This is a genomic window from Nocardia sp. NPDC005978 (genome assembly GCF_040614455.1).
GTDB lineage: Bacteria > Actinomycetota > Actinomycetes > Mycobacteriales > Mycobacteriaceae > Nocardia.
Genome location: NZ_JBEXUS010000033.1, coordinates 9,901 through 65,715 on the forward strand (window position 1 = coordinate 9,901; position 55,815 = coordinate 65,715).

A 55,815-nucleotide genomic window follows, 5' to 3' on the forward strand; every position below is an offset into this window, starting at 1 on the left:
GGTCCGGTGCCGATACCGGGGCCGACGCCAGGCGGCGGACCCGCCCCGGTTACGGCTCGGGGACACCGGCTTCCGGGCTCGACGGCGGTCCCGGCCTCGGCGGAAGGATCGGTACCGGCGACGTTTCGGCGACCGATGACGGTCCGGATACGGCGGTGTCCGCCCGTACAGGCACAGGGTCTGGTGGCGACACCGGGGCCGATGCGCGGCTGCGGACCCGCTCCGGTTATGGCTCGGGGGCGCCGGTTTCCGGCTTCGACGGCGGTCCCGGTCCCGGCGGAGGACCCGGTGCCGGCCACGGTTCGGGGACCGTTGACGGTCCGGATACGGCGGTGTCCGCCCGTTCGGGCACAGGGCCTGGTGGGGCGGGGTCCGGTGCCGATACCGGGGCCGACGCCAGGCGGCGGACCCGCCCCGGTTACGGCTCGGGGACACCGGCTTCCGGGCTCGACGGCGGTCCCGGCTCCGGCAGCAGTTCCGGTGCCCGCCGCAGCGCGGGGACCGATCGCGGTCCGGGTGCGGCGGCGTCCGCCCGTCCGGACGCGGGGTCCGGCGCCAACACCAGGGCCGACGCGCGGCGTAACCGGGCGCTGGTGCTGGCGGCCGCGCAGCGGGCGTTCGCCACCGACGGGGTGGAGGTGTCGCTGGCCGAGATCGCGCGGCGGGCCGGGGTGGGTGCGGGGACCGTGCATCGGCATTTTCCGGCGAAGGCCGAACTGCTCGAAGCCGTACTGCAGCAGCGGATCGACCGGCTCACCGCGCTGGCCATCGGTTCTCGGGACGCGGCGGATCCCGGGAGCGCGTTCTTCGCGTTCTGCACCGAAGTGGTGGTCTCGACCCCGGGTAACCAGGCGCTGTGCGACGTCACCGCCAAGGACGGCTGGCCGAGCCCGCTGCTGCGGCAGGCGGGGGAGCGGTTCCACGCCGCGCTGAGCACCCTGCTGGCCAACGCGCACGCGCGCCGGGCCGTCCGTCCCGACCTCACCCTCGAGGACGTGCTGGCCCTGTTCACCGGATGCGTTGCCATCCAGCACCTCTCGCCCGGTCGGCGCACCCTGGCGCGGGGCGCGGCCCTGGTGCTCGAGACCATGCGGCCGCGTCCCGGAGCCGACGTCACGAAACCCGAAACTCGCGTCCGGCCACGTAACGAAACAGGGGCTCGTAACGAAACTCGGCACTGCCCGATCTGCGTCGCACCCCTGCCCGCGGGCGGTGCGGGGCGTCCCGCGCGGTACTGCTCACCGGCGTGCAGGCAGAAAGCGCACCGCCGCCGGCGTTCGCTCGAAAACTGCTGACGCACCGGACATCCGCTTTCCCGTCACGTGAAAGTGACTGATGTGCATACCAATTCGTGACCAGCGGAGGCGACCGAAATGCCCCGGTCCGGCAGTAGGCTTCGCTGCGTGGTTTGGGTGTCGGCGATCGCTTTCGGCGTCGCGTGGTGGCTCGGTTGGTATCTCTTGGCTCGCGATTCGCGGAAGCCGGTGTTACGCCGGGCCGGAATCGGATTGCTCGCGTACGCGGCGGCGGTGGTCGCCGATCGGCTGGTGGGCGGGGAACCCTGGTTCGACGGATTACACGTGGTGCTGGTGAGCCTGCCCGCGGTGGCCTGGAGCGGCGTCTTCATCACGCTCCTGCCCGAGCGCTGGACCGCGCGCGCGGACCGGCTCTGGCGGCTGGTCTTCCTGCCGATCTGCGGCTTCGCGGCGATGCCGGGCGCGGCCGGGTTGATGCCCGCGGCCTACCTGCTGGGCACCCTGGCCATCATGGCGTTGCTGGGCACCATGCTGGCGGTGCTCGGCCGCCAATGCGACTGGGCCGAGGACTCGCGCCGTTCGGTCGCGAGCCTGTTCACCGCCGGCGCGCTCATGTTCGGGCTCACCGCGTCGTTCATCCTGCTCGGCTTCAATGTGCTGCCGCACAGCGGCATGCTCGCCGCGCTGGCGGTGGACCTGGTGCTGCTCGGCGTGGGCGTGGCGGTGCTCGACGCCTTCGAGGAGGACGAGGAGCTGTACGCGGATATGGCGCACTCCCTGCTGATCTCGGCCGCGACCGCCGTGGTCTTCGGCGGTCAGGCCGCCGTCGTGCTCCTGCTGCTGGGGGAGCGGACCGCGCTGGTGGTGCTGTTCTTCGGCACGATCGCGGTCGCTGTGCTCATGCGGGTGCTCGAAGCCCCGGTGCACGCCGGCATCGACCGCCTCGCCTTCGCGTCCAGACCGCGCCTGCGCGCGATCCGCACCGAACTGCGCACCACCGCGAAGTCCCTGCCCCGCAAGAGTTCCGGCACCGAGCCCTGCGCGGTGCACTGACGCCGGGCGTCACCGCGCCGAATACCCCGGCGGCCGAAGGCCGTCCAGCACCACCGTCAGCACCCGCCGCACCGCATCCGCGTAGGACTCGGCGTCGCGCACGTAGATCTGCAGGGTCATCAGCACCGCGATGTCCCCGGGCCCGGCATCGGCGCGCAGCTCACCGTCGCGGTGCGCCCGCTCGGTCAACTCGGTGATGTGCCCGACGATCGAGTCGCGCACCCCGGTCAGTCGCGGATCGTGCTGGATCGCCCGATGCGCGGCCGGTTCGATGGCCGAAGACAGTGCGCCGAGCCGCATCTCGGCGCACTCGCGCAGGAAACGGCCCAGTCCGAGCCAGGCGGTCGCCTCCTCGCGCCCGGCGGTCGCGACCATATCGGCCAGCCGCCGCAGATGCGCGTCGGCGACCGCGGTGACCAGTGCGTCGCGATCGGGGAAGCGGCGGTAGAGCGTGCCCACCCCGACCGCGGCCCGATCGGCGATCTCCTTCATGGGCACCTCGGTGCCGCGCTCGCGGAACACCGCCAGCGCCGCGCTCAGGATTTGATCCCGGTTGCCCTGCGCGTCGGCGCGCAAGTGCTCGGTCATGGCACTCGATTCGTAAGTGGACGAAATTCTTCCGGTTACCGTACCATCGTCTAAGTGGACGAAATTCGTCCACTTATCGAACGGGGTTGATACTCATGGGCACTTCGGTTCTGATCTCGGGCGCCGGCATCGGCGGGTCGGCCCTGGCGTACCTACTCGGGCGTGCGGGTTTCCGGGTGACGGTGGTCGAGCGCGCCGCTGGAACGCGCTCGAGCGGGAACCCGGTCGATGTGCGCGGGCCGGCCGTCGCGGTCGTCGAGGAGATGGGCCTGCTGCCGGCGCTGCGTGCGGCGGCGACGGGCGCCGACCGACTCGTCTTCGTCGATGCCGCCGGGCGCGCCCGAACCTCGATCCGCACCGGCGGCCGGGACGGTGCGCTCGAGGTGCCGCGCGCCCGGCTGGCGGGCATCCTGCTCGGCGCGGCCCGCGAGCACGCCGAGGTGCGCCGGCAGGATTCGATCACCGCTCTGACGCAGGACGACTCGGGCGTGACGGTCACCTTCGAGCGCGGCGCGCCCGCGACCTACGACTACGTGGTCGGCGCGGACGGCCTGCATTCGACCGTGCGCGGCCTGGTCTTCGGGCCGGAACGGGATCTGGTGCGGCACATGGGAATGTACGTCGCGACCGTGCCCGCCGGCCGGTCCTACGGTGCGGGCGGCGATGTCCTGATGTACAACTCACCCGGCCGCGCCGTCTCGGTCCACCCCGGCGGGGGAAGTCCGCTGGCCGCCTTCATGTTCCGGAGCCCGGTCATTTCCGGCCTCGGCCACCACGACCTCGATCGGCACCGCGACCTGATTCGTTCCGCGTTCGGCGGGAACGCCGGAATCTTCGGCGAGGTGCTCGACCGGGTGCGCACCGCCGACGACCTGTACTTCGACTCGGTGAGCCGAGTGCGCCTGCCGCACTGGTCGATCGGGCGTGTGGCCCTGCTCGGCGACGCGGCCTCGAGCGTCTCGCTCTTCGGCGACGGTTCCAGTCTCGCCATCGCCGCCGCCCGCACGCTGGCGGACGAACTCACCGGCGCGCCCGGGGATCCCGGGGGCGCGCTGGGCCGCTACGAACGACGGCACCGGTTACTGACCGGACCCGTCCACCGCAGGGCGCGGCTCGGCGCGGCCTTCCTGGTGCCCGGGACGCGGGCGGGAATCACGGTGCGCGACACAGCGCTCCGGGCCTTCTCCCCGCGATGATCGGCGTCGCCCCCGCCGCTGTCCGGTGTGTTCGCGCTGGTGGGTGCCCGCGGTTCAGAGCAGATCGCTGACGTCGTTGGGCACGTCCACGGCGTACTTGCGCAGCGTCTCCATGGGCACCACCTCGAGGGCGTTCTCATGGGTGGCCGCCAGCACGACCGGCGCTGCCACGCCGTCCTCGTGCGCGTGCAGCCAGCGCACCGCCACCACACACCAGCGATCACCCGGTTGCAGGCCCGGGAAATTGTTCTCCGGGCGCGGCGTCACGAGGTCGTTGCCGATCGACTTCTGGTGATCCAGGAATTCAGCGGTCACCACGGTGCAGACGGTGTGGCTGCCGAGATCTTCGGGCCCGGTGCTGCAGCAGCCGTCCCGGTAAAAGCCGGTGAGAGGATCGGTGCCACACTCCTCCAGCGGTCCCCCAAGCACATTTCGATCGGTCACGTCGCCGATCCTATTGTCTCGGTGTCGCATTCGCCGCCCCTTCCGAAGTGTGGTGCGTTGTCAAGCAGACCGGTCGGTCGTAGGTTTGCCATAAGGCGTGTCTGTCGGCGTGTCGATAGCGCCCGGGTACCGATGTGTGCTAGATGACACACCCCGTGAACTCGTCGGTAGGTGCGTGAATCGGGCAACACCCAACCCTCTGAGAGGATGGCGGCGTGACTGCACAAGCCTGGATCCTCATCGCCGCTATCGCCGCGGTCCTGCTGGTGGCGTTCGTCTCGGGATTCGTCCTCGCCAAACGACGGCGCATCTCGCTGACCCCGGCCGAAGAGGCGAAACCGGAGCTGACCGACAAGTCGGGCGGCTATACGGCCTCGTCCGGATTCAGTTTCAGTCAAGGCGGCGGGACGGCGACCCTGCCGAAGCCCGCCCCCGAGCCGCTGCCGCGGTCGACCCCGGAACCGGAGCGGGTCGAGCGCACCGACACCGAGGGCCAGCCGCAGATCGGCGACGACGCGGCCGTGCCGCGCGACTCCGGCCGCCGCGGGATCCAGGACATTCGCCTGCCCGAACCGGTTCAGGGGCCCGAACGCGCACCCGAGGACGCGGCGACCGCCGAATCCGCACCGGTGGCCGAGGACACCGCACCGGCGACCGCCGAGACTGCGCCCCCGGTCGAGGAGACCGTGCCCGCCGTGCAGCCGGACACGGCCGTCACGCCCGCGGACGTCCCCGCGCCGGCCGCCGCCCCGGAAGCCCCCGCGACGCCTTCGGCCCCGGCCACCGAGGCCGAAGCACAGTCCGCCCCCGCACAGCCCGAGGTCGCCGCCGCCGAACCCGCGGTCCTCGACAAGGTCGCACCCCCCGCCGAAGCCGTGGCTCCCACCGCACCGGCTCCCACCGCCCCGGCGGTTCCCGAGCCGGAAATCCTCGTCCCCGAGATCGAGCCCACCGCGGGCCGCCTGACCCGCCTGCGCGGGCGCCTGTCCCGCTCGCAGAACGCCGTCGGCAAATCCCTGCTCGGCCTGCTCGGCGGCGGCGACCTGGACGAGGATTCCTGGGAGGAGATCGAGGACACCCTGGTCATGGCCGACCTGGGCACCGCGGTCACCGCAACCATCGTGCAGCGCCTGCGCGAGGAGATGGCCCGCAGCACGGTCCGCACCGCCGACGACGCCCGCGCGGTGCTGCGCCAGGTGCTGATCGAGGCCCTGCGCCCCGAGCTGGACCGTTCCATTCGCGCCCTACCGCACGACGATCACCCGTCGGTGCTGCTGGTGGTCGGCGTCAACGGCACCGGAAAGACCACCACCACCGGCAAACTCGCGCGGGTGCTGGTGGCCGACGGCCGCCGCGTGCTGCTCGGCGCGGCCGACACCTTCCGCGCCGCCGCGGCCGATCAGCTGCAGACCTGGGGTGAGCGCGTCGGCGCGGAGACCGTGCGTGGCAAGGAGGCCGCCGATCCGGCCGCCGTTGCCTTCGACGCGGTGAGCGCCGGCATCGACCGCGGCGTGGACGTGGTCCTGGTCGACACCGCGGGCCGCCTGCACACCAAGACCGGTCTCATGGACGAGCTGGGCAAGGTCAAGCGCGTGGTGGAGAAGAAGGCCGCCGTGGACGAGGTGCTGCTGGTGCTCGACGCCACGGTGGGCCAGAACGGGCTCATGCAGGCGCGGGTCTTCGCCGAGGTCGTCGACATCACCGGTGTTGCCCTGACGAAGCTGGACGGTACGGCCAAGGGCGGCATCGTCTTCCAGGTGCAACATGAACTCGGCGTCCCGGTCAAACTGGTCGGTTTGGGCGAGGGTGCGGACGATCTCGCACCCTTCGAACCCGGGGCTTTCGTCGACGCGCTGCTGGGCTGACCGGCCCGGACCCACGCGCATCAGGGGAAACACCGACATCCTCACAGCACCCGCGTAACAGCGGTGCGACGTTGGAAACCTGACCGCAACAGTGCAATCTCATCCGTTCACCTAGGCGAAACGCCGCAGGATCACGGAGGAAACACCAACTGAGGAACCTCATTGCAGGCTCGATTTGCCGGATTCGGCAGAGCCCGAGATGAGGAGGAACTAGAGGTGGCGTTTCCGTTAACCGGTGCACCTGACGCCGGAGACACCGCATGGATGCTGGCCAGCGCCGCACTCGTGCTGCTGATGACCCCGGGTCTGGCATTCTTCTACGGCGGCATGGTCCGTGCGAAGAACGTGCTGAACATGATCATGATGAGCATCAGCGCCATGGGCGTGATCGCCGTCCTATGGGTGCTGTACGGCTTCTCGATGGCCTTCGGCGAAGACAAGGGCAATCTCCTCGGAGATCCGACCCAGTACTTCGGCCTGAAGGGCCTGATCGGCGGCACCTACCTGGCCAGCACCGGTGAGGACGGTGTGACCACGGCGGCCTCGATCCCGCTGGCCGGCACCATCCCGCTCACGGTCTTCGTGGCCTTCCAGGCCATGTTCGCGATCATCACCGTCGCCCTCATCTCGGGTGCGGTCGCCGACCGCCTGAAGTTCGGCGCCTGGCTGCTCTTCGCCGCGGTCTGGGCCACCGTCGTCTACTTCCCGGTCGCGCACTGGGTCTTCGCCTTCGACGGCGTCACCGCCGAGCACGGCGGCTGGATCGCCACCAAGCTCAAGGCCATCGACTTCGCCGGCGGCACCGCGGTCCACATCAACGCCGGTATCGCCGCGCTGGTCCTGGTCCTGGTGCTGGGCAAGCGCAAGGGCTGGCCGCAGACCCCCATGCGCCCGCACAACCTGCCGTTCGTGATGCTCGGCGCGGGTCTGCTGTGGTTCGGCTGGTACGGCTTCAACGCCGGTTCGGCAGTGGGCTCCAACGGCATCGCCGGCGCCACCTTCGTCACCACCACCGTGGCCACCGCCGCCGCCATGCTCGCCTGGCTCCTGGTGGAGAAGATTCGCGACGGCAAGCCCACCTCGCTGGGCGCCGCCTCGGGCATCGTGGCCGGTCTGGTCGCCATCACCCCGTCCTGCTCCTCGGTGAACGTGCTCGGCGCGCTCGCCATCGGCGTCATCGCCGGTGTGCTCTGCGCCCTGGCCGTGGGCCTGAAGTACAAGTTCGGTTTCGACGACTCGCTCGACGTGGTCGGCGTTCACCTCGTCGGCGGCATCGTCGGCACGCTGCTGGTCGGTCTGTTCGCCGCGCCCGAGGCGCCCGCGGCTGTCGCCGGTCTTTTCTACGGCGGCGGCTTCGATCAGCTGATCAAGCAGGCCGTGGGAGCCGGTGCGGTGCTTGCCTACTCGGGCATCGCCACCCTGATCATCGCCCTCGCCATCAAGTTCACGATCGGGCTGCGGGCCGATGAAGAATCCGAGTTCGTCGGCATGGACGAGTCGGAGCACGCGGAATCGGCATACGATTTCGCTGCTGTGGGTGGCACGGCACGTTCCACCGCCGTCAAGGAGGCATGACGCATGAAACTGGTAACCGCAATCGTCAAACCGTTCACGCTCGAGGATGTGAAGTCCGGTCTGGAGCAGGCGGGCGTGCTCGGCATGACCGTCAGCGAAGTCCAGGGCTACGGCCGCCAGAAGGGCCACACCGAGGTTTACCGCGGTGCGGAGTACTCGGTGGATTTCGTCCCGAAGGTTCGGGTCGAGGTCGTCGTGGACGACGCGTCGGTCGAGAAGGTCGTCGAGGTCATCGTCGAGGCCGCCCGCACCGGCAAGATCGGTGACGGCAAGGTCTGGGTCACCCCCGTCGAGGGTGTCATCCGGGTCCGCACCGGCGAGCGTGGGTCCGACGCTCTCTGAGCGAACACAGATCTAGCTCGATGAGCACTGCAGATCATTGAGCGGCGGCCCCGCTCCCGCCCGGCTCACACCGGCCGGGACGGGGCCGCCTCCGTGCTTTCGCCGGGCGCCAGGTTCCGGACCGCGCACGACGCGCCCGGGACGCCGAACTGAACGAGGTGGGTAGTTGTGGGTTTCGAGCAGGCACGTGACGAGCAGGCTTCCGACGCGAAGTCCAACGGGGCATCGGATCTGGTCCGGGCCCGCACCCAATTGCTCGCCGAGCATTCGGCCCACGGGCGCAGTTCCCGGCTCGACCCCGAGGCCCTGCGCCAGGCACTGGTCGATCTCTTCGAATTGTGGCTGACCACAAAGGCTTCCGAGGTGGGCATCACCGCGGACAGCGGGCTGGCCATCGTGGCCGTGGGCGGCCTGGGCCGCCGCGAGATGCTGCCCTATTCGGATCTGGATCTGGTGCTGCTCTACGACGGCGTCGATCCCAAGCGCGTGGCCGAGGTGGCCGACCAGCTCTGGTATCCGCTGTGGGACGCCCACATCAAACTCGATCACAGCGTGCGCACCGTCCCGCAGGCGCTGCGGGTGGCCGCCGACGATCTGACCGCGGCCCTGGGCATGCTCGAGGCCCGGCACATCGTGGGTGACGAGGGGCTGAGCAATCTGCTGATCAGCGGCGTCCGCCGCGATTGGCGCACCGGAATCCGTTCGCGCTTCGACGCTTTGATCGCCCAGGCCGAAACCCGCTGGCGGCGCAGCGGCGAGATCGCGCACCGCGCCGAACCCGACCTCAAGAACGGGCGCGGCGGCCTGCGCGACATCCAGCTGCTGGACGCGCTTGCCATCGCGCAGTTGACCGACGCCATGCCGGGACTCGGTCCCGATGTGCCCGGCGGCGGCCTGCTGCAGGCGCATCGCCGCCTGCTCGACGTGCGCACCGAACTGCACCGGGTCGCGGGCCGCGCCCGGGATCAGCTGCGCGCCCAGGACGCCGACGAGATCGGCGCGGCGCTGCGCATCGGCGACCGCTTCGATCTCGCCCGCACGCTCAGTGACGCGGCGCGCACGGTCAGCTACTCCGCCGACGTCGGGCTGCGCACCGCCGCCAACGCCCTGCCCCGGCGCGGATTGGCCCGGCTGCGCCGCATGCCGGTGCGCCGCCCGCTGGACGAGGGCGTGGTCGAGCATTCGGGCGAGGTGGTGCTCGCGCGCGACGCGCGCCCGCAGCGCGATCCCGGCCTGATCCTGCGGGTGGCCGCGGCCTCGGCGCAGACCGGGCTGCCGATGTCCGCGACCACACTGAACCGGCTGTCCGAGGACGCGCCCGAACTGCGCGAACCGTGGCCCAAGGAAGCGCTCAACGATCTGCTGGTGCTGCTGGGCGCGGGCCGCGGGGCCATCGAGTCCATCGAGGCGCTGGATCGAACGGGACTGTGGGGCAGGCTCTTTCCGGAATGGGGCGTGGTGCGCGATCTGCCGCCGCGCGACGCCATGCACACCTGGACCGTGGATCGTCATCTGATGGAGGCGGTGTCGCAGGCCGGGGCGCTGGCCACCCGGGTGGCGCGCCCGGACCTGCTGCTCATCGGCGCGCTGCTGCACGATATCGGCAAGGGGCGCACCGAGGATCACAGTGTGGTCGGCGCGGAACTGGCGACCTCGATCGGCCGCCGGCTGGGCCTGTGGCCCTCGGATGTGCGCACGCTCTCGGCCATGGTGCGTCACCATCTGCTGTTGCCGGACACCGCGACCCGACGCGATCTGGCCGATCCGGACACCGTGAAGATGGTGGTCGAGGCGCTGGACGGCGATTCGCAACTGCTCGAACTCCTGCACGCGCTGGCCGAAGCCGATTCCCTGGCCACCGGTCCCGGGGTCTGGAACGACTGGAAGGCCTCGCTCATCGGGGATCTGGTGCGCCGGTGCCGGCTCGCCATGGCGGGGGAGGACCTGCCCAAACCCGAGCCGATCCCGGACGAGCTGCGCGAGCGCGCCGAAAAGGGCGGCGTGCACGTGGAATTGAAGCCGGGGCAGGGGCGGTACACCCATATCGTCACCGTGGTGGCCCCGGATCATCCCGGGCTGCTCTCCGATGCCGCCGGGGTGCTGGCGTTGCATTCGCTGCGGGTGCTCTCGGCGAGTTTGGACAGTATCGGCGAATCGGCGATCGATACCTTCGCGGTCGCGCCGCGATTCGGCGATCCGCCGGAGCCGGGTCTGCTGCGCCAGGAATTGATCCGGGCGATCAACGGCGATTTGGATTTGGCCGCGGTGCTCGCGCGCAAGGAACGCGAGGCGGGCGGTACCCAGCCCAGTCCTTACGCGCAGGCGAAACCGCGCGTGCTCTGGTTCGAGACCGCCGAACCGGGGCGGGTGTTGCTGGAATTGCGCGCCGAGGACCGGATCGGTCTGCTGAGCCGGCTGGCCGCCGCGCTCGCGGAATCGGGCGCGAATGTGTGCTGGGCCAAGGTCAGCACCATGGGCGCGGCGGTCGTCGACTCGTTCTGCCTGGATCTGGGCGCGGCCGACACGCCGGAACGCAGAGCCGAGATCGAGGCCGCTGTACTGGCGGTGGTGCCTCCGCAACAACCGAAGAAATCGCCCGAATCGGACACTGAAAACGATTCAACCTCGGTTTTCTGAACGGTTGCCAGGAAGCTGTATTAACTGGCAAACCGGGTGTTTGCCAGTTAATCCGATTGTTGCACGCAATTAGCTGAAATGCGGATAGCGTGATCCCCGGCACACCCTAATATCGCCTCATCCCGAGCTGTGACAAGCCATTGAGGGGAGCAGTTGGTGGCAATCGAAGTTGTTTCCGCGTCGACTATGACGAGTGATATGACCACACACATTGCCCGCTGTGTCGGAGGTGATCGCTGGGTCGTGTCGTGGCTGCCCGGGCGCACCCTGACGGGTCCGCAGGCGGTGACGGCCATGACGATCGCCGCGACTGTCACCGATCCACAGGAACCCAGCAGGGCGCAATGGGCCATGCTCGACGGCCTGGCGCTCCAGCTGGGATTGACCGCGCGTGAGGCCGTCGGCATGGTCGCCGTCGAGCGTCACGACCTCCATCGTCCGCTCACTCTGCCACGACCCCGCTCCCTGGAATAACGGCCCGCCGCGTTCCCCACTACCCTGGTATCTCGAGTGACGTCCCTCGAGATCAGGAGCATCGGTGTTCGAATCCCTTTCCGACCGGTTGGCCGGTGCCCTCAAGGATCTGCGTGGAAAGGGGCGCCTGTCCCCGGCCGATATCGATGCGACCGCGCGGGAGATCCGGCTCGCGCTGCTCGAGGCAGACGTCGCGCTGCCCGTGGTGCGCGGCTTCATCGCCAAGATCAAGGAACGCGCCAAGGGCGCGGAGGTCTCCGCGGCGCTGAATCCGGCGCAGCAGGTCGTCAAGATCGTCAACGAGGAACTCGTCGGCATCCTGGGCGGCGAGACCCGCCGGCTGCAGTACGCCAAGAACCCGCCGACGGTCATCATGCTGGCCGGTCTGCAGGGCGCGGGTAAGACCACGCTCGCGGGCAAGCTCGCCAAATGGCTCAAGGGGCAGGGGCATCAGCCGCTGCTGGTCGCCTGCGACCTTCAGCGACCCGGCGCGGTCACCCAGCTCCAGGTGGTCGGCGAGCGGGCCGGGGTGCCGGTGTTCGCGCCGAACCCGGGCACCTCCATCGGCGGCGGCGAGAACCCGCTGGGCGTCTCGGCCGCGGATCCGGTGCTGGTCGCGCGCCAGGGCATCGAAGAGGCCCGGAGCAAGCAGTACGACATCGTGATCGTCGACACCGCGGGCCGCCTCGGCATCGACGCCGAGCTGATGTCCCAGGCCGCCGGCATCCGCGACGCGGTGAATCCGGACGAGATCCTGTTCGTGCTCGACTCCATGATCGGCCAGGACGCGGTCACCACCGCCCAGGCGTTCCAGGACGGCGTCGGCTTCACCGGCGTCGTGCTCACCAAGCTGGACGGCGACGCCCGCGGTGGCGCGGCGCTGTCGGTGCGCGAGATCACCGGCAAGCCCATCCTTTTCGCCTCCACCGGTGAGAAGCTCGAGGACTTCGACGTCTTCCACCCCGACCGCATGGCCAGCCGCATCCTCGGCATGGGCGATCTGCTCTCGCTCATCGAGCAGGCCGAACAGGTCTACGACGCCAAACAGGCCGAAGAGGCCGCGCGCAAGATCGGCTCCGGCGAGCTGACCCTGGAGGACTTCCTCGAGCAGATGCTGGCCATCCGCAAGATGGGGCCCATCGGCAACCTGCTCGGCATGCTGCCGGGCGCGGGTCAGATGAAAGACGTACTGGCGCAGGTCGATGACAAGCAGCTGGACCGCGTGCAGGCCATCATCCGCGGCATGACCCGGGCCGAGCGCGACAACCCGAAGATCATCAACGCCTCCCGCCGGCTGCGCATCGCCAACGGTTCGGGCGTCACCGTCTCCGAGGTCAACCAGCTGGTCGACCGCTTCTTCGAAGCCAAGAAGATGATGGGCGCGATGAGCCGCCAGTTCGGCCTGCCGGGCGCGCGCGGCGGCAACAACAAGAAGGGCAAGGGCAAGAAGGGCAAGAAGGGCGGGCGCGGCCCGACGCCGCCGAAGCTGCGCGGCGGCTTCCCGGGGATGCCGGGCCTCCCGGGGATGCCCGGCGGGATGCCGGATCTGGGCAACCTGCCCGCCGGTTTGAACGAGTTGCCCCCGGGCCTGGACGGTTTCGACCTCTCGAAGCTGAACTTCCCGAAGAAGTAGTAGTCGCGTCGCTGAATCGTGGCCCGGCCCCGTCGAAATCGACGGGGCCGGAGCTGTTTTCAGATGTGCGCTGCGCTAGTTCGCGGTCGGCTCCGCGCGGCGTCTGCGGCGGGCGCGGGCGATCTGTTCGGGGTCCACGTCGGACTGGGACCAGGCCTCGGCGAAGGCCAGGCTGGGGGCGCGGCCGGCGGCTATGTGGGCGAAGGCGCTGGCAGCCGCGCCTGACTCGTCGCGCGCGGCGATGCGGTCGAACAGGGCCTGGTGTTCCGAGCACTGTTCGGCGGCATCGCGATCGGCGGTGAGGCGGAAGAGCCATTCGGTGCGGGCGGCCAGGGGGCGCATCTGCGAACTGAGCAGGGGATTGCCCGCCAGTTCGATGATTTCGGCGTGGAACGCGGCGTTGGCCGGTGCGATGCGCTGCGGGTCGCCGGCGTGCGTGGCCGAGATCGCTTCGGCGAGAACGGCTTCGAGTGGCCGGAGGCGATCGGGGGTGGCGTTGGCGGCGGCCAGGCGGGCCGCCAGCGATTCGAGCACCTCGCGGACGTCGAACAGATGATTCACGTCGGCGGGGGTGAAAGGCGCTACCAGCGCGCCCTTTCCGGGTACCAGTAGCACCAGGCCCTCCGAGGCCAGCATGCGCAGCGCCTCGCGCAGAGGGATGCGGGAGACCTCGAGCTCGGTGGCCAGGTCGCGCTCGACCAGGCGCTGGCCGGGGCGTAGTTCCACGCCGACGATGCGCGCCTTGATGGACTCGTAGGCGCGGTGGCGCAGCGAACCTGGTTCCGTCACGACTCTCCACAGTATCGGGGTCCGGGATGGGTTTTCCGGACCGAAACATGAGCGGAACGTTCGCGCCACACCCGAGACCGACAGTTAACGGTATACCACTAACTGGAGGTTCGATCGTGGACACGGCCCTGGAGCTGACCGGCGTCGGCAAGAGTTTCGGTGCCGTGCGGGCACTGTCGGATATCGATCTCACGATCGCGCTCGGCGAGGTGCACTGCGTGCTCGGCGAGAACGGCGCGGGGAAATCGACCCTGTGCAATCTCGTGTACGGCGGCGCGGCCCCCGATACGGGTGAGATGCGACTGTTCGGTGAGCGGTACCGGCCCCGGCGTCCCGCCGACGCGCTCGGTCACGGCATCGCCATGGTGCATCAGCACTTCAGCCTGATCCCGACGCTCACGGTGGGGGAGAACCTGCTGCTGGGATCCGGTGCGGGCCTGCGCCTCCCGCGCCGCGAGCTCGCCGCGCGCCTGGCCCGCATCGAGGACGAGTTCGGCCTGCGGGCGCCCTTGGCGACACGGGCCGAGGAGCTCTCGGTCGGCGCGCGCCAGCAGGTCGAGATCGTGAAATGCCTGCTGCGCGAACCACGCCTGGTGCTGCTCGACGAACCGACCGCGGTCCTGGGTCCCGCCGAGATCGATGCCCTGCTGGCGACCTGCCGCCGCATCGCGGACTCCGGCCGCGCGGTGGTCCTGGTCACCCACAAACTCGGCGAGATCGAACAGGCCGGGGACGCGGCGACGGTGCTGCGCGGCGGCCGGGTCGCGGGTTCCGGTCCGCTGCACTCGTTCACCCGCGCGGAGCTGGTCGAGCTGATGGTCGGCCGCGCGCTCGGCGACCTGGACCAGGCGCTGCTGGGCGGCGGGACGCTGCCCGCGGCGGTAGTGCCGGGGGTCGATGCGCCCGCCGCGTTGGGACAGGGCGCTACCGCTGCGACCGGCCCGGGATCGCGCGGGGCCGTGGACCTCTCGCGGTTCGATGATGTGGGTCTGGAGTCCGGTGGTGCGGCTACTTCGGAGTCTGGCGGTAGGGGCGGTGCGGAATTCGGTGGCACGGCCATCTCGGAGTCTGGCGGTGGGGACGGTCCAGAGTCCGGCGTTGCGGCCATCTCGGAGTTCGGTGGTAGGGGCGATCCGGAGTCCGATCGTGCGGCTACCTCGGAGCGCCGTGGCGTGACCGTTCGGGATGTCGGCGTTGCCGTCGCGCTGGACTCCGACGGTGCCTCGGCGGGTGAGATATCCATCCGAACAAGGGATTTCGCCGCGCTCGCGCCGGTCCTGCGCACCTCCGGGTTGCGTCTCGCCCGTCCCGACGGCGGCTCGGCCCTGGACGGGGTCGACCTGGAACTGCGGCCGGGTGAGATCACCGGGATCGCGGGGGTGGAGGGCAACGGGCAGAGTGAGCTGGTCGCGGTCCTGAGCGGTGCGCGCCGTCCCGATGTCGGGCAATTCCACCTGGCCGCAACCGATCTCACACACGCCACGCCCGCGGCTCGCACCGCGCACGGCCTGGGCGTGATTCCGGAGGACCGCCACCACGAAGGTTGCGTGCCCGCCATGACGGTCGCCGAGAACCTCACCCTCGGCCGCCTCGCCGAGTTCCGCCGCTACGGCCTGCTCGACCGCAAAGCGATAGACGCGACCGCCGCCGAGGTGATCGAGCGCCACCGCATCAAGGCCCCCGGGCCCCGCGCACCCATGCGCACCCTGTCCGGCGGCAACCAGCAGAAGGTGGTGGTGGCACGCGAATTGGCCCTCCCCGGCCTGCGCTGCCTCATCGCGGCCCAGCCGACCCGCGGCCTCGACCTAGGCGCGGTGGACGCGGTCCTGACCCAACTCCGCGCAGCCGCGGCAGCGGGCACCGCGGTCCTACTGATCTCCCACGAGCTCCCCGAGCTCCTCACCCTCTGCGACCGGATCCTGGTCGCCTACCGCGGCCGCCTCCTCGGCCCGGTAACCCCCTCCGATCCCCAAGCCCGAGAAAAGATCGCCAACCTCATGCTCGGAACAGTCGCATGACCGGCAATGCCGGCCGCCGTCCCCCCGCCGCGTCCGCACCCTCAACCTCTGCCGAATCCACAATCTCTGCTGCTGCGTCTGCAAACCCGGCCGCGCCCGCAACCTCGTCGGTAACCTCCGCCCGACCCGGGCCACCCTCCGCGCCCGAGGATCTCGCTGCGTCCACTGATCACGGTTCGTCACCGGCTACGGGTGGCGCGGCGCGGGGTTCGAGCCCCGGCACTGACCTCTCCCCGTCGGCCGGTGTGCCGGCGGCGGCTTCGGCGTCCGGACCCGCGGGGCTTTCACCGCTTGCGGGCGACGCGGCCGGGGCGCGGACCGTCGGCGTGGAACGTGCGCGGGCCGTCTTGGAACGGCTTTCCCCGCAGCGGTTCACGCGTGATCTCGTCGTCTACGGCGGGGCGGTGGGAGCCGCGCTGATCGTCGGGCTCGGGTTGGTGCTGGGTGGGGGCGCGTCGCCGGCGAAGGCCGCGGACGCGTTGTGGGAGGGCATGTTCGGGACGCCGTACGCGTTCGGGAGCGCGCTGAACATGGCGGCCGTGCTCGCGTTGATCGGGACCGGGTTCACGGTCGCGCATCGGGCGGGGCTGGTCAACGTGGGCGGGGAGGGGCAGCTCGCGCTCGGCGGGATCGCGGCCGCGGCCGTCGGGTTGTGGCTGCCCGCCGGAGCGCCCGCGGCGGTGGGGGTTCCGCTGGTGCTGGGCGCCGGGTTCGTGGCGGGGGCGGCGTGGGCGGGCATCGCGGCGGGGCTGCGGGTGTGGCGGGGGACCAGCGAGGTGATCACCACCCTGCTGCTGAATTTCGTCGGACTCGGACTGGTGACGCTCGTGGTGCACGAGGCGGGGCTGCTGCGGCAGCCGATCACCTCGTCGGAGACGCTGCCGCAGTCCGCGCCGCTGCCCGAGGGCGCGCGGCTGCCGCTGCTCGGTATCGAGGGCTCACCCGCGACCGTCGTGGTCGCGGTGGCGGCGGTCGCGGCCGTGCTCACCGCGATCGTGCTGCGGCGCACCGCCACCGGCGCGCGCCTCACCGCGGTCGGGCTGTCCGAGGCCGCCTCGGCCCGGCTCGGCCTGGGCGTGCACCGGCTGCGTTTCGGCGCGCTCGCGGTGGCGGGCGGGCTGGCCGGGGTGGCGGGCGCGGGGCTGGTCGCCACCGTGCCCTACGTGCTCGCCGAGCACTTCACCTCCGGCTACGGCTTCGCGGGTCTGGTGGTGGGCCTGCTGGCCCGCGGCTCGCTGACCGCCGTCGCCGGAATCTCGCTGGCGTTCGGCCTGCTCGCGTCCGGCGGCATCAATCTGCAACTGGCGGCGTCGGTTCCGGCTTCCTCGATTCAGGTGGTGCAGAGCGTGCTGATCATCTTCGTCGCCGGTGCGGTGCTGCTGCGAAAGGAGAACGGGCGATGAGCGCGATCGGTGAACTGCTCGACGGCGGTGTGCGACTGGCGATTCCGCTGGCGGTCGCCTCGGCGGGCGAACTCGTCAGCGAGCGCGCGGGCGTGCTCAACCTCAGCGTCGACGGCATGATGCTGACCGCCGCCTTCGCGGGCGCGGTCGGCGCGCACACGACCGGCAGCGCGGTCGCCGGTGTGCTGTGCGCGCTGGTGGCCGCCCTGCTGGTGGCGTTGATCCAGGCGGTGCTGAGCGTGACGCTGCGCGCCGATCAGATCGTCACCGGCATCGCGGCCAACGCCCTCGCCCTCGGCGCGACCACCTACGGCGCGCGCCTGTATTTCACCGAGGGCCGGGCGGTTCCGGGCTTCGACCGGCTCGCCATCCCGGTGCTCAGCGATATTCCGGTGGTCGGCCGCGCCCTGTTCGCCCAGACCGCGCTCGGCTACCTGGCCGTCGCGCTGGCCGTCCTGCTGGCCGTGGTGTTCTCCCATCGCACGGGCTGGGGCCTGGCGATCAGCGCGATCGGCGAGGACGCGCTCACCGCCGACCGATCCGGCCTGCCGGTCAAGGCGTTTCGCTACGCCGCCGTGCTGATCACCGGTGCGGCCTCCGGTCTGGCGGGTGCGCACCTGGCGCTGGCCGACGTGCACGCCTTCACCGACAACATCACCGCGGGCGCGGGCTATCTGGCCGTGGTCGCGGTGATCGCCGGCAAGTGGCGGCCGTGGCCGACCCTGCTCGCCTGTCTGCTCTTCGGCATCGCCCAGGCGCTGCAATTCGCGGCGCCCGCGCTCGGCATCCACGTGCCGACCGCGGTCCTGGTCATGTCGCCGTATCTGCTCGCGGTGCTGGCGGTGAGCGGGCTGGTCGGCGCGAGCCGCGCGCCCGCCGGGCTCACCCAGCCCTTCCTCCGAGAGGCCAAAGCCTGATGACCCTGATTCTGACGCGCTCCGACGTACTGGCGATGATCACGCTGCCGGAGGTCTTCGCCGCGGTGCGCGGTGCGCACGCGGAGCTGGCCCGGGGCGCGGCGGTGCTGCCCGCGCCGCCCGCCATGCGCCTGCCCGGCTCGGACGCGGCGTTCCTGGTCATGGCCGCGGCGTCCCGCGGCGCCGGGATGGCGGCGGTGAAGCTGCTGGCCGATGTGCCCGCCAACCGGGATCGCGGTCTGCCGGTGCAGCGTTCGGCGATTCTGACGGTGAACACCGAGGACGGCGCGTGCGCGGCGCTGATCGACGGCGGCGCTGTCACCAGGTTCCGCACCGCCGCCGCGTCCGCGGTGGCGACCGCGGCGCTCGCGCGCCCCGAGAGCCGGGTGCTGGGGCTGATCGGCGCGGGGGCGCTGGCTCGCACCCATGTCGAGGCGCTCACCGCGGTGCTGCCGTTCGAGCGAATCGTGGTGTGGAGCCGCACCGATGCCACCGCGCGGGCGTTCGCCGCCGCCACCGGAGCCGAAACCGCGGGCACCCCGGCGGATGTGGTGGCGGCGGCCGATGTGCTGTGCACCCTGACCCCCTCGAAGGACCCGGTGGTGCTGGGCGAGTGGTTCCGTCCCGGCCTGCACGTGAATGCCGTTGGCGCGCCGCCTCGTCCGGATCATCGCGAGATCGACAGCGAGGGCATGCGCCGCGCCCGCGTGGTGGTGGACAGCCGTCTGTCCGCGCTGCACGAGTCCGGCGATGTGCTGATCCCGTTGCGCGCGGGCGTCTTCGGGGCCGAACACGTGGCGGACGAGCTGGGCGAGGTGCTCATCGGCGCCAAACCCGGCCGCACCGATCCCGCGCAGATCACCCTGTTCAACTCCCTCGGCGTCGGCCTGCAGGACCTGGCCACCGCGCGCCTGCTGGTCGACCTCGCCCGGCGTCGCGGCATCGGCACCGACATCGACCTGGCCGCATGACGCATCGGCCCGAACGCTTCCGCCCCAACCCCCTCGAAGGAAGAACCATGAAGAAGATCGCAGTCGCCCTGCTGACCCTGGCCGTGGGCGCGTCCGTCGCCGCCTGCGGCGGTAGCTCCGAGGACACCGGATCCACGGTGCGGGTCGGGGTGATGTTCCCCGGATCCATCTCCGACGACGGCTTCATGCAGTCGGGCTACGAGGGCTATCAGCGCCTGGAAAGCACACTGGGCGACAAGGTTTCGCTCACCAAGGTCGAGCAGGTCGCGACCGCCGACTATCAGCAGGTGCTGACCCGGCTGGCCTCGACCACCGACCTGGTCGTCTCCTTCGGCGGCCAGACCGATTCGGTGCTGCGCCAGGTCGCGCCGTCGTTCCCGAAGGTCAAGTTCGTCGAGATCGGCGGCCCCGCCGACGCGGCCCCGCTGACCAACCTCGCCTACTACGACCCGGTACAGGCCGACGGCGGCTTCCTGGCCGGCGCGTTCGCGGCGCTGACCACCAGGTCCGGCAAGGTGGCGTTCCTGGGCGGCATGGAACTGCCCGCGATCGTCAAGACCGCCCGGGCCTTCGAGCAGGGCGCGAAGCTGGCCAAACCCGATGTGACGGTGCTGCCCCCGCAGTACATCGGCGATTTCAACGATGTCGCCAAGGCGAAGCAGGCCACCCAGGCCGGAATCGGCGCGGGCGCCGACGTTTTCGGTCAGCAGCTGAACCTCGGCCACCAGGGCCTGGCCCAGGCGGCCAAGGAGTCCGGCGCGACCCTGGTCGGCGGACCGCTGGTGAAGCCGTGCGGGTCCGAGCCCGCCTACGCCGCCTACGCGAAGCAGGACACCGGCGCCGAGCTCGAATACGCGGTGAACGCGGTCCTGAACGGCACGTTCGCCGCGGAACAGGTCCGCTTCGGCATCGCCTCGGGCACAGGCGCTTCCGATCTGGTGGTCTGCGCCGCCGATCCGTCGGTCGTGACCGCCATGGACAAGATCGAGAAGGATCTCGCGGACGGGGCCGTCGTCATCAAGTGAGGCGCGGGGCAACCCGCTTCGGCCCGGCGCGTCCGCGGTGCACACCCGGGCGCGCTGTCCGCGTGCAGGTGGCCTCTACGATGTGGACAGGCCGAGACCAGGAGGTCGGACATGCGTCTGCATTTTCGCGGGGCGGTATTGCCCACCGGGGAATTCGTCGATCTGTGGGTGCATGACGGGGTGATCTCGTTCGAGCCCGTCGCCGACGCCGAGACCATTCACGCCTCGGGCTGGATCGTGCCGGGGCTGGTCGACGCGCACTGCCACGTGGGGATCAAATACGGTGGCGGGCACGAGGATTCGGCCGGAGCCATCGCGCAGGCGGAGGTCGAGCGCGACGCCGGGGTGCTGCTGCTGCGCGATGCCGGATCGCCGATCGACACGCGGTTCGCCGACGACCGCCCGGATCTGCCGCGGATCGTGCGGGCGGGGCGGCACATCGCGCGGCCCAAGCGGTACATCCGCGAACTGGGCATCGACCTGGACGATGAACGAGACCTGCCGGCGATCGTGGCCGAGCAGGCCCGGCGCGGTGACGGGTGGGTGAAGATCGTCGGCGACTGGATCGACCGGGCGGTGGGCGATCTGTGCCCGCTCTGGTCCGACGCGGTGCTGAAGGAGGCCATCGACGCCGCGCATCGCGAAGGCGCGCGCGTGACGGCCCACGTGTTCGGCGAGGACGCCCTGCCGGGCCTGCTGAACGCGGGCATCGACTGCATCGAGCACGGCACCGGCCTGACCGACGACACCATCGACTTCATGGCCCGCCACCGCGTCGCCCTGGTGCCGACGCTGATCAATATCGACACCTTCCCCGAAATCGCCGCCGGCGCAGGCAGATTCCCGGTCTACGCCGCCCACATGCGCGACCTGCACGCCCGCTCCCGCGACACCATCGGCAAGGCGCACGAGGCGGGTGTCCCGATCTACACCGGCACCGACGCCGGCGGCTCGATCACCCACGGCCGGATCGCCGACGAGATCATCGCCCTGACCGGCGCCGGCTTCACCCCCCACGACGCCCTCGGCGCCTCCTCCTGGAACGCCCGCACCTGGCTGAACCACCCGTCGATCGAACCCGGCGCCCCCGCCGACTTCGTCGTCTACCAGGAAGACCCCCGCGAGAACCTGGCAGCCCTCGCCACCCCGTCCTGGGTGGTCCTGCGCGGCCACGTCTACGACCGCCGCGACCCGGTCACCGCCTACCGCTGAACGACGCGTTCGGCGCACAGCGGGCCACGCGCAGTGCCAGTGCTGAAGCCGGTGCGGCGCGTGGAGTGCCGCGGCGTTCGCACGGCCGTCCGAATGAGACTTCGCCGCAGTCGAACAGTTGGTGAGCCAGGCCGAACGTCGATGTTTCTTCTCCGAATGGCGAAGTCTGGCAAGATTGAGCGCGAGTTGGTTCGCGCACGAGGTCATTGCGACACATCGGACGGAAGTGACGATGACAGCGGAGGTTTCCACAATCCACCCCCTGGGCCCGAAGACGCTGGAAGACTGGCTAGCCGAAGAGCAGCCGTCCGATGGATCTCGTCTCGAGCTCATCCTGGGGTACCTCTATATGACACCTGCGCCCGGTGGTCCGCACCAGTATGCGGCCGGCGAGCTTTTTGTAGCACTGCGCAATGCGGTTCGAGCGGCAGGTCGCGACGACCTGAACGTGCTTCCGGCCGTGGCAGTCAAGATCAGTACTCCGTTCCGAACCGGCGTTGTTCCGGACATCGCTGTCGTGTCCGCCGGTATCGAGCACACCAGCTTCGAGGCTGAGCAGTTGGTTCTGGCTGTCGAGATCTGGTCGCCGGGCAACACTCGTGAGGAGCGGGATACCAAGGTCGCCGCGTACGCCGCCGCCAAGGTTCCATATCTATGGATTGTCGAACTGCCGCGGCTGGGTAAGCCCGCCAAGTTCTACGGGTACACGCTCGGTGCGGTGACGTACCGCCAGGAGGTCTATGCCGCGGCTGGTGAAGCCGTGCTCGCCCCGGGGCCGGTTCCGGTCACAGTGGATACGTCCGAGCTGAGCTGAGAGCAGCCCACCGAACCGCACTCGTATCCCGGCCGGCGGGCAATCTGGTGATTCCGGTCGCCCCGGGAGTGTGAATGGGTCATGCTTCACACGTTCTGGAGTTCGACCTGATGAGGAGACCTGCTGTGGGTTCCGTGGAGACCGTGATCGCCGGTCTGATCGCTAGCATTGCCGCGAAGATGTTTCTCGGGAGCGTCGATTCGCTCAGCTCGTCGATCAGCGCCCGATAGCGCCCTATACGACAGCGGCCCGCCCGGCGTCCTCGGACCCGGCGGGCCGAGTCGTTTCCGGGGGTCGTCCGGGCCGTCTCCGGCGAGGGCGATTTCTCCGGTCCCGGACCGATCTGGCAGAATGGCCGATCGTCCTCATCGAGGACAAGTGCAGCCCGTCTCCGGATACGTTCCGCGCGGCGGTCACACACTCAACGCAAAACCGGGCCCACCCCGCGTGGGTTGCTGAATTGCGCCGTGACCAACCGGGCTGCCCTTCGGGGCGGCCACCATCGAAAGGCACAGCTAATGGCTGTCAAGATCAAGCTGACCCGTCTGGGCAAGATCCGCAACCCCCAGTACCGCATCGTCGTCGCCGATGCGCGCACCCGTCGTGACGGCCGCGCCATCGAGTCCATCGGCATCTACCAGCCGAAGGAAGAGCCCTCGCTGATCGAGGTCAACTCCGAGCGCGCGCAGTACTGGCTGGGCGTCGGCGCGCAGCCGACCGAGGCCGTGCAGCGTCTGCTGGAGATCACCGGCGACTGGCAGAAGTTCAAGGGCCTGCCGGGCGCCGAGGGCACCCTCAAGACCAAGGCCGCCAAGCCGTCCAAGCTGGACCTGTTCAACGCCGCGCTGGCCGCCGCCGACAGCGAGCCCACCGCCGAGGCCGTCACCCCGAAGAAGAAGGCCGCCAAGAAGGAAGAGGCCGCCGAGGCCGCTTCCGAGGCCGCCGAGACCCCGGCCGCCGAGTAATGACGGCCGTCGTCGCCGATGCCGTCGAACATCTCGTTCGCGGCATCGTCGCCAATCCGGATGACGTCAGCGTCGAGCTGATCACCAGTCGTCGTGGCCGGACCGTCGAGGTGCACGTGCATCCCGACGACCTGGGCAAGGTGATCGGTCGCGGTGGCCGTACGGCGACCGCGCTGCGCACGCTCGTCGCCGGCATCGGCGGTAAGGGCATTCGCGTCGACGTGGTCGACACGGATCAATAGATGGAACTCGTCGTCGGGCGGGTCGCCAAGTCGCACGGTGTGCGCGGCGAACTCGTCGTAGAGGTCCGCACCGACGAGCCCGATCTGCGTTTCGCGCCCGGCGCCACCCTCGTGGGCCGGCTGCCGCGCGCGAAGCAGACGCAGCAGTACGTAGTGGAGTCGGCCCGGGAGCACTCGGGCCGGCTTCTCGTGCGTCTGGAAGGGCTCGTCCAGCGTGAAGCCGCGGATGCGTTGCGCGGCATGCTCTTCGTGATCGACTCCGCCGATCTGCCGCCCTCGCAGGATCCGGACGAGTACTACGACCACGAACTCGAAGGTCTCACCGTGCAATTGGGTGACGGCACCGTCGTGGGCACGGTCAAGGAAGTACTGCATTCGGCCGCGGGCGAACTGCTTTCGATCACGGCCGCCGAGGCCTTCCCCCCGGTGGGCCGAGAGATCCTGGTGCCCTTCGTGAATGCGATCGTGCCGACCGTTTCGATCGCGGACTCGCTGATCGTCATCGATCCGCCGCAGGGTCTGCTGGACCCGGAGTAACCGATGCGCATCGACGTCGTCACCATCTTCCCCGAATACCTCGAACCCATGCGAACGGCCTTGCTGGGCAAGGCGATCGACAAGGGCATCCTCGAGGTCGGGGTGCACGATCTGCGCGACTGGACGCACGACGTGCACAAGGCCGTGGACGACACCCCGTACGGCGGGGGACCGGGCATGGTCATGAAGCCCACCATCTGGGGCGACGCCCTCGATCAGGTGTGCCCCGATGACGCCCTGCTGGTGGTCCCGACCCCGGCGGGGGTCCCCTTCACCCAGGCCACGGCCGAACGCTGGTCGGCCGAGCGGCACATCGTATTCGCTTGCGGCCGTTACGAAGGCATCGATCAGCGGGTCTTCGACGATGCCGCGAAGCGGGTGCGCGTCGAAGAGGTCAGCATCGGCGACTACGTGCTCATCGGCGGCGAGGCGGCGGTGCTGGTCATGACCGAGGCGTTCGTCCGGCTCATTCCCGGAGTGCTCGGCAATCAGCAGTCGCACCAACAGGATTCGTTCTCCGACGGTCTGCTGGAGGGCCCGAGCTACACGCGGCCGGTGTCCTGGCGCGATCTGGATGTCCCGGACATCCTGCTCTCGGGCAATCACGCGAAGATAGCCGCCTGGCGGCACGAGCAGTCGCTCGAGCGCACTCGCGCGCGGCGCCCGGATCTGCTGCCGCCCACCGGAGAATAGCCAAAAGTTCGCTCCGCAAACCGAACGACTACGACGTTCCGGACAGTTCGGTGCGGCACTGTTCGGGCTTGTCCCCCGACGCCGGTAGTGTCTGCCGAGTGACGACAGCCTCCGAAACCGTCAGCGCAGACAGTGCCACTGCTCCGAGCGCGGCCCCGACCGCCGGGACCGTTCGCCTAGCCAGTGTGGGTCGGCGTATCGCCGACGAACTCGGCGTGCGGGAGGAGCAGGTGCGCGCCGCCGTCGAACTACTCGACGCCGGATCGACCGTGCCCTTCGTGGCCCGCTACCGCAAGGAGGTCACCGGCGGCCTCGACGACGCGCAGCTGCGCACCCTCGACGAGCGCCTGCACTACCTGCGCGAACTCGACGAGCGCCGCGGTTCGATCATCGAATCCATTCGCACCCAGGGCAAACTGGACGACGCGCTGCACGCGCAGATCATGCTCGCGGACACCAAGGCCCGCCTCGAGGACATCTACCTGCCGTTCAAGCCCAAGCGGCGCACCAAGGCCCAGATCGCGCGCGAGGCCGGGCACGAGCCCGTGGCCGACGCCCTGATCGGGGATCCGACCACCGATCCCGCGCAGTACGACGCCGAACAGCTCGACGGCGCGCGCGCGATCCTGGTCGAACGCTTCGCCGAGGACGCCGACCTCGTCGGCGAACTGCGCGAACTCATGTGGAACCGCGGCCAGGTCAGCTCCACCGTCCGCGCGGGCAAGGAAGAAGCCGGCGCGAAGTTCGCCGACTACTTCGAGTTCAGCGAGCCGTTCAGCAAGCTGCCCTCGCATCGCATCCTGGCGCTGCTGCGCGGTGAGAAGGAAGAGGTGCTCACCCTGCACCTCGAACCCGACACCGAGGAACTCGAACCCGGCGAGCGCAGCGTCTACGAGGGCCGCATCGCCCACAAGTTCGACATCGCCGCCCGCGGCCGCGCCGCCGACACCTGGCTGCTCGACACCGTGCGCTGGGCCTGGCGCACCAAGCTCCAGGTCAGCCTGGGCATCGACACCCGCATGCGGCTGCGCCAGTCCGCCGAACGCGACGCCGTCGACGTGTTCGCCATGAACCTGCGCGACCTGCTGCTGGCCGCCCCCGCCGGCACCCGCACCACCATGGGCCTGGACCCGGGCTTCCGCACCGGCGTGAAGGTCGCCGTGGTCGACGCGACCGGCAAGGCCGTCGCCACCGAGGTCATCTACCCGCACACCGGGCAGACCGAGAAGTCCCTGGCCGTGCTGGGCGCGCTGGTCGCGCGGTTCAAGGTCGAGCTCATCGCCATCGGCAACGGCACCGCCTCGCGCGAGACCGACGCCCTTGCCGCCGAACTCATCTCGCGCATTCCCGAGAACAAGCCCACCAAGATCGTCGTCTCCGAGGCCGGCGCCTCGGTGTACTCGGCCTCGGCCTACGCCTCGGTCGAACTGCCCGACATGGACGTGTCCCTGCGCGGCGCGGTCTCCATCGCCCGCCGCCTGCAGGACCCGCTCGCCGAGCTGGTCAAGATCGACCCCAAGTCCATCGGCGTCGGCCAGTACCAGCACGACATCTCCGAAACCCTGCTGGCCCGCTCGCTCGGCGCGGTCGTCGAGGACGCGGTGAACGCGGTCGGCGTCGACGTCAACACCGCCTCGGTGCCGCTGCTGTCCCGGGTCTCGGGCATCACCGGCTCGGTCGCGGAAAGCATTGTGGCGCATCGCGACGCCAACGGCCCGTTCCGCAGCCGCTCCGCGCTGCTGACCGTGCCGCGCCTGGGCCCCAAGGCGTTCGAGCAGTGCGCGGGCTTCCTGCGTATCCGCAACGGTGACGATCCCCTCGACTTCTCCTCGGTGCACCCCGAGGCGTACCCCGTGGTCCGCCGCATGCTCGATGCCAGCGGCCGCACCGTCGGCGAGCTCATCGGCAACACCACCGCGCTGCGCGCGCTGCGGCCCGCCGACTTCACCGACGAACGCTTCGGCGTTCCGACCGTCACCGACATCATCGCCGAGCTCGAGAAGCCCGGCCTCGACCCCCGCCCGGAGTTCAAGACCGCCGAGTTCGCCGCGGGCATCGAGAAGGTCGCCGACCTCGAACCCGGCATGGTCCTGGAGGGCGTGGTCACCAATGTCGCGGCCTTCGGCGCCTTCATCGACATCGGCGTCCACCAGGACGGCCTGGTCCACGTCTCGGCCATGTCCCACAACTTCGTCAAGGATCCCCGCGAGGTCGTGAAGTCCGGCGACGTGGTGAAGGTCAAGGTCATGGAGGTGGACGTCCAGCGCCAGCGCATCGGCCTGTCCCTGCGCCTGGACGACGAGCCCGGCGCCGCCAAACCCGAACGCGGCGAAGGCCGTCCGCGCGGCGGCCAGGGCAATCGCCCCACCAGCGACAACCGCCAGCGCCAGGGCGGTCAGGGCGGCGGCCGCCAGGGCGGCAACCCCCGCCAGGGCAACCAGTCCGGCGGTAATCGCCAGGGCGGCAACCGCCCCCAGCCGGCGGCCTCCGGCTCCATGGCCGACGCCCTGCGCCGCGCGGGATTCGGCAAGTAGTACCCGCGTCTCCCGCTGGGCTGCACCGCGATCGCGGTGCCGCCCAGCGGTTTCGGCAGCGTGCACAGCCGCGGTACACGGAGTCGCCCGGTGGGTGGGCGCGCATCCGTCCGCCCGCACGCCGAGTCAGCTTGCGGCGCGCCGGGATTGGAGATTCCGGACCGGCCCCATCGGCCGGCGGTGGTCGCTTGCCGGCGTCGAGGGCACGGTGAGAAAGGGGCGCGCTCGAGCGCCGACCCACGGTCGGCCGGGTGCCGGGCGTTCGCCGTTCCCCTGCCGTTCGCGGCGATGTCGCGGGTGGTTGGGGCTGGTGAGCGGCGGGATTTGCTGGGGGTTTGTGGGGGAGGGGTACCGTCGGGGATCCAGCGGCGAGTGGCCGGGCGACCGGCGGGCGAGTGCGGAGGCGATGCGGGTATGGCGTTTCGGCGGTGGATGGAAGACACCGTGATCGCTGACGGGCGACTGCCGCTGGCCTGCCTGCTTCTGGGATTCATCATCGGGTTCGTGCTCATCCGGATCAGCGTGCGGCTCATCCGCAAGCAGGTGCGCTGGTGGCCGGGCAACGTGCGGGCCGGGGACGTGCACGTCCACCACATGGTGTTCGGGGTGATCCTGGTGCTCAGCACGGGCGCGGGGCTCATCACGATGTACGAGAGCAGCGTGGGGGTGATCAGCGTGCTCGCGGCCTTCTTCGGGGTCGGCGCGGCGCTGGTGCTCGACGAGTTCGCGCTCATCTACTACCTGCGCGATGTGTACTGGGAGGAGCAGGGGCGGACCTCGGTGGACGCGGTGTTCGTCGCGGTCGCCGTGACGGGGTTGCTGCTGATGGGTTTTCATCCGCTGTGGCTGCTGGACATCAACGATTTCCGCAGTCAGTCCAATCCCGCCGAGCGCTGGGTGATCGCGCTGTTCTCGGTGGTGAACCTGCTGCTGGCCGCGATCGTCATTGCCAAGGGTAAGATTTGGACGGGTCTGTTCGGCATGTTCTTCCCGCCGCTGCTGTTCGTCGGCGCGTTGCGGCTGAGCCGTCCGGGCGCACCGTGGGCGCGCTGGCGCTACGGCGAACGGCCCGGAACCATGCGCCGGGCCATGCGCCGTGAACGCCGCTACCGCCGTCCGGTGATCGCCGCCAAGATCTTCGTCCAGGACCTGGTCGCGGGGAAACCGGACGTCGATCATGTGCGCCGCGCGGCGGAGGAAGAATTGGCGCGCACCGTGATCGCGGCTCCGCCCGCCCCGCATTCGACGCACCGAAACAGTTAGCCAGAAGATTGCTGAATCACGGTCGCCGTGCGAGGGTGTGGCATGGCCTACGTTGTCGGCGATTACCTGCTCGATCGGCTGCACGAACTCGGTGTCACCGAGATCTTCGGCGTACCCGGTGATTTCAACCTGCAATTCCTCGATCACGTGGTCGCGCACCCCGGTCTGCGCTGGGTCGGCAGCGCCAACGAACTCAACGCCGGGTACGCCGCCGACGGCTACGCCCGCCTGCGCGGCATCGGCGCCGTCGTCACCACCTACGGCGTCGGCGAACTGAGCGCGGTCAACGCCATCGCGGGCAGCTATGCCGAACACGTGCCGGTCGTCCACATCGTCGGCGTGCCCGCCAAGGACATTCAGGCCAATCACCGCGTCATCCACCACACCCTGGGCGACGGCGACTTTCATCACTTCCGCCGCATCGCCGCCGAAGTCACCTGCGCCCAGGCCGATCTCGGCGCGGCCGACGCCTGTCAGGAAATCGACCGGGTCCTGAATTCGGTTCGCGTGCATCGCCGTCCGGGCTACCTCATGCTCGCCACCGACGTCGCGCGCCTCGAGGCCGCGCCCCCGGCCGCCCCGCTCGCCCCGGCCGCCGACTTCAGCAGCGACGGCGCGCGACTGGCGTTCGCCCGCGCGGCCCGCGAATTCCTGGCCGACCGCCAGGTCACCGTGCTGGCCGACGTCTTCGTCGACCGCGTCGGCGCGACCGACGAACTCCGCGCCCTGCTGGCCATCGGCGAGGTCCCGCACGCCACCCTGGCCTGGGGCAAGACGGTCGTGGACGAGTCCGCGCCGCACTTCGTGGGGGTCTACACCGGCGCGGCCTCGCCCGAACCGGTTCGGGCGGCGGTTGAGGACGCCGAACGGCTGATCACCGTCGGCGTGCAGTACACCGACAGCATCACCGCGGGCTTCAGCCATCGCATCGACCCGCGCCGGACCCTGGAGATCGGCCCCGAGCGCAGCGTCATCGCCGGGGTGGACGCCTTCGCGCCGCTCTCGCTGCCCGCCGCGCTCGAGGTGCTCGCCGAGATCTCCGCGGACTTCGCGCCGACGCACATCGCCCCCGTCGCACCCGATCCGGAACCGGTCGATCGCGCACCCGCCGATACCCCGCTCACCCAGGCCGCGCTGTGGCCGCTCATCGCCGGGGCGCTGGGCAACAGCAATATCGTTGTCGCGGATCAGGGTTCGGCCTTCTTCGGACTGGCCACCCTGCGCATGCCCGCGGGCATCACGTTCCTGGGTCAGCCGCTGTGGGGTTCGATCGGCTACGCGCTGCCCGCCGCCCTCGGCGCGGGCCTGGCCTGCCCGGATCGGCGGGCGGTGCTGGTCATCGGCGACGGCGCGGCCCAACTCTCAATCCAGGAACTCGGCACCTGGATCCGCGAACGCCTGACCGGGGTCATCATCCTGGTCGACAACAACGGCTACGCGATCGAGCGCGCGATCCACGGCCCGCAGGCGCCCTACAACGACATCGCGCCCTGGCGCTGGTCCGAACTCCCGCACGCGTTCGGCGGGGACGAGAATTCGGTGCTGACCCTGCGCGCGGCTACGGTGGGTGAACTCCGCGAATGCCTGGAGGTAGCCACCCAGGCCCAGGACTGCCTGGTCTTCCTCCAGGTGGTCACCGGCACGACCGACTATCCGCCGCTGGTCGCCGACATCGCGGCCGCGCTCACCCGGGCCAATTCCCGGTCCTAGCGCCCGGGCGGGGGCCGATTAACCGGCACACCCCGTCATCTGGCATGATGCTTGGGTTGCCTAGGGCGGATCATGCGCCCGGGCACCGCCCAATTATCCGGAGCACGAACCGGTAGAGCACCTGCACCAGGTAGCCGCCAGGTTCCTCTGTTCGCGCGAATCCAATAAGGACGGAAATGAACACCCTCGACTTCGTCGACGAAAAGTCGCTGCGTAGCGATGTCCCGGACTTCCGCCCGGGTGACACGGTCAACGTGCACGTGAAGGTTATCGAAGGCAACAAGGAACGCGTCCAGGTCTTCAAGGGCGCGGTCATCCGTCGCCAGGGTGGCGGCGTTCGCGAGACCTTCACGGTCCGCAAGGTCTCCTTCGGCGTCGGCGTGGAGCGCACCTTCCCGGTGCACAGCCCCAACATCGACAAGCTCGAAGTTGTGACCCGCGGTGACGTTCGTCGCGCCAAGCTGTACTACCTGCGCGATCTGCGCGGCAAGAAGGCCAAGATCAAGGAAAAGCGCTGAAGTAGCTTTTCGCTCTGATCCCCGAGTAGCCCGGCACCGCATAGTTTCTCGCGGCGCCGGGCTACTCTGTCTTCCGTGGCAGACGAGAACGAGTCGACAGCGGTGTCCGGTCCGGGCGACGACGGTGTCAGCGAGGACGCGAAGGCGGCCCCCGCCAAGAAGAAGCAGCGCCCGTTCTGGCAGGAACTGCCGATGCTCATCGGTATCGCGGCGGTCATCACCGCGCTGGTCGTGACCTTCATCGGACGCCCGTACGTGATCCCCTCGCAGTCGATGGAACCGACCCTGCACGGGTGCGCGGGCTGCACCGGCGACCGGATCTACGTGCAGAAGCTGAGCTACTACTTCAGCGATCCGAAGCCGGGTGACGTGGTGGTGTTCGTCGGCCCGACCGACTCCTGGAACCGCCACTACCGGTCCATTCGCTCGACCAACACCGCCGTGCGCGGCGTGCAGAACTTCCTCTCGTTCTTCGGCCTGGTGCCGCCGGACGAGAACGACCTGGTCAAGCGCGTGATCGCCACCGGCGGGCAGACCGTGAAGTGCTGTGACGAGCAGGGGCGCATCCTGGTGCTGGACGACGAGCCCGGCGCGACCTGGCAGCCCCTGGACGAGCCGTACATCCAGACCTCGAACCCGGATCGCAACAACCCGTTCAACCCCGAGCGCCCGGACATCCCGTTCAACGCCGGCGGCCGTGCGTTCGGCCCGGTCAAGGTGCCCGCGGGCAACCTGTGGGTGATGGGCGACAACCGCCGCGAATCCGCCGACTCCCGGTACCACATGGACGACGAGTACCAGGGCACCGTGCCGATCTCCGACGTGCGCGGCAAGGCGGTCTTCAAGATCTGGCCGCTGGGCCGGATCGGGTTCGTGCGGTCCGAGGACCCCCAATAGCACTCGGCACTACGAGATAATCGACCGGTGGGGACGATGGCGAATACCCCGAAGCAGCGGGGCGGCAAGAAGATACAGCCGATCGAACGCGGTGACTGGCCGCCGCGCGTCGTCATGCGGCGCGCGGGCGGGCTACGCACGCTCGAGGCCGCCCTGATTCGCAGCGGGCTCGGCCCGGTCGCGGGCGTGGACGAGGCCGGTCGCGGGCCCAGCGCGGGTCCGCTGGTCGTGGCGGCGTGCCTGCTCGCGCCCAAGGCGTACACCTCCCTCGCCGGGCTCGACGACTCCAAACGGCTCACCGAGGACGCCCGCGAAGAGCTGTTCCCGATCATCAAACGCGTGGCCCTGGCCTGGTCGGTGATCGTGATCCCGGCCTGGGAGATCGACGCCATCGGCATCCACGTGGCCAATATCGAGGGCATGCGGCGTGCGGTGGCCGGGCTGGACCCGGTTCCGGGGTACGTTCTGACCGACGGTTTCCGGGTGCCGGGCATACCCGTTCCGTCACTGCCGGTGATCGGCGGTGACGCCACGGCGGCCTGTATCGCCGCGGCGAGCGTGCTCGCCAAGGTGACCCGCGACCGGATGATGGTTGGGCTGGACGAGCAATTCCCCGGCTACGGATTCGCCGGTCACAAGGGCTACAACACGCCCGAACATAACGAGGCGCTGCACCGCTTGGGCGTCACCAGTGAACATCGCCGGTCCTGGCGCAATGTGCGGGAGATCGCGGTGCGGTCGCCCGGGACCGGCCGAGTGGCTACCGACACCGCGTATGCGGGATGATGTCTCTACACCCAGTTGGGCGATAAGGAGGACGTTCCACCCGATGAGCGCCGAGGATCTCGAGAAATACGAAACCGAGATGGAACTCTCGCTGTATCGCGAGTACAAGGACATCGTCGGCCAGTTTTCGTACGTGGTGGAGACCGAGCGCCGCTTCTACCTGGCCAATACGGTTGAACTGCGGCCGCAGAACGCCGACGGCGAAGTGTACTTCGAGGTGCGGATGTCCGATGCGTGGGTTTGGGATATGTACCGGCCCGCGCGCTTCGTGAAGCACGTTCGCGTCATCACGTTCAAGGACGTGAACATCGAGGAGTTGGAGAAGCCCGACCTGCGGCTGCCCGAGTAGTCCACAGGCTCTCCGCCATCCACAGGCATTGAGTTTTCCCAGGTCGGCATGGCCGGGTCCGCAGCGGACCCGGCCATGCTGGCGTTATGGCACAGCATCTCGCGCTCGGCGCACAGGGGGAGGAGCTGGCGGCGCGCTTTCTGCGTGACGCCGGGATGGAGATCGTCGCCCGCAACTGGCGGTGCAGATACGGCGAGCTCGATCTGATCGGCCGCGACGCCGCGGGCGTCACCGTGTTCGTGGAGGTAAAGACCCGCAGCGGGCTCGCGTTCGGGCCGCCCGCCGAGGCGGTGTCGTTCCTCAAACAGCAGCGGATCCGCCGGCTGGCGCTGCTCTGGCTGCACGAGCGGTCCGGCCCGTGGTCGCGGGTGCGGTTCGACGTGGTGTCGGTGCTGATGCGCCCCGGGAGCCACCCGGAGATCACCCATCTGCGGGCGGCGTTCTGATGCCGCTCGGGCGCGCGCATTCGGTGGCGGTGGCCGGGGTGGACGGGCAGTTGGTGGAGATCGAGGCCGACATCGGGCAGGGGCTGCCGTCGGTGCACCTGGTCGGGCGGCCGGACACGACCCTGCAGGAGTCGCGGGATCGGGTGCGGGCGGCGGTCACCAACTCGGGGGAGAAGTGGCCGGACGGCAGGGTGATCCTGGCGCTGTCGCCCGCGACCCTGCCCAAGGTGGGCAGCGTCTACGACCTGGCGCTCGCGGCCGCGGTGCTCGACGCGGCGGGCTCGATTCCGGTGCACCGGCTCGCCGAGGCGGTCCTGCTCGGCGAACTCGCGCTGGACGGGCGGGTGCGCCGGGTGCGGGGCATCCTGCCCGCGGTGCTGGCGGCGCGCACCGCCGGGCGCAAGCTGGTCATCGTGCCCACCGCGGCGCTGGCCGAGGCGGGCCTGGTGGACGGGATCCGGGTGCTCGGGGCCGCGACGCTGAGCGAACTGGTGGATTGGCTGCGCGGGGCCGGTGAGCTCACCCCGCCCGAGCCGATGGTCCCGGCCGAGGTGCGGGCGCACGGGGATCTCAGCGAGGTCGTCGGTCAGGAGGAGGCGCGCTGGGCGCTGGAGGTCGCCGCGGCGGGCGGGCATCACCTGCTGCTGACCGGGCCGCCGGGTATTGGCAAAACAATGCTCGCCCAGCGCCTTCCGAGCCTGCTGCCGGCCCTGCGTGAGCGGGAATCGCTGGAGGTCACGGCGATTCACTCGGTGGCGGGCACCCTGTCCGACGATCATCCGCTCATCCACCTGCCGCCCTTCGTGGCGCCGCATCATTCCTCGTCGGTGACGGCGATGATCGGCGGCGGTTCCGGTTCCGCGCGTCCGGGTGCGGCCAGTTGCGCGCACCGGGGCGTACTGTTCCTCGACGAATGCGCCGAGATCGGCACCAAGGTGCTGGAGGCGCTGCGAACTCCCCTGGAAGAGGGCGAAGTTCGCATCGCCCGCCGTGACGGCGTCGCCCGCTATCCCGCCCGCTTCCAGCTGGTGCTGGCCGCCAACCCCTGTCCCTGCGCACCCGCCCGCGATATCGACTGCATCTGCGCGCCCCTCGCGCGCCGCCGCTATCTCGGCAAACTCTCCGGCCCGCTGCTGGACCGCATCGATCTCTCGGTCCGCATGCACGCGCAGTCTGCCGGTGCCCTCAGCGGTGAGGAAACCGAATCCAGCGAGGCGGTCCGGGCCAGGGTCGCCTTGGCCCGCAATGCCGCCGCGGCCCGCTGGGCGACGCTGAACCTGACGACCAACGCCGAGGTCCCCGGTCACGTGCTGCGCCAGCAGTTCCGCCTCCCGCGCGAGTCCCTCGCCCCGGTTGAGAACGCCCTCAAACACGGCCGCATGTCCGCCCGCGGCGCCGACCGCGCCCTGCGCGTCGCCTGGACGGTGTGCGACCTACGCGGCGGCGAAGTCCCCACCGCCCAGGATGTCCTGCAGGCCCTGGCCTTTCGCCACCGAGGTGGAGCATGAATCCGCGCCCGGCCCGTGCGATGTCCCCCGCGCCGGAGGGCGCTTCGCCCCCCGCCGCCCCTTGCTCGCCCACCGTCTCCGACGACGAAGTGTCGCCGGTGCATCCTTTCCCGTGCGCAGCGGATTTGGCGGGAACCGGGTGCACAGGCACGGATGCCTGCGCCCTACCCGACGGCGCGAACATCGACGAGTTGCGCGCGGCAAGCACCCTTTTCGACGACGCGGACGAGTCCCGCGTGCCGTGCCTCCCGCCATCGGGCGTCCCCGCGACGACCACGGTCGACGTCGGCTCACGAGCCGATTGCGCGGCGAGCGACACTCGGCTCGGTTCGCGAACCGGTGGTGATCGATATCCCTCCGACACAGCCGATTCGGGTCCGCGCGGGGCGGACGATCCAGAGAGTCCAGGCCTCTCGGCCCCGGCTGCGGTCGATGCCCCGCTGCCCGGCGAGTTCGCTGCGACGACTACGGCGGAGGTCGGTTCCGCTACGGACCACGACGGCGGGGCGGGCCGCGACGTGGACGGCAGCCGAATCGACCGGGATCGAAGTCTGTTCCCCGCAGCCGATTCGAGGCACGAGGCCGTGGGGGAGGTTAGGCCCCGGAGGGGCTCGCGACCGCACGGCTCCGAGGGCGCGGGTGATTCCGGGGGCTCGGGTGGTTCCGGAGGACCGGGTGGAGCCGGGGGACTGGGTGGTGCCAGGGAGTCAGGTGGTGGCGGGGGATCGGGTGGTGGCGGGGAGGACGAGAGGCGGCTGGCCTGGGTGTATTTGTCGCGGGTGGTGGAGGGGCCGTGTGCGGCGTTGTCGGCTTTGATCGGGTCGGTGGGGGTGGTCGAGGCGGCGCGGGCGGTCCGGGAATGTGCGTTGCCGGAGGTTTTGCGCGGGGCCACGGAAGCGCGGCGGGGTGTGGAGTGGGCAGAGCGGGACCTCGGGGTGATGGAAAGGGTTGGGGGGAGGGTGATTACGCCGGATGATGTCGAGTGGCCGGCCTGGCGGCTGCTCGGGTTGGGGCAGTTGGATCCGGCGCAGGACGAGGCGGGGGCGGTGCCGCTGGTGCTGTGGGCGCGGGGGCCGCGGTCACTGGTGGAGTGCACCGAGCGGGCGGTGGCGGTCGTGGGGGCGCGGTGCAGCACCGGGTACGGGAATCACGTGACGGCGGAGATCGCGGGGGATTTGGCGGGGCGGGGGTGGACGGTGGTGTCGGGAGCCGCGTTCGGGATCGACGGGATGGCGCATCGGGCGGCGCTGGCGGTCGGCGGGAGCACCGTGGCGGTCCTGGCGTGCGGGGTGGATCGGCCGTACCCGGTGCAGCATGATCGGCTGCTGGCCGAGATCGCCGATACCGGGTTGGTAGTCAGCGAGTACCCGCCGGGAACGACCGCCCGCAAGCACCATTTCCTGGCCCGGAACCGGATAATCGCGGCGCTCGCCGACGGGGTGGTCGTGGTCGAGGCCGGCGCCCGCAGCGGCGCGCGCAACACGGTGAAATGGTCACGCCGCCTGGGCCGCCCGGCCCTCGCGGTCCCCGGCCCGATCACCTCCGCGGCCTCGGTCGGCTGTCACCGCATGATCCGCGCGGGCGAGGCCTTCCTGGTCACCGGCGCCGACGACATCCTCGACGAGGCCGGCCCCCTGCGCCTAACTCTGGCAGGCATCAACACTCAACCGCTGACGCCCCATCCCGCCGAAGACCCGCTCCGGCCCACAGCACCGCCCGGAGACCAAGCGCCGTCCGCAACCGCCCCTCCCACCGGTGGCGAAACAGCCTCCGCGACTACCGCTCTCACCACCGACGAGACCCTGCTGCTGGCGGCCCTCCCCACCATCGGCTCCCGCCTGCCCCGGGCACTGGCCACCGCGACCGGCCTGCCTCTTCCAGTGGTGCGAGCTACCCTCGCCGCACTCGAGCTCTCCGGACGTGCGGCCTGCGGCGACCAGGGCTGGCGGCGCGTCGATCCTGCTCTGGCCGGTCCACGAGTGGGCGCGCGCGAGCCACGCCCGCGCTGAAGGGGGCGGTGCACGTGACGGCGATCCCGTCGATCGGCAATCCCGTTGTGGTGGTGGGGGATTCCCCGCCCCGACGAGCCGATGCAGCGGAGCGCCTACGGCCGCCCGCGGTGGCAGCGTCCGGTCGATGCGGCTCCAGGCCTCGGCTATCAGAACGGTCGTGCCGGACACTCGAGCCGAGGGGCGGCAGGTCGGCAACGGTCGACGGGCAGCGACAAGCACGGATACGTCTGCGGGGGCGCACGAACGTGCGCCGGGGCGAGTGCGCGGGATTTTGCGCCGCGAGCCGGTGGCGGCGCGGGAACTTGCGCCGGGGGCGGGAGGCGGTGACGGTGGGGGGATGAGCGAACTGCCGGAGGACCTCGAGGCGCTGCTGGTCGAGTACGGGCGGCATCTGCGGCTGGGGCGGAACCGGTCCGAGCACACCGTGCGGGCGTACGTGGGGGACGCGCGGGGGCTGCTCGGGCATCTGCTCGAGCGGGGAGCGGATTGCGGTGTGGGGGAGGTGGATCTGGCACTGCTGCGGTCGTGGCTCGCGGGGCTGGCGGCGGGCGGGGCGGCGCGTACCACCATGGCGCGGCGCACGTCCTCGGCGCGGACGTTCACGGCGTGGCTCACCTATACCGGGCGGCTCACCCTCGATCCGGGACCGCGGCTGGGCACCGCCCGTGCGCACCGCGTACTGCCCGCCGTGCTGGGGAAGGAGCAGGCCTCGGCGGTCATGGACGCGGCGGAATCGGGTGCGGCACAGCATGATCCCATGGCGCTGCGGGATCGGCTGATCGTGGAGATGCTGTACGCGACCGGGATTCGGGTCAGCGAACTGTGCGGGCTCGACATCGAGGACGTGGATCGGGAACGTCGCGTGGTGCGGGTCCTGGGCAAGGGCAACAGGGAACGGTCGGTGCCGTTCGGCGGCCCCGCCGAGCAGGCCCTGGACACCTGGCTGCGGCACGGCCGCGCCGCCTTCGCCACCGAGGCGTCCGGTCGCGCCCTGCTGCTCGGCCGCCGCGGCCGGCGGCTGGATCAGCGGCAGGCGAGAACCGTTGTGCACGAGGTCATCTCCGCCATCCCCGGCGCACCCGACATGGGCCCGCACGGCTTCCGCCACACCGCCGCCACCCATCTCCTCGAAGGCGGCGCCGACCTGCGCGTGGTGCAGGAGATCCTCGGCCACGCGAGCATGGCCACCACCCAGCTCTACACCCACGTCTCGATCGAGCGCCTCAAGAAGGTGCACGACCAAGCCCACCCCCGCGCCTGATCGCCGTGGCGATCCCACCCGATTCGGAACCGCGCCCGCCGCGGATCCCCGGCAACGTCTCGCTGTTTCCCGGCGCCCCGGAATCGCCTGTCATCCTGCATGTTCCGCATTCCGCGCGCCGCATCCCGCCGTCGGTGCGCGCCGACATCGTGCTGGACGACCCCGCCCTCGAACTGGAACTCGACCACATCACCGACGCGCACACCGCCGAGTTGTCGGCGGCCGCGGCCGACCGCGCCCGGCTACGGCCGTGGCGGTTCGTCAACGCGCTCTCGCGCCTGGTCGTCGACCCCGAACGCTTCCCGGACGAGCGCGAGCAGATGCGCGCGGTCGGTATGGGCGCGGTCTACACCCGCACCACCGGCCGCGACGTGCTGCGCCCGGACTCCTTCGATCCCACCGGCCTGCTGGACCGCTACTTCCACCCCTACGCCCACGCGATGACCGAACTGGTCGCCGATCGCCTGCGCGCGACCGGCCGCGCGATCATCGTCGACGTGCACTCGTATCCGACGAAACCGCTGGCCTACGAGCTATTTGCGGCCGGGAGCCGTCCGCCGATCTGTCTGGGAACGAATGACTTCCACACGCCGCCGGAGCTGACGGCGCTCGCTACCGCGCTGTTCGCGGGTTTCGGCGGCGTCGCGGTGGATACCCCGTTCGCGGGAACCTATGTACCCCTGGATCACTACCGCTCCGAACCGCGCGTCACCGCACTCATGGTGGAGATTCGCAGGGACGGCTATATGACCGAGCCGGGTGGTCCGGCCGGTCCCGGCCTCCCGCGACTGGCCACCGCGCTGGCGGCGCTGATCGACGCGGCGGGGTAACCGGCGCCATATCGAGACCATATCGACGAGCTATCGGGCGTCGTGTACGTTGACTTAGGTAACCCTAATTGTGGAGGTGTTCCGCTTGGCACGCAGCCGTACGACCCTGATTGTTCAGAACACCATCTGGCTTTCGGACCACCTGATCCGCGTACATCTGGGTGGCCCCGGATTCGCGGACTTCGAGGCCAACGATTTCACCGACGCCTACGTCAAGCTGGTGTTCCCGAATCCGGACGGGGAGATCATGCGCACCTACACCGTGCGCGCGATCGATCGTGCGACGCAGGAGATCGCCATCGACTTCGTGCACCACGGCACCGAGGGTGTGGCCGGGCCGTGGGCCGCGGCCGCCGAACCCGGCGACAGTATCGATCTGCTCGGGCCGGGCGGCGCGTACGCGCCCCGCGCCGACGCCGACTGGCATCTTCTCGCCGGTGACGAGTCGGCGCTGCCCGCCATCGCCGCCGCCTGCGCGGCGCTGCCGATCGACGCGACCGGCCGGGTGTTCATCGAGGTCGGCGGTTCCGCCGACGAACTCTCCTTCCCGCTCCCCGAGGACGTCGAACTCACCTGGGTGCACCGCGGCGACGCGGCCCCCGGCGAGCGTCTGGCCGCCGCCGTGCGCGCCGAACCGTGGCGAGACGGGCAGGCGCACGTCTTCATTCACGGCGAGGCCCAGGCCGTCATGCACGATCTGCGCCCGTACGTGCGCAAGGAGCGCGGCGTCACCGCCGAATGGGCGTCCATCTCCGGCTACTGGCGGCGCGGGCGCACCGAAGAGGGCTTCCGCACCTGGAAGTCCGAACTCGCCGAGAGCGAGAAGGCGGCACCGGCCGGGGTCTGACCTACGGTCGATCCATGCCCGCCGATTCGGACACAGTTCTGCCACCCCTGCGTGACCGGCTGCGGGCGGCTCTGCCCGCGGCTCTGAAGGCCCGCGATCGCACCGCGGTCGCGGCCCTGCGCTCGGCCCTGGCCGCCATCGACAATGCCGAGGCGGTCGACGCCTCCGACGTACGCGCGGGCGCGATCGAGGCCGCCGCGGGTCCGGGCGGCGCCGAACGCCCTCGCCGCGAACTCACCGAGTCCGACATCGACGACATCGTTCGCGCCGAGATCGACGAACGCGACAGCGCCGCAACCGATTACGCCGCGGCTGCCGGTGGAGCGGCTCGCGCCGCCGCCCTGCGCGCCGAAGCCGCCGTCCTCACCCGCCACCTCTACGGGCGGTAGCGCGCCACCCTTACGGGCGGCGGCCACCCGGATGGGAAGTCGCCCTCGACCTGCGCAACGGTCTCCCGCCTTGTCACGGCGGTAGCCCACCCGCTTCCGGCGGGCGGATATCCGGCTGATCGGGATTCGCGTCACCGCAGGCCATCGCTGACCGCCTGTGCCGCAGCGCGATCAGGTCAGCGTGGCGATATAGCGCCCGGCGAACCAGCGCTGAATGACCCGCACGACCGGTCCACCCATGCGGGTGTACCAGGTGCCGGGCCGCGCGAACGCCTCCACGATGCCGTACACCGCATCGTCGGCCGGGTCGTATTCGACGGCGAAGAGCTCCTCGCCGATCTCGGGGTGGTCGGGCAGCGTGCCGTAGGCGAAGCCGCGGCGATCCGGTTCGTCCAGCACGTAGACCACGCGGCAGTGGGCCCGGAACCCGAGCCTGCCGATGCCGAGGCGCATGGTCATTTCCGTGCCGGGCGCGGCCGTCGGCGTGGTGGCCGCCACGAGAATTCCGGTACCGCGCTGCATGCGGTACGCCAGGATCTGCGCCCCGGCCGCCTCGAACAGCGCACGCCCCGAACCGATTCGGCGGCGCAACCGGAAATGGTGGTAGCCGGGCGGGAATTCGCTGCGGGTCGCGCCGACCTCGGCGTAGGTGAATTCGACCGTGGCGGGCTCGTGCGTCATACCCCCATTCTGGTCTCGCGACGGTGATGCCTTCGAGGGTTCGCGAGTGGTTTCAGTCGCACCTGGACCGCGCGCAGCAGCCCGAGCGGATTCAGATACACGCGGTCCCGGCGCAGCCCCCAGTGCAGGCAGGCGGCCACCGGGCATCCGGCGTGACCGGCCTCCAGGGCTCCGATGGTCGATCCGCGAAAAACCCTGCGCCCCACGGGAACCCCCGGCCGGACCGGCTCGTAGGTGGTCCGCAGCCCGCCCGTGTGATCGATGGAGAGCACGGGTTTGCCCGCCACCGTCCCGGCGAAGGCGACCGTGCCGTCGCCGGCGGCGAGCACCGCCTGCCCGGCGCGGCCCGCCAGATCCACCCCGCGATGCCCGGGTAGCCAATCGCGCTCCGGCGCGTCGAAGGCCCGGACCACGGCGGGCCGCGGGCGCAGAGGCCAATCGAACTCGCCCGCGGGCGCCGCGCTGCCCACCGGTGCGAACATCACCTGCCCGAGCAGCAGCCCCGGCAACCACCCGAGAGTTATCGACACGATCGCTCGCATACCACTCAGGGTGCGCTCCCGTTCGCTGCCCGGGACTACCGTGAACCTGGAATGTGGATAGTCCGCACGCGTGTGAACACCGTGCTGTTCAATCCCGAAAAATGCCGCCGACCAGCAGGAGAACGTCATGGGCTCCGTCGAGCCGCGCCCCGAGACACCGGTCGAGGCCGAGGCGCAGGAGAACGATCGCGAACTCGCCGCGGAACCCGCCGACATCGACTACCGCTTCACGCTCGCCAACGAGCGCACCTTCCTGGCCTGGATGCGCACCGGCTTGGGCCTGCTCGCGGGCGGTGTGGCCGTGCACGAACTGGTCCGGCCGTTCACGCACCACGGCGTGCGCAGCGCGGTGGCCCTGAGCTGCATCGTGCTGGCCACGGTCATCGCGGTCGGCGCCTACGGGCGCTGGAAGCACGTGCAGACCGCCATGGAACGCGGCGACCGGCTGCCGCGCACGATCATGGTCCCGATCCTGGCCTTCGGCATCGCCGTCATCGCGGTGCTCGCGGGGTACGGGTTGCTGCTGTCGTGAGCAGTCCCGAGGCCGGGCTGGCCGCCGAGCGCACCGCCCTGGCGTGGCGGCGCACGGCCATCGCGGCCATGGCCAACGCGGTGCTGTTCCTCAAGGTCACCTACAGCAGCGACTGGCCGCCGATGGCGGTGCTCGCGCTGCTGGCGGCGATCGGCCTGGTCGTGGTGAGTGTCGTGTGCGTGGCCCGCAGCCGAATCCTGCACTCGCACAATCGGGGTAATTGGGACAGCGGTCGGCGCGGCATCACGGCGGTCGCCGTCGCGGTGACCGGCGTCGCGGGCGTGGCCGTCGTGTACGCGCTCTACTACGCTGTCGAACTGAGCTGAGCCCGCCGTCCCCGGCCTGGTCCGGCGCGTGCGGCCGCTCCGGCGAGGGGGCGATTTCATCTCTGCGGACCCGGCCCGTAAACTGATCCAGCGGTTTGCTTCAGCGCAGACCGACTTCGCGCGCCCAGATCGAGGCCGCCGGCTGGTCCCCTGATTTCACATCACGGGTTCCGGTGGCCGTGGGCGCCAGGGCAGAGATCGCCGATTTCTGCGACAACCAGCAATGAAAGGGTTACGAGGCCATGCCCGTCGTAACAATGCGGCAGCTGCTCGACAGCGGCGCCCACTTCGGTCACCAGACCCGCCGGTGGAACCCGAAGATGAAGCGTTTCATCTTCACCGACCGCAACGGCATCTACATCATCGATCTTCAGCAGACGCTGACCTACATCGACAAGGCCTACGAGTTCGTCAAGGAGACCGTCGCCCACGGTGGCACCGTTCTCTTCGTCGGCACGAAGAAGCAGGCCCAGGAGTCGATCGCGGCCGAGGCCACTCGCGTCGGCATGCCCTACGTCAACCAGCGTTGGCTCGGCGGCATGCTCACCAACTTCGGCACCGTGCACAAGCGCCTTCAGCGTATGAAGGAGCTCGAGGCCATGGAGCAGACCGGTGGCTTCGAGGGTCGCACCAAGAAGGAAATCCTCATGCTCACGCGTGAGAAGAACAAGCTCGAGCGCACCCTCGGCGGCATCCGGGACATGGCCAAGGTTCCCTCGGCCATCTGGGTCGTCGACACCAACAAGGAGCACATCGCCGTCGGCGAGGCTCGCAAGCTGAACATCCCGGTCATCGCGATCCTGGACACCAACTGCGATCCCGACCTGGTCGACTACCCGATCCCGGGTAACGACGACGCGATCCGTTCGGCCGCGCTGCTGACCCGCGTGGTCGCGTCCGCCGTCGCCGAGGGCGTGCAGGCTCGTGCCTCGCGTGCCGCCGGCGATTCGAAGCCGGAAGCCGGCGCGGGCGAGCCCCTCGCCGAGTGGGAGCAGGAACTGCTGGCTTCGGCTGCCCCGGCCGCCGAGCCCGCCGCTGCCGAGCCGGCCGCCGAGGCCGAACCGGCCACCCCGGCCGACGTCTAAGCAGCCGTACCGGCATCTGTTCACCCTGCCGCCCCTTCCGGTTCGGAAGCGGGCGGCAAGGTGTGAACACCCCACAGACCACACAGAGGAGGCTCGCCCAACATGGCGAACTACACCGCCGCTGACGTGAAGAAGCTTCGCGACCTCACCGGCTCCGGCATGATGGACTGCAAGAAGGCGCTCGAAGAGAACGCCGGCGACTTCGACAAGGCCGTCGAGACCCTGCGTATCAAGGGCGCCAAGGACGTCGGCAAGCGCGCTGAGCGCGCCACCGCCGAGGGCCTGGTCGCCGCGCAGGACGGCGTCCTGATCGAGATCAACTCCGAGACCGACTTCGTCGCCAAGAACGCGGAGTTCCAGGAGCTGGCCAACAGCATCGTCGCCGCCGCGGCGAAGGCTCGCCCGGCCGACCTGGACGCGCTCAAGGCCGTCGACCTGGGCGGCAAGACCGCCGACCAGGCCGTGCAGGAGCTGGCCGCCCGTATCGGCGAGAAGCTCGAGCTGCGTCGCGTCGTGTCCTACGACGGCAACGTCGCGACCTACCTGCACAAGCGCGCCACCGATCTGCCCCCCGCCGTCGGCGTGCTGGTGCAGTTCACCGGTGAGGGCGACGCCGCCGCCGAGGCCGCTCGCGCCGCCGGCATGCAGGTCGCCGCGCTCAAGGCCAAGTACGTCACCCGCGACCAGGTCCCCGCCGACCTCGTCGAGAAGGAGCGTGCCATCGCCGAGGCGACCGCGCGCGAAGAGGGCAAGCCCGAGGCCGCCCTCCCGAAGATCGTCGAAGGCCGCGTCAACGGCTTCTACAAGGACGTCGTCCTGCTGGAGCAGTCGTCGGTGACCGACAGCAAGAAGACCGTCAAGGCGCTGCTGGACGAGGCCGGTGCCACCATCACCGCCTTCTCCCGCTTCGAGGTCGGCCAGGCGTAATCGCCCGCCAAGCCTGAAAAGGCCCTTCTCCCATCGTGATTCGATGGGAGAAGGGCCTTTTCGCTATGCATCGCAGGGCGACTACCCGACGGGGCCGTTGATGACGTCGCAGAAGAGTTCGGGGCCGATGGTGCAGACGAACACTTCGTAGGCGGACTGCAGCAGCTCTTTCGATCCCGTGCTGCTGCCCGAGCCGGGCGGGGATGCCGCCGTGGCGGGACCGGCGGCGGCGATCAGTCCCGCGGTGAGGGCGACGACGGCGGCGCCGGCGCGCAAAGTCCGGCTGGTGAGAGTCATGGCGGAAGGGTACGGGGGTGCTGCTGAATCCGAATGCCCCCGAATCCTGGGGCGCGAGTGCGTGTTTCGGTACGCGGTCCGAGCTTGCCGCGCTATTTCGGGATGACGATCGGTCCGCAGTTGTTCGCGCCGACATAGCAGCCGATTGCGGTGAGCACGGACTGCACCAGGCCCGCGGATCCGGTGCCGAGGGAGCCGCTGCCCGAACCTGCCGGGGCTTCCGCCGTCGCGGGGCCGGCGGCGGCGATCAGTCCCGCGCTGATGGCCAGGGCGGCGGTGCCGGTGCGCAGTGCGCGGGTGGTGATAGTCATGCCGGAATCGTATGGCGCACAGCCGCGTTCCGGGTGCCCCCGAATTCCGGGGCGGTGATCATGGGCCGGTCACCGGTCCGCCCGGGGTCTGGTTGCCCGCGCAGTCGATCGACCCGGAATTGCAGATCACGATGAGCGCCGGGGCGGCGAAAATCAGGACCAGGGCGTTCAGCGGGTCGGTGTTGCCGAGGTCGGAGCTCAGTGAGTTGCTCGCCGAACCGCTCGATCCCGAACCGCTGCCGGACTGCTGGGCGATCGGGTTGTGCGCTGCCGCGGGGCCGGCGGCGGCGATCAGTCCGGTGGTGATGGCCAGGGCGGCGATGCCGGTGCGGAGCGTCATTCGGGTGGTGAGCATGGACCGGATCCTATGTGGGGCATTTGCATTTCACTTTGGATCCGGTGCCCCCGGATTCGGGGGCATCGGGCGCGCCGGTGGGGTGCGACGGCGATCGTCTACAGGGTCCAGCCGGTGGCCCGAACCCAGGTTTCCAGGCTCTGCAGGCCCGGGTGCGCGGCACGGAGGGCGGTGACGTCCGGGGCGGGGGAGGAGTCGACGTCGAAGAACTCGAACATCTTGGCCACCTGCTCGTCGAAGGCGCGCAGCCCGGCGATCGGGATGCGGACGGTTCGATAGGGCAAACCGGCTGTGCGGGAGAGGGTTTCGGCGATCTCGGTGGGGGTCAGGACGTCGCCGGCGATCTCCAGGGTGCGCCCCAGGAACTCCTCCGGGCGGTCGAAGGCCAGGGCGGCGAATTCGCCGATATCGCGGATGGAGATCAGGGCCATGGGCTTGCCGGGCGCTACGGCCAGGGACAGGACCAGCTCGTTCTCGACCAGTGCGGGCTTGTTGTAGGTGGCGAAGTTGTCCATGAACAGCACCGGCCGCAGTACGGTCGCGGGCAGCCCGAGTTCCCGGATGTGGTCCTCGATCTGCTCTTTCGCCGCGTAGTACTCCACGCCGGAGCCCTTGTGTGCCCCGCTCAGCGAGCTGTACACCAGGTGCGCGATCCCGGCCTTGGCGGCGAGGTCGGCCACCATCTTCCCGTGCACGATCTCCGCGGCCACCGCGTCCAGGCTGATGTTGACCCCGGACATCATGGTCAGCATCAGGAACACCCCGTGCGCGCCATCCATGGCCGCGCGCACCGACTCCTCGTCGTCCAGGTCGCCGGTCACCAGCCGCGCACCGGCCGCGGCGAGTGCCAGCGCCCGCTCCGACTCCGGGTCGCGGACGAAAGCCCGTACTTCCCAGCCTTTTTCGAGCAGTGCGTGGGTGGTCGCGGTGCCCTGCCGTCCGGTCGCTCCGATCACCAGGACCGGTCCGTTGTGGTTCGTCATGTCGTCCTCCGTGTGTTGTTCGCTGTGTTCCACGGTAGGAATTCGCGCATGATCCTGTCCTGGTAGCGATACTGCTACCCGGGCGCTCTGTACGGGGGTATCGGCGAAATGGTAAGCGGCGAAGGTCATTCGGATATCCCGGCGTCCAGGTACGCGCAGCTGGGGGAGTTCCTTCGAGCGGCCCGGGCCCGATTGCGACCGGCCGATGTCGGACTGCTGCCGTACGGCGATCCGGCTCGTCGCCGCACGCCCGGCCTGCGCCGCGAGGAGGTCGCGGAACTGTCCGGGGTGAGCCTGACCTGGTACACCTGGCTCGAGCAGGGCCGTGCGGTGGAGACCAGCCGTCAGGTCGTCGACGCGCTGGCCCGGACCCTGCGCCTGGACCCCGATCAGCACCGTCACCTGCGCGCACTGGCCGGCCTCACCGATCCGGACGACGGCCGGATCGCCGCCGACAACGCCCGCCTGCAACGCCTGGTCGACGCCGTCCTGCCGAATCCGGCGTCGATCTTCGACCGCAACTTCGACTACGTCGTCTGGAACACCGCCTACGCGCGCGTCCGCCACGACCCGTTGGATCTGCCCTCGCGTCGTCGCAATCTGCTGTGGATGATGTTCACCGACAAGGAGAATCGCGCTCGCATGCCCCGCTGGGAGTTCGCTGCCCGCGCGGTGCTGAGCCAGTTGCGCGATGCCACCGGCAGCCGCCCCGGCGATCCGGAACTGTCCGCCCTGGTGTCCGAGCTGAGCCGCGAGAGCCCGGAGTTCCGGCGCTGGTGGTCCGAGTACCCGGTGGGTCGTTTCCGCCCCGCCACGATCGTCGTGGCGCACCCGGACGCCGGGGATATCGAGCTGGAGCTGTTCCAGTTGCGCCCGGCCGAGGATCCCGGCCTGTTGCTGGTCGTGCAGGTCCCGGCCACGCCGCTGTCCGCCGCGCGGATGGCCGCCGTGGCGGGCCCCGCCGCGCCGCCGCGCAATGTCACGAATTCGGGCACGGTATAGAGGGTCGCCTCACCCCCGTGACCGTCGGTGAGGCAGGATGGACGAAAGCTTGTTGCCGTCCCGTGCATTTCCGTGCGCCGGGATGGTCTTTTCATGTGCGTGGCTGTGTTCGAGAGCCCCCGAGAACAGGAGACCGATGACGGACCCGGATACGGCGCCCGACCGCAAGGGCTATCGCCGAGTGCTCCTCAAGCTCGGCGGCGAGATGTTCGGCGGTGGGCGGGTCGGCCTGGACCCCGATGTGGTGCAGACCGTGGCCGAGCAGATCGCGGAGGTCGTCGAGGACGGTGTCCAGGTCGCGGTCGTCATCGGCGGCGGCAACTTCTTCCGCGGCGCGGAACTCGAGGAGCGCGGTATGGAGCGCGCCCGCTCGGATTACATGGGCATGCTCGGCACCGTGATGAACAGCCTTGCGCTGCAGGACTTCCTGCAGAAGCAGGGCATCGACACCCGCGTGCAGACCGCCATCACCATGGGGCAGGTCGCCGAGCCGTACCTGCCGCTGCGCGCCAAGCGGCACCTGGAGAAGGGCCGCGTGGTCATCTTCGGCGCGGGCATGGGCATGCCCTACTTCTCGACCGATACCACCGCCGCCCAGCGCGCGCTGGAGATCGGCGCCGAGGTGGTGCTGATGGCCAAGGCCGTCGAGGGCGTCTACTCGGACGATCCGCGGGAGAACCCGGACGCGACCATGTTCGCCGAGATCACCCACAAAGAGGTGATCGAGCGCGGTCTCAAGGTCGCCGACGCCACCGCGTTCAGCCTGTGTATGGACAACCAGATGCCCATGCTGGTGTTCAATCTCTTGACTAAGGGCAATATTGCTCGCGCGGTCGCCGGTGAGAACATCGGCACGCTGGTTCGGTCGTGACCGACGAGAAGAACGATGACGCTGTGGAGGAAACGCCGTGATTGAAGAAGCGCTCTTCGAGGCCGAGGAAAAGATGGAGAAGGCCGTCTCGGTGGCGAAGGACGACCTGGGTTCCATTCGGACCGGTCGCGCGAACCCGGGTATGTTCTCCCGGATCGTGGTGGACTACTACGGGTCGCCCACTCCGATCACTCAGGTCTCCAGCATCACCGTGCCCGAGCCGCGCATGGTGGTCATCAAGCCGTACGAGCAGGCGCTGATGCAGGAGATCGAGAAGGCGATCCGCAATTCGGATCTGGGTGTGAACCCGACCAACAACGGCGACATCATCCGCGTGTCGATCCCGCAGCTGACCGAGGAACGGCGCCGCGAGATGGTCAAGCAGGCCAAGGCCAAGGGCGAGGACGCCAAGATCACCATCCGCAACGTGCGCCGCAAGGCCATGGACGAGCTGGGCCGGATCCAGAAGGACGGCGAGGCGGGCGAGGACGAGGTCGGCCGCGCGGAGAAGGATCTGGACAAGACGACCAGCCGCTATGTCGGACAGATCGACGAGCTGGTGAAGCACAAGGAAGCCGAGCTGCTCGAGGTGTGATCACCGCTGCTCGAGGTTCATCGGGACGGCCGGGTCGCGGCCGGGGGTAGGGACGAAACGACAAGTGAGCGACAGGACAATCGTGGCCGAAGAATCCACCGGTGCGATGACGCCGCCGGCCGAGGGCACCGCTCAGGCGCTGCCGCCGGCCGCGCCCGTCTCGGAGACCCCGGCGCCCGCGGCGGATGCCGCGGTGTCCGCCGGTAAGCCTCCCGCGTCCAAGGCCGGGCGTAATCTGCCCGCGGCGCTGGGGGTGGGGTTCGGGCTGGGTCTGTCGCTCATCGCGATTTTGCTGTTCGCGCCCGAGGTGCTGATCGGCGTGATCGCGGCGGCCATGGCGGTGGCGACCTGGGAGGTGGCCAAGCGCCTGCGCGAGGCCGATGTGCTGGTGCCGCGGGTGCCGTTGCTGCTGGGCGGGCAGGCGATCATCTGGCTGGCCTGGCCGTTCGGCACCGCCGGTGTGCTCGGCGCGTTCGGCGCGAGCGCGCTGACGCTCATGGTGTGGCGGCTGTTCGATCACGGGCTCCGCGCTACGCCGCGAAACTATCTGCGCGACACCGCGATCAGTGTGTTCACCCTGGCGTGGGTGCCGCTGCTCGCCTCGTTCGCGGTCCTCATGCTGCTCGAGGACGACGGCAATCTGCGCGTGCTGACCTTCATGATCCTGGTGGTCTGCTCGGACGTCGGCGGGTATGTCGCGGGTGTGCTGTTCGGCAAGCACCCCATGGTTCCGGCCATCAGCCCGAAGAAGTCGTGGGAGGGGTTCGGCGGCTCGCTGGTGTTCAGCGTGATCGGCGGTCTGCTCACGGTGACGCTGCTGCTGCAGGCCAACTCCATGATCGGCGTGCTGCTGGGCGTAGGCCTGGTGCTGATCGCGACCACCGGCGATCTGATCGAATCCCAGATCAAGCGTGAACTGGGCATCAAGGACATGGGGACCCTGCTGCCCGGACACGGCGGGATCATGGATCGCCTGGACTCGATGCTGCCGTCCGCCTTCGTCTCCTGGCTGGTGCTGACCGCACTGCTGTGACGGGCGGGCCCCCGAACACCTCGCGACGTCCGGTTCCCGCTCGGGGACCGGACGTCGGCGTTCCGGCCTAGTGCGCCTTCTTCGCCGCGCGGCGCAGCTGCAGGATGCGGTAGCCGCCGACCAGCGCGGTGACCAGCGCGCCGACGATCACCGACAGCAGCACGAGCACGCCGATGGGCAGGTTCCAGTTCCAGGTGAACAGCTGTACGTGGGCCTGTTCGAGGTTCTGCAGGATGAAGATCAGCAGCACGATGCCGAGAATCGCGGCGATGACGAGGCCGATCCAGGCGTAACCCGCGCGGGTCTTGAGGACGCCCTGGCCTTTGTCGTCGCTCGTGGTCGGAGTCGGTTCCGGTCCAGGGTTGGGTACGGCGTCGGTGGTCATGATTCGATCATTGCCGATCGCTATGACCGGTGCACGTATTTCGTCCGGTATCTCGGATATGTCGCTTCAACTCGGGGTTTGCCGCGCGAGCTTTGCCGGAATCCGGTCGACTGTGATGAGCGCATCGCACCCCGACGGCCCGCGATGCGGTTTCGGATGGAACACTGGAAGGGTTATGACTGCCGCCCCCTTGCCCCTCGTGTTCGACGCCCCCCGCCGTGGCCTGCCGCCGCGGCACCTCGCCGATCTGGATTCGGCCGAACGCAAGGCGGCCGTGGAGGAGCTCGGGCTGCCCAAGTTCCGCGCCGATCAGATCGCGCGGCAGTACTACGGCCGGCTGGTCGCCGACCCCGCGCTGATGACAGATCTGCCCGAGGCGGTGCGCGCCAAGATCGGTGATGCGCTGTTCCCGCAGCTGCTGACCACCGTCCGGCACATCTCGTGCGACGACGGCACCACCCGCAAGACGCTGTGGAAGGCCGGTGACGGCACGCTGCTCGAGTCGGTGCTCATGCGCTATCCCGACCGCGCCACGCTGTGCATCTCCAGCCAGGCCGGCTGCGGTATGGCCTGCCCGTTCTGCGCGACCGGCCAGGCGGGCCTGACCCGCAACCTGTCCACGGCCGAGATCGTCGACCAGGTGCGCTCCGCGGCCGCCGCCCTGCGTGACGGCGAGGTCGCCGGTGGTCCCGGCCGCCTGTCGAACATCGTCTTCATGGGCATGGGCGAGCCGCTGGCCAACTACAAGCGCGTGGTGAACGCGGTCCGCCGGATCACCTCGCCCGCCCCGGACGGCCTGGGCATCTCCCAGCGCAACGTGGTGGTCTCGACGGTCGGCCTGGCCCCCGCGATCCGCAAACTCGCCGACGAGGATCTCTCGGTGACTCTGGCTGTGTCCCTGCACACTCCGGACGACGAGTTGCGAGACACGTTGGTGCCGGTCAACAATCGCTGGCCGGTCGCCGAAGTCCTCGATGCCGCACGGTATTACGCCGACAAGTCCGGCCGCCGGGTTTCGATCGAGTACGCCCTGATCCGCGACGTGAACGACCAGCCCTGGCGCGCGGACATGCTCGGCAAGAAGCTCCACAAGGCCCTCGGCTCCCGGGTCCACGTGAACGTGATCCCCCTGAACCCCACCCCCGGCTCGAAATGGGATGCCGCCCCCAAGCCGGTGGAACGCGAGTTCGTCCGCCGCGTGAACGAACAGGGCGTCCCCTGCACGGTCCGCGACACCCGCGGCCAGGAGATCGCCGCGGCCTGCGGCCAACTCGCGGCCGAAGGCTGAGTTCGGTTCGTTCACCGTTGGATTCGTGACCCGAGCGGTCCGAATCCAACGGCGATGCGTGCGAACGAATTACACCGGGACGATGGTGGCGACTATCTCGTGGATCGTGCCGTCGGGGATCCGGAACGTTTCGGTGATGTCGACCGTGGTCAGGGTTATGCCGGCTATGCCGGAATCCAGGAGGTAGCGGGCCGTTACCACGTCGCCGGACTCGGTCATGTGCAGGTCGCGGATCGTTTGGATGATTTTGTACTGGATGCCGTGTTCCAGGTCGTAGGCCAGTTGGGGGCCGGAGTAGCCGGTTTGCAGGCCCGCCTCTACGCGGGTTGCGTTGGGGGCGAAGGGGACATCGCGGGCGTCGTGGGAGACGAGGGCGTCGATGTAGGCGCGGCTGACCGCCTGGCGGGAAGTGTCGCCGGGGGTCGGGGCCGCGGTGGCGAGTCCCGGACCGAGGGCGAGGGTGGCTGCGGCCGTCACCGACATAACTGCAACCTGTTGTAATTTCATGCGCTGAATGCTGTCTCGAGACGCGCCCTCGTGCAATCGAAACGCGCGAAAAACCAAGCGGGTGGGTCGCCTTCGGCCTCCGGCTGGGGAGGCTCGCTTCCGGCGTCGTGCGAAAACACCGGGCCGCCTTCGGCATCCAGCTCGGAAGACACTCCGCTTCGGCCCAGGGCTCGGCCGACCCTCGGCCCCGGCCCGGGGCTCGGCGCCGGGCGCGGGGCGAGGTGCCGTACGCCCTGGAGCGCGCACGCACGGCACTCCGGTCACCGGCGGGCGCGTTCCAGGACCTCGTCTTCGGTCAGGGCGCTGGCGGGGTGGTGGCTCAGGCACATGGGGACCGTCAGTTTCGCGAAGCCCAGACCTTCGGTCGCGCCGTAGAAGCGGCCTGCCGACAGGCGTGAGATGTCTTCCACGTGACCGCCTTTGGCGCGGGCGAGCTCCTTGGCGGTCTGGATCTGGACCGAGGCGTTGAGGAGGCCGAAGAACTGGGTGGCTGCGTTGCCGGTGATCAGGTTGTGCAGGGCCTTGGGCGCCTGGGTCGCGAAGACCAGGCCGAGACCGTATTTGCGCGCCTGGGTGGCGAGCTTCAGGGTGCTCTCGGTGGAGGCCTTCGTCGCGTTCGAGGGCGCGAAGGTCTGGGCCTCGTCCAGCACCAGCAGGCCGCCGAGCGGGCGATCACCGGCCGGGTGGCGTTTGATCCAGGCGAACAGCGCCAATTCGAGTTGATTGACGAAGGTTTGGCGCTGTTCCTCGGTGGCCAGCCCGACACAGCTGATCACCGAGATCCGGGCTCGTTTCCCGGCGCTCGGGGTCAGCAGCACGCCCGGATCCAGGCGCTCCCCGGCCCCGCCGAAGACCGGATCGTTGACCATGGCCGCGTGCAGCTCGTCGGCCATGCCCTCGGCCAGTTTCACCGCGTTGCGGATCGTGCTGATCCCCTCGGGCAGATTCGCGAGCAGAGCCACGAACTCGCTCAGATCGGATCCACCGCGCCGGGCGAAGTAGGTGAGCGCCTCGGTCAGCACGGCCGTGCCGGTGCGCAGCTTCTGCGCGGTGAGCCCGGCCCGGGTGAGCAGGCCCGCCACCGAAGCGTCTATGGCCGTGCGGAATTCGTCGGGATCGTCGAGCACGTCGCCGAACTCGGGCAGCGGATTCAGCGCGAGCGGCCGCCCGGCTTCCCGCCGCGGCGTCCACACGATCACCTCGGTGCCGTCGAAATAGTCCGCGGCGCGTTCGGGATCGCGCGCACCCCAGGTCGCGGGCGGCGTCGGCCACCGATCGCCGAGCCGGGCCAGGTCGTTGTTGGTGTCGACCAGAATCGAGGAAACCCCGTGCAGCGCGGCCTCTTCGACGAGTCGGCGCAGCAGCACGGTCTTGCCGGACCCGCTGCCCGCGAAGACGGCCGTGTGTTTGCGCAATTGAACGAGCGGCACCCGGAACGCGGCCCCGGTGTCGACCCCGTGCCCGAGCAGAATCGACGGCGCGGCGTCCGCGTCCGTGGCCGCTCGCGCGCCTGCCGCAGCCGGCATTCGGGAATCACGCTCCGGCGCGAGGATTTCGATTCCCACCGCGCCGATTCCCACCGGCTCGCGAACCGTTGTACCGATACCGTTCACCGTGCCGGCCTCGGCGGCGCCCGCACCCCAACCGGCCCCGCCCGCACGTTCGCCCGCCGTCACACCCGCGTCGCCCCCACCCGACGCCATTCGCGAGTCGGCGAGCCCCGCCGACACCGCACCCAGCACCCGCCCCAGCAGCTGCGACCCGCTCGCGGGCCGCCGCGCCGCCAGCCACGCGAGAAATCCGGGCGTCGCGGCGGTGAGCATGGTCTCCAGCGCCGTGAACACGCGCAGGTCATCCTGCGACACCGGCAGCGCGAGCCCCTGCGCCGCTTCGAATTCCGCGACCGCGGCCCTGGTGGCCGGCCCCGGCGAGAACAAGGTGTTGCGCAGAATCACCAGGTGGCGCTTGGTGACCCCGGCCCCGATCCCGGCCTCCAGGCTCGCCGAGCGCAGGCGCGTCAGCACCGCGCGCGGATTGCTGTGCGCGATGGCCCGGAAGCTCCAGTGCTCCTCGTCCTCGGTGGCCTCGTCCAGGGTGCGCCGTAGTCGTGCGTGCAGCGCCTGCTGCACGATCGCGGGCGGGTCGACGGTGAACTGCTGCGCGGCGGCCCCCTGCTCGAGCACGAAGCAGCGCAGCGCGACGTTCAGCAGCGAGAACATCTGGCTGTCCTCGTATTTCGAGTCCAGCGGGCTGATCACGTCAGCTTCCGCGCGCAGTACGTCGAACCGCCGGTCCAGCGCGGCCAGATCCGCCGGATCCGCGACGATCGGCCCGGGTGGAGGCTGGCCGCCGTCCCCGAAATGCCGCAGCTCCCGGACCTCGTTCGCGGCCAGGCACTGTCGCACATGCTCCTCGACCTGCTGCAGCAGTCGCCGCGGGGTGTAGTCGGCGACCCCGCGGTCGTCGAACGCGCCCGGCAGCACCGGCCAGGTCGGATACGGCGGCTCGAAACCCGCTTCACCGTAGAGACTTCCGAGGTGCCGCTCAACGATCGCCGCCGCGACCCCGGCCGAGGGCATGGCGGTGGACAGTTCGAGCACGGTGAACCGATCGGCAGCCGAGTTCACGGCCCGGCCGGTGACGAGCTCCCACGACTTGGGAATGCAGGCGACCACTATGAGGGTGCGCGTGGTCTCCTCACGCAGCTGCATGAGCCCGTCCGCGAGCCGGTTCGCGAGCGTATCACCGGCGGCGGAGCCGGATTGCGCTATGACGCTGTCGATCTGGTCGACGGCGAGCACCACCGGCCCGGCGAGCGCGAAGAGCCGGGACACATCCCCGAATATCAACTGCGGCAGCCGGTTCGGCCGCCGGAACCCCCACTCGAGCCGATCTGCCTCCTCGATGCCGTCCTCCAGCGTCAGGAAGCTGAGCCCGATTTCCCGCGGGCTCCCTTTGGCTTTGAACAGCACCAGCGCCCGCAGGGTGTCCTGGCAGTGCAGCGCCACCTCCGGATGCGAGTCCGCCAGCCGCTCGACCAGTTCGTCGATATCGGCCCGGCTCACCTGCAGCATGCCGCGCAGCCGCATACTCGATTCCGGCCCGCACCCGGTGAGTTCGGCGAGCGCGCCCAGCATCCGTCCCAGCTGCCCGCCGTCCGAGCCCAGCAGCTGCGCGACGATCCCGTGCACAGCACCCGTCCAGAACGATTGCCCGTCTATCAGTTTCGGCATGAAGAACGCACCGCCCGCGGCCTGCACGTGCTGGCGCAGCCAGCCGAGCATGTGCGTCTTGCCGACCCCGCGTTCGCCGCTGAGCACCAGCCCGACCGGGGTGCTGTTGGGCCGGTTCCGGGCGGCGTCCACGCGGCGCGCGATCTCCCGCACCGCGTGCGGATGCAACCCGTCCACGTGGTAGTTGAGCGGACTCCACACCTCGTCGGGGCCCAGCACGCTGCCGAACTGGACAGAGGCGAGCGCGTGCTGCTGTTCCTCGTTCAACGGGCGGCCTCGATGGCGAGCAGATGTCGTGGCGTCCCGCCGAGCACGATCGCGTCGAGGCGGTCCTGCTCGGTCAGCGTCTTCTGATCCGCCTCGGCGCGCACGTGCACGCCGTCTCGGCGGGCCAGGGTCTCGAGCGCCCGGTCGACCTCGCCGCGCGTGAGTGTCCCGAGCCGGCTGCGCAGGACCGTCAACCGGACCGGGGTGCCCTTACCCCGGCTGATGTCGGCGTACGCCGTGGCGACCTGCCCCGCCAGATCCGGGACGAAGATATCGGCGAGTGCCTGCCCGGTCTCGTCGAGATGCCTGCGCAGACCGGCCAGTACGGCGTACAGCGTGCCGCCTGCCGTGCCCGATCGCGCGGGCCGGACGGCGGAGAGTTCGCGCGCGCACCACACCGCGCCGGCGTCGGTGAGCTCATGACTGAACGCCCGATTCACCTTTGTGCTGGTCACCAGGCCGAGTTCATTGAGCCGCACCCGGTTTCGGCCGTCCAGTTTGATTCCCGCGACAGCGAGGAGTTCGGCGTTGGTCAGCTCGCGCGCCTCGGCCAGCAATACGAGCAGGACGCATCGTTCGTTCAGCGTCAATCGCTC

At 69.9% G+C, this 55,815-nt stretch carries 56 protein-coding genes (1 of these 56 only partly in view); 43 read left to right on the top strand and 13 right to left on the bottom strand.

What is annotated here, in order from left to right:
• Positions 1–332 precede the first annotated feature (332 nt).
• Together ABZ319_RS17185 and ABZ319_RS17190 are read left to right on the top strand one after the other, a co-directional pair.
• Entirely contained in the window at positions 333–1,295 is a 963-nt protein-coding gene (locus ABZ319_RS17185; protein WP_354987385.1) for a helix-turn-helix domain-containing protein, read from the top strand.
• A gap of 108 nt (positions 1,296–1,403) precedes the next feature.
• The gene (locus ABZ319_RS17190) at positions 1,404–2,309 is read left to right on the top strand and encodes a hypothetical protein (protein ID WP_354987386.1); all 906 of its coding nucleotides are present in this window, start codon (positions 1,404–1,406) and stop codon (positions 2,307–2,309) included.
• A gap of 9 nt (positions 2,310–2,318) precedes the next feature.
• Here the strand turns inward: ABZ319_RS17190 and ABZ319_RS17195 are convergent, their stop codons facing one another.
• A complete protein-coding gene (locus ABZ319_RS17195) occupies positions 2,319–2,897 on the bottom strand; it encodes a helix-turn-helix domain-containing protein (protein ID WP_354987387.1) in 579 nt (192 codons plus the stop codon).
• 95 nt (positions 2,898–2,992) lie between these two features.
• On the opposite strand from ABZ319_RS17195, the gene ABZ319_RS17200 reads away from it, so the two are divergent.
• Entirely contained in the window at positions 2,993–4,093 is a 1,101-nt protein-coding gene (locus tag ABZ319_RS17200) for an FAD-dependent monooxygenase (protein WP_354987388.1), read from the top strand.
• A gap of 54 nt (positions 4,094–4,147) precedes the next feature.
• On the opposite strand, the gene ABZ319_RS17205 is transcribed toward ABZ319_RS17200, so the two are convergent.
• Complete coding sequence (locus ABZ319_RS17205) at positions 4,148–4,537, bottom strand: DUF2237 domain-containing protein (protein WP_354987389.1); 390 nt, start codon at positions 4,535–4,537, stop codon at positions 4,148–4,150.
• Between the two features lie 215 nt (positions 4,538–4,752).
• On the opposite strand from ABZ319_RS17205, the gene ftsY reads away from it, so the two are divergent.
• From ftsY to ffh, 6 genes are all read left to right on the top strand, one after another.
• Positions 4,753–6,402, top strand: coding sequence for a signal recognition particle-docking protein FtsY (gene ftsY / locus ABZ319_RS17210; protein ID WP_354987390.1), 1,650 nt, complete (start codon positions 4,753–4,755; stop codon positions 6,400–6,402).
• Positions 6,403–6,666: 264 nt separating this feature from the next.
• Positions 6,667–7,977 carry an ammonium transporter gene (locus tag ABZ319_RS17215; RefSeq protein ID WP_354987444.1) on the top strand — a complete coding sequence of 437 codons (1,311 nt, stop codon included), beginning with the start codon at positions 6,667–6,669 and terminating at the stop codon, positions 7,975–7,977.
• A 3-nt stretch (positions 7,978–7,980) separates the two neighbouring features.
• A complete protein-coding gene (locus ABZ319_RS17220) occupies positions 7,981–8,319 on the top strand; it encodes a P-II family nitrogen regulator (protein WP_067827260.1) in 339 nt (112 codons plus the stop codon).
• A gap of 168 nt (positions 8,320–8,487) precedes the next feature.
• Positions 8,488–10,956: a [protein-PII] uridylyltransferase gene (locus ABZ319_RS17225; RefSeq protein ID WP_354987391.1), complete on the top strand. Its 2,469-nt coding sequence runs from the start codon at positions 8,488–8,490 to the stop codon at positions 10,954–10,956.
• Positions 10,957–11,154: 198 nt separating this feature from the next.
• Positions 11,155–11,430 (top strand): hypothetical protein, encoded by a 276-nt coding sequence (locus ABZ319_RS17230; protein WP_354987392.1) that lies wholly within the window; start codon positions 11,155–11,157, stop codon positions 11,428–11,430.
• 64 nt (positions 11,431–11,494) lie between these two features.
• Entirely contained in the window at positions 11,495–13,063 is a 1,569-nt protein-coding gene (ffh, locus tag ABZ319_RS17235; RefSeq protein WP_354987393.1) for a signal recognition particle protein, read from the top strand.
• A 75-nt stretch (positions 13,064–13,138) separates the two neighbouring features.
• Here ffh and ABZ319_RS17240 read toward each other — a convergent pair whose 3' ends face one another.
• Complete coding sequence (locus tag ABZ319_RS17240; protein WP_354987394.1) at positions 13,139–13,852, bottom strand: GntR family transcriptional regulator; 714 nt, start codon at positions 13,850–13,852, stop codon at positions 13,139–13,141.
• Positions 13,853–13,968: 116 nt separating this feature from the next.
• On the opposite strand from ABZ319_RS17240, the gene ABZ319_RS17245 reads away from it, so the two are divergent.
• From ABZ319_RS17245 to ABZ319_RS17365, 25 genes are all read left to right on the top strand, one after another.
• Positions 13,969–15,870 (top strand): ATP-binding cassette domain-containing protein, encoded by a 1,902-nt coding sequence (locus ABZ319_RS17245; protein ID WP_354987395.1) that lies wholly within the window; start codon positions 13,969–13,971, stop codon positions 15,868–15,870.
• Positions 15,871–16,217: 347 nt separating this feature from the next.
• Complete coding sequence (locus tag ABZ319_RS17250; protein WP_354987396.1) at positions 16,218–17,273, top strand: ABC transporter permease; 1,056 nt, start codon at positions 16,218–16,220, stop codon at positions 17,271–17,273.
• Positions 17,270–18,190, top strand: a complete 921-nt coding sequence (locus ABZ319_RS17255; RefSeq protein ID WP_354987397.1) for an ABC transporter permease — start codon at positions 17,270–17,272, stop codon at positions 18,188–18,190. The genes ABZ319_RS17250 and ABZ319_RS17255 overlap by 4 nt, the downstream gene beginning before the upstream one ends.
• Complete coding sequence (locus tag ABZ319_RS17260) at positions 18,190–19,161, top strand: ornithine cyclodeaminase family protein (protein WP_354987398.1); 972 nt, start codon at positions 18,190–18,192, stop codon at positions 19,159–19,161. The genes ABZ319_RS17255 and ABZ319_RS17260 overlap by 1 nt, the downstream gene beginning before the upstream one ends.
• A 47-nt stretch (positions 19,162–19,208) precedes the next feature.
• Entirely contained in the window at positions 19,209–20,186 is a 978-nt protein-coding gene (locus ABZ319_RS17265) for a BMP family protein (RefSeq protein WP_354987399.1), read from the top strand.
• A 111-nt stretch (positions 20,187–20,297) separates the two neighbouring features.
• Complete coding sequence (locus tag ABZ319_RS17270) at positions 20,298–21,398, top strand: amidohydrolase family protein (RefSeq protein ID WP_354987400.1); 1,101 nt, start codon at positions 20,298–20,300, stop codon at positions 21,396–21,398.
• Between the two features lie 232 nt (positions 21,399–21,630).
• A complete protein-coding gene (locus tag ABZ319_RS17275; protein WP_354987401.1) occupies positions 21,631–22,212 on the top strand; it encodes a Uma2 family endonuclease in 582 nt (193 codons plus the stop codon).
• Between the two features lie 518 nt (positions 22,213–22,730).
• Complete coding sequence (gene rpsP, locus ABZ319_RS17280; protein WP_354987402.1) at positions 22,731–23,177, top strand: 30S ribosomal protein S16; 447 nt, start codon at positions 22,731–22,733, stop codon at positions 23,175–23,177.
• Positions 23,177–23,419 (top strand): RNA-binding protein, encoded by a 243-nt coding sequence (locus ABZ319_RS17285; protein WP_354987403.1) that lies wholly within the window; start codon positions 23,177–23,179, stop codon positions 23,417–23,419. Before rpsP ends, ABZ319_RS17285 begins: the two co-directional genes overlap by 1 nt.
• The gene (rimM, locus tag ABZ319_RS17290; RefSeq protein ID WP_354987404.1) at positions 23,420–23,956 is read left to right on the top strand and encodes a ribosome maturation factor RimM; all 537 of its coding nucleotides are present in this window, start codon (positions 23,420–23,422) and stop codon (positions 23,954–23,956) included. It begins immediately after the preceding gene.
• Between the two features lie 3 nt (positions 23,957–23,959).
• Positions 23,960–24,649, top strand: coding sequence for a tRNA (guanosine(37)-N1)-methyltransferase TrmD (gene trmD / locus ABZ319_RS17295; RefSeq protein WP_354987405.1), 690 nt, complete (start codon positions 23,960–23,962; stop codon positions 24,647–24,649).
• Between the two features lie 185 nt (positions 24,650–24,834).
• Complete coding sequence (locus ABZ319_RS17300) at positions 24,835–27,183, top strand: Tex family protein (RefSeq protein WP_354987406.1); 2,349 nt, start codon at positions 24,835–24,837, stop codon at positions 27,181–27,183.
• Positions 27,184–27,597: 414 nt separating this feature from the next.
• A complete protein-coding gene (locus ABZ319_RS17305) occupies positions 27,598–28,446 on the top strand; it encodes a hypothetical protein (RefSeq protein ID WP_354987407.1) in 849 nt (282 codons plus the stop codon).
• A gap of 42 nt (positions 28,447–28,488) precedes the next feature.
• A complete protein-coding gene (locus tag ABZ319_RS17310; RefSeq protein ID WP_354987408.1) occupies positions 28,489–30,156 on the top strand; it encodes a thiamine pyrophosphate-binding protein in 1,668 nt (555 codons plus the stop codon).
• Positions 30,157–30,332: 176 nt separating this feature from the next.
• A complete protein-coding gene (gene rplS, locus ABZ319_RS17315) occupies positions 30,333–30,674 on the top strand; it encodes a 50S ribosomal protein L19 (protein WP_354987409.1) in 342 nt (113 codons plus the stop codon).
• Positions 30,675–30,866: 192 nt separating this feature from the next.
• Positions 30,867–31,571 (top strand): signal peptidase I, encoded by a 705-nt coding sequence (gene lepB / locus ABZ319_RS17320; RefSeq protein WP_354987445.1) that lies wholly within the window; start codon positions 30,867–30,869, stop codon positions 31,569–31,571.
• Positions 31,572–31,607: 36 nt separating this feature from the next.
• Entirely contained in the window at positions 31,608–32,357 is a 750-nt protein-coding gene (locus ABZ319_RS17325) for a ribonuclease HII (RefSeq protein ID WP_354987410.1), read from the top strand.
• 43 nt (positions 32,358–32,400) lie between these two features.
• A complete protein-coding gene (locus ABZ319_RS17330) occupies positions 32,401–32,706 on the top strand; it encodes a DUF2469 domain-containing protein (protein ID WP_067514125.1) in 306 nt (101 codons plus the stop codon).
• Between the two features lie 86 nt (positions 32,707–32,792).
• Positions 32,793–33,152 (top strand): YraN family protein, encoded by a 360-nt coding sequence (locus ABZ319_RS17335; RefSeq protein WP_354987411.1) that lies wholly within the window; start codon positions 32,793–32,795, stop codon positions 33,150–33,152.
• The gene (locus tag ABZ319_RS17340; RefSeq protein ID WP_354987412.1) at positions 33,152–34,660 is read left to right on the top strand and encodes a YifB family Mg chelatase-like AAA ATPase; all 1,509 of its coding nucleotides are present in this window, start codon (positions 33,152–33,154) and stop codon (positions 34,658–34,660) included. The genes ABZ319_RS17335 and ABZ319_RS17340 overlap by 1 nt, the downstream gene beginning before the upstream one ends.
• Positions 34,661–35,349: 689 nt before the next feature.
• Positions 35,350–36,669 (top strand): DNA-processing protein DprA, encoded by a 1,320-nt coding sequence (dprA, locus tag ABZ319_RS17345; protein WP_354987446.1) that lies wholly within the window; start codon positions 35,350–35,352, stop codon positions 36,667–36,669.
• Between the two features lie 340 nt (positions 36,670–37,009).
• Entirely contained in the window at positions 37,010–37,933 is a 924-nt protein-coding gene (locus ABZ319_RS17350; protein WP_354987413.1) for a tyrosine-type recombinase/integrase, read from the top strand.
• 5 nt (positions 37,934–37,938) lie between these two features.
• Entirely contained in the window at positions 37,939–38,763 is an 825-nt protein-coding gene (locus ABZ319_RS17355) for an N-formylglutamate amidohydrolase (protein ID WP_354987414.1), read from the top strand.
• 85 nt (positions 38,764–38,848) lie between these two features.
• Positions 38,849–39,610: a siderophore-interacting protein gene (locus tag ABZ319_RS17360; protein WP_354987415.1), complete on the top strand. Its 762-nt coding sequence runs from the start codon at positions 38,849–38,851 to the stop codon at positions 39,608–39,610.
• 14 nt (positions 39,611–39,624) lie between these two features.
• On the top strand, positions 39,625–39,999 hold the full coding sequence (locus ABZ319_RS17365) for a hypothetical protein (protein WP_354987416.1): 375 nt from the start codon (positions 39,625–39,627) through the stop codon (positions 39,997–39,999).
• Positions 40,000–40,170: 171 nt separating this feature from the next.
• Here the strand turns inward: ABZ319_RS17365 and ABZ319_RS17370 are convergent, their stop codons facing one another.
• Both ABZ319_RS17370 and ABZ319_RS17375 read right to left on the bottom strand, forming a co-directional pair.
• Entirely contained in the window at positions 40,171–40,680 is a 510-nt protein-coding gene (locus ABZ319_RS17370) for a DUF1990 domain-containing protein (protein ID WP_354987417.1), read from the bottom strand.
• On the bottom strand, positions 40,677–41,162 hold the full coding sequence (locus tag ABZ319_RS17375; RefSeq protein WP_354987447.1) for a M23 family metallopeptidase: 486 nt from the start codon (positions 41,160–41,162) through the stop codon (positions 40,677–40,679). Before ABZ319_RS17375 ends, ABZ319_RS17370 begins: the two co-directional genes overlap by 4 nt.
• Positions 41,163–41,349: 187 nt before the next feature.
• Here ABZ319_RS17375 and ABZ319_RS17380 point away from each other — a divergent pair, with 187 nt between their 5' ends.
• From ABZ319_RS17380 to tsf, 4 genes are all read left to right on the top strand, one after another.
• Positions 41,350–41,754: a DUF202 domain-containing protein gene (locus tag ABZ319_RS17380; RefSeq protein ID WP_354987418.1), complete on the top strand. Its 405-nt coding sequence runs from the start codon at positions 41,350–41,352 to the stop codon at positions 41,752–41,754.
• Positions 41,751–42,080, top strand: a complete 330-nt coding sequence (locus tag ABZ319_RS17385; RefSeq protein ID WP_354987419.1) for a DUF202 domain-containing protein — start codon at positions 41,751–41,753, stop codon at positions 42,078–42,080. Before ABZ319_RS17380 ends, ABZ319_RS17385 begins: the two co-directional genes overlap by 4 nt.
• Positions 42,081–42,322: 242 nt before the next feature.
• Entirely contained in the window at positions 42,323–43,165 is an 843-nt protein-coding gene (gene rpsB, locus ABZ319_RS17390) for a 30S ribosomal protein S2 (RefSeq protein ID WP_354987420.1), read from the top strand.
• A gap of 102 nt (positions 43,166–43,267) precedes the next feature.
• Complete coding sequence (gene tsf, locus ABZ319_RS17395; protein WP_354987421.1) at positions 43,268–44,092, top strand: translation elongation factor Ts; 825 nt, start codon at positions 43,268–43,270, stop codon at positions 44,090–44,092.
• 81 nt (positions 44,093–44,173) lie between these two features.
• Here the strand turns inward: tsf and ABZ319_RS17400 are convergent, their stop codons facing one another.
• From ABZ319_RS17400 to ABZ319_RS17415, 4 genes are all read right to left on the bottom strand, one after another.
• On the bottom strand, positions 44,174–44,389 hold the full coding sequence (locus ABZ319_RS17400) for a hypothetical protein (RefSeq protein ID WP_354987422.1): 216 nt from the start codon (positions 44,387–44,389) through the stop codon (positions 44,174–44,176).
• Positions 44,390–44,481: 92 nt separating this feature from the next.
• Positions 44,482–44,700 carry a hypothetical protein gene (locus ABZ319_RS17405; protein WP_354987423.1) on the bottom strand — a complete coding sequence of 73 codons (219 nt, stop codon included), beginning with the start codon at positions 44,698–44,700 and terminating at the stop codon, positions 44,482–44,484.
• A 58-nt stretch (positions 44,701–44,758) separates the two neighbouring features.
• Entirely contained in the window at positions 44,759–45,055 is a 297-nt protein-coding gene (locus ABZ319_RS17410; RefSeq protein ID WP_354987424.1) for a hypothetical protein, read from the bottom strand.
• A gap of 98 nt (positions 45,056–45,153) precedes the next feature.
• Positions 45,154–46,038, bottom strand: coding sequence for an NmrA/HSCARG family protein (locus ABZ319_RS17415; RefSeq protein ID WP_354987425.1), 885 nt, complete (start codon positions 46,036–46,038; stop codon positions 45,154–45,156).
• Positions 46,039–46,146: 108 nt separating this feature from the next.
• On the opposite strand from ABZ319_RS17415, the gene ABZ319_RS17420 reads away from it, so the two are divergent.
• The 4 genes from ABZ319_RS17420 to ABZ319_RS17435 all read left to right on the top strand — a co-directional run bounded on the left by ABZ319_RS17420 (position 46,147) and on the right by ABZ319_RS17435 (position 49,539).
• On the top strand, positions 46,147–47,040 hold the full coding sequence (locus ABZ319_RS17420) for a helix-turn-helix transcriptional regulator (RefSeq protein ID WP_354987426.1): 894 nt from the start codon (positions 46,147–46,149) through the stop codon (positions 47,038–47,040).
• Between the two features lie 136 nt (positions 47,041–47,176).
• Complete coding sequence (gene pyrH, locus ABZ319_RS17425) at positions 47,177–47,911, top strand: UMP kinase (RefSeq protein WP_354987427.1); 735 nt, start codon at positions 47,177–47,179, stop codon at positions 47,909–47,911.
• Between the two features lie 37 nt (positions 47,912–47,948).
• Positions 47,949–48,506 (top strand): ribosome recycling factor, encoded by a 558-nt coding sequence (gene frr, locus ABZ319_RS17430; protein WP_354987428.1) that lies wholly within the window; start codon positions 47,949–47,951, stop codon positions 48,504–48,506.
• Positions 48,507–48,612: 106 nt separating this feature from the next.
• Positions 48,613–49,539, top strand: a complete 927-nt coding sequence (locus ABZ319_RS17435) for a phosphatidate cytidylyltransferase (RefSeq protein ID WP_354987448.1) — start codon at positions 48,613–48,615, stop codon at positions 49,537–49,539.
• A gap of 67 nt (positions 49,540–49,606) precedes the next feature.
• Here ABZ319_RS17435 and ABZ319_RS17440 read toward each other — a convergent pair whose 3' ends face one another.
• Entirely contained in the window at positions 49,607–49,924 is a 318-nt protein-coding gene (locus ABZ319_RS17440; protein ID WP_354987429.1) for a lipopolysaccharide assembly protein LapA domain-containing protein, read from the bottom strand.
• Positions 49,925–50,099: 175 nt separating this feature from the next.
• Between ABZ319_RS17440 and rlmN the strand changes: the two genes are divergently transcribed.
• Positions 50,100–51,212: a 23S rRNA (adenine(2503)-C(2))-methyltransferase RlmN gene (gene rlmN / locus ABZ319_RS17445; RefSeq protein ID WP_354987430.1), complete on the top strand. Its 1,113-nt coding sequence runs from the start codon at positions 50,100–50,102 to the stop codon at positions 51,210–51,212.
• Between the two features lie 69 nt (positions 51,213–51,281).
• Here the strand turns inward: rlmN and ABZ319_RS17450 are convergent, their stop codons facing one another.
• The 3 genes from ABZ319_RS17450 to ABZ319_RS17460 all read right to left on the bottom strand — a co-directional run.
• Entirely contained in the window at positions 51,282–51,695 is a 414-nt protein-coding gene (locus ABZ319_RS17450) for a hypothetical protein (RefSeq protein WP_354987431.1), read from the bottom strand.
• A 284-nt stretch (positions 51,696–51,979) separates the two neighbouring features.
• Positions 51,980–55,219: a DUF87 domain-containing protein gene (locus ABZ319_RS17455; RefSeq protein WP_354987432.1), complete on the bottom strand. Its 3,240-nt coding sequence runs from the start codon at positions 55,217–55,219 to the stop codon at positions 51,980–51,982.
• On the bottom strand, positions 55,216–55,815 hold the 3' portion of the coding sequence (locus ABZ319_RS17460; RefSeq protein WP_354987433.1) for a hypothetical protein. 9 nt of this gene lie beyond the right edge of the window; 600 of the gene's 609 nt are visible here — the last part of the coding sequence; its start codon lies beyond the right edge, outside the window; it ends in the stop codon at positions 55,216–55,218. The genes ABZ319_RS17455 and ABZ319_RS17460 overlap by 4 nt, the downstream gene beginning before the upstream one ends.

Excerpts from the sequence above, each read along its gene's own strand:
- ABZ319_RS17195 (WP_354987387.1), bottom strand. The coding sequence starts at position 2,897 with ATGACCGAGCACTTGCGCGCCGACGCGCAGGGCAACCGGGATCAAATC.
- ABZ319_RS17200 (WP_354987388.1), top strand. The coding sequence starts at position 2,993 with ATGGGCACTTCGGTTCTGATCTCGGGCGCCGGCATCGGCGGGTCGGCC.
- ABZ319_RS17215 (WP_354987444.1), top strand. The coding sequence starts at position 6,667 with ATGCTGGCCAGCGCCGCACTCGTGCTGCTGATGACCCCGGGTCTGGCA.
- ABZ319_RS17220 (WP_067827260.1), top strand. The coding sequence starts at position 7,981 with ATGAAACTGGTAACCGCAATCGTCAAACCGTTCACGCTCGAGGATGTG.
- ABZ319_RS17230 (WP_354987392.1), top strand. The coding sequence starts at position 11,155 with ATGACCACACACATTGCCCGCTGTGTCGGAGGTGATCGCTGGGTCGTG.
- ABZ319_RS17255 (WP_354987397.1), top strand. The coding sequence starts at position 17,270 with ATGAGCGCGATCGGTGAACTGCTCGACGGCGGTGTGCGACTGGCGATT.
- ABZ319_RS17260 (WP_354987398.1), top strand. The coding sequence starts at position 18,190 with ATGACCCTGATTCTGACGCGCTCCGACGTACTGGCGATGATCACGCTG.
- ABZ319_RS17265 (WP_354987399.1), top strand. The coding sequence starts at position 19,209 with ATGAAGAAGATCGCAGTCGCCCTGCTGACCCTGGCCGTGGGCGCGTCC.
- ABZ319_RS17270 (WP_354987400.1), top strand. The coding sequence starts at position 20,298 with ATGCGTCTGCATTTTCGCGGGGCGGTATTGCCCACCGGGGAATTCGTC.
- ABZ319_RS17275 (WP_354987401.1), top strand. The coding sequence starts at position 21,631 with ATGACAGCGGAGGTTTCCACAATCCACCCCCTGGGCCCGAAGACGCTG.
- rpsP (WP_354987402.1), top strand. The coding sequence starts at position 22,731 with ATGGCTGTCAAGATCAAGCTGACCCGTCTGGGCAAGATCCGCAACCCC.
- ABZ319_RS17285 (WP_354987403.1), top strand. The coding sequence starts at position 23,177 with ATGACGGCCGTCGTCGCCGATGCCGTCGAACATCTCGTTCGCGGCATC.
- rimM (WP_354987404.1), top strand. The coding sequence starts at position 23,420 with ATGGAACTCGTCGTCGGGCGGGTCGCCAAGTCGCACGGTGTGCGCGGC.
- trmD (WP_354987405.1), top strand. The coding sequence starts at position 23,960 with ATGCGCATCGACGTCGTCACCATCTTCCCCGAATACCTCGAACCCATG.
- ABZ319_RS17305 (WP_354987407.1), top strand. The coding sequence starts at position 27,598 with ATGGCGTTTCGGCGGTGGATGGAAGACACCGTGATCGCTGACGGGCGA.
- ABZ319_RS17310 (WP_354987408.1), top strand. The coding sequence starts at position 28,489 with ATGGCCTACGTTGTCGGCGATTACCTGCTCGATCGGCTGCACGAACTC.
- rplS (WP_354987409.1), top strand. The coding sequence starts at position 30,333 with ATGAACACCCTCGACTTCGTCGACGAAAAGTCGCTGCGTAGCGATGTC.
- lepB (WP_354987445.1), top strand. The coding sequence starts at position 30,867 with ATGCTCATCGGTATCGCGGCGGTCATCACCGCGCTGGTCGTGACCTTC.
- ABZ319_RS17325 (WP_354987410.1), top strand. The coding sequence starts at position 31,608 with ATGGCGAATACCCCGAAGCAGCGGGGCGGCAAGAAGATACAGCCGATC.
- ABZ319_RS17330 (WP_067514125.1), top strand. The coding sequence starts at position 32,401 with ATGAGCGCCGAGGATCTCGAGAAATACGAAACCGAGATGGAACTCTCG.
- ABZ319_RS17335 (WP_354987411.1), top strand. The coding sequence starts at position 32,793 with ATGGCACAGCATCTCGCGCTCGGCGCACAGGGGGAGGAGCTGGCGGCG.
- ABZ319_RS17340 (WP_354987412.1), top strand. The coding sequence starts at position 33,152 with ATGCCGCTCGGGCGCGCGCATTCGGTGGCGGTGGCCGGGGTGGACGGG.
- ABZ319_RS17350 (WP_354987413.1), top strand. The coding sequence starts at position 37,010 with ATGAGCGAACTGCCGGAGGACCTCGAGGCGCTGCTGGTCGAGTACGGG.
- ABZ319_RS17365 (WP_354987416.1), top strand. The coding sequence starts at position 39,625 with ATGCCCGCCGATTCGGACACAGTTCTGCCACCCCTGCGTGACCGGCTG.
- ABZ319_RS17370 (WP_354987417.1), bottom strand. The coding sequence starts at position 40,680 with ATGACGCACGAGCCCGCCACGGTCGAATTCACCTACGCCGAGGTCGGC.
- ABZ319_RS17375 (WP_354987447.1), bottom strand. The coding sequence starts at position 41,162 with ATGTTCGCACCGGTGGGCAGCGCGGCGCCCGCGGGCGAGTTCGATTGG.
- ABZ319_RS17380 (WP_354987418.1), top strand. The coding sequence starts at position 41,350 with ATGGGCTCCGTCGAGCCGCGCCCCGAGACACCGGTCGAGGCCGAGGCG.
- rpsB (WP_354987420.1), top strand. The coding sequence starts at position 42,323 with ATGCCCGTCGTAACAATGCGGCAGCTGCTCGACAGCGGCGCCCACTTC.
- tsf (WP_354987421.1), top strand. The coding sequence starts at position 43,268 with ATGGCGAACTACACCGCCGCTGACGTGAAGAAGCTTCGCGACCTCACC.
- ABZ319_RS17400 (WP_354987422.1), bottom strand. The coding sequence starts at position 44,389 with ATGACTCTCACCAGCCGGACTTTGCGCGCCGGCGCCGCCGTCGTCGCC.
- ABZ319_RS17405 (WP_354987423.1), bottom strand. The coding sequence starts at position 44,700 with ATGACTATCACCACCCGCGCACTGCGCACCGGCACCGCCGCCCTGGCC.
- ABZ319_RS17410 (WP_354987424.1), bottom strand. The coding sequence starts at position 45,055 with ATGCTCACCACCCGAATGACGCTCCGCACCGGCATCGCCGCCCTGGCC.
- ABZ319_RS17415 (WP_354987425.1), bottom strand. The coding sequence starts at position 46,038 with ATGACGAACCACAACGGACCGGTCCTGGTGATCGGAGCGACCGGACGG.
- ABZ319_RS17420 (WP_354987426.1), top strand. The coding sequence starts at position 46,147 with ATGGTAAGCGGCGAAGGTCATTCGGATATCCCGGCGTCCAGGTACGCG.
- pyrH (WP_354987427.1), top strand. The coding sequence starts at position 47,177 with ATGACGGACCCGGATACGGCGCCCGACCGCAAGGGCTATCGCCGAGTG.
- ABZ319_RS17435 (WP_354987448.1), top strand. The coding sequence starts at position 48,613 with ATGACGCCGCCGGCCGAGGGCACCGCTCAGGCGCTGCCGCCGGCCGCG.
- ABZ319_RS17440 (WP_354987429.1), bottom strand. The coding sequence starts at position 49,924 with ATGACCACCGACGCCGTACCCAACCCTGGACCGGAACCGACTCCGACC.
- rlmN (WP_354987430.1), top strand. The coding sequence starts at position 50,100 with ATGACTGCCGCCCCCTTGCCCCTCGTGTTCGACGCCCCCCGCCGTGGC.
- ABZ319_RS17450 (WP_354987431.1), bottom strand. The coding sequence starts at position 51,695 with ATGTCGGTGACGGCCGCAGCCACCCTCGCCCTCGGTCCGGGACTCGCC.